This window comes from Streptomyces sp. NPDC001401 (assembly GCF_042895385.1).
GTDB lineage: Bacteria > Actinomycetota > Actinomycetes > Streptomycetales > Streptomycetaceae > Streptomyces.
On the sequence record NZ_JBIAWI010000001.1, the window covers coordinates 1,064,333 to 1,122,003 of the forward strand.

The 57,671-nt window shown below is 69.5% G+C and carries 47 protein-coding genes and 4 tRNA genes (1 of these 51 cut by a window edge); 6 read left to right on the forward strand and 45 right to left on the reverse strand.

Going from position 1 to position 57,671, the window contains the following annotated elements; translation table 11 throughout:
• Window positions 1-673: the 3' end of an NADH-ubiquinone oxidoreductase-F iron-sulfur binding region domain-containing protein gene (locus ACFY10_RS04915; RefSeq protein ID WP_390663624.1), read on the forward strand. It extends 941 nt beyond the left edge of the window; only the last 673 of its 1,614 coding nucleotides appear in the window; its start codon lies off the left edge, out of view; the stop codon is at window positions 671-673.
• A gap of 112 nt (window positions 674-785) precedes the next feature.
• Here ACFY10_RS04915 and ACFY10_RS04920 read toward each other — a convergent pair.
• The 10 genes from ACFY10_RS04920 to ACFY10_RS04965 form a co-directional block, all read right to left on the reverse strand.
• Window positions 786-858: transfer RNA gene (locus ACFY10_RS04920), tRNA-Ala, on the reverse strand.
• A gap of 106 nt (window positions 859-964) precedes the next feature.
• A complete protein-coding gene (locus tag ACFY10_RS04925; RefSeq protein WP_003976229.1) occupies window positions 965-1,198 on the reverse strand; it encodes a hypothetical protein in 234 nt (77 codons plus the stop codon).
• Window positions 1,199-1,201: 3 nt separating this feature from the next.
• Complete coding sequence (locus ACFY10_RS04930) at window positions 1,202-1,375, reverse strand: hypothetical protein (RefSeq protein WP_107057459.1); 174 nt, start codon at window positions 1,373-1,375, stop codon at window positions 1,202-1,204.
• Window positions 1,376-1,583: 208 nt separating this feature from the next.
• Window positions 1,584-1,656, reverse strand: a tRNA-Ala gene (locus ACFY10_RS04935).
• A 95-nt stretch (window positions 1,657-1,751) separates the two neighbouring features.
• Window positions 1,752-2,423 carry a histidine phosphatase family protein gene (locus tag ACFY10_RS04940; RefSeq protein ID WP_390663625.1) on the reverse strand — a complete coding sequence of 224 codons (672 nt, stop codon included), beginning with the start codon at window positions 2,421-2,423 and terminating at the stop codon, window positions 1,752-1,754.
• Entirely contained in the window at window positions 2,423-2,866 is a 444-nt protein-coding gene (gene rsfS, locus ACFY10_RS04945; protein WP_390663626.1) for a ribosome silencing factor, read from the reverse strand. The genes ACFY10_RS04940 and rsfS overlap by 1 nt, the downstream gene beginning before the upstream one ends.
• A gap of 111 nt (window positions 2,867-2,977) precedes the next feature.
• Complete coding sequence (locus tag ACFY10_RS04950) at window positions 2,978-4,681, reverse strand: LytR C-terminal domain-containing protein (RefSeq protein WP_390663627.1); 1,704 nt, start codon at window positions 4,679-4,681, stop codon at window positions 2,978-2,980.
• A 16-nt stretch (window positions 4,682-4,697) separates the two neighbouring features.
• The gene (gene nadD / locus ACFY10_RS04955; protein WP_390663628.1) at window positions 4,698-5,384 is read right to left on the reverse strand and encodes a nicotinate-nucleotide adenylyltransferase; all 687 of its coding nucleotides are present in this window, start codon (window positions 5,382-5,384) and stop codon (window positions 4,698-4,700) included.
• Between the two features lie 79 nt (window positions 5,385-5,463).
• Window positions 5,464-5,625, reverse strand: coding sequence for a hypothetical protein (locus ACFY10_RS04960; RefSeq protein ID WP_390663629.1), 162 nt, complete (start codon window positions 5,623-5,625; stop codon window positions 5,464-5,466).
• 110 nt (window positions 5,626-5,735) lie between these two features.
• Window positions 5,736-5,897: a hypothetical protein gene (locus tag ACFY10_RS04965; protein WP_275774861.1), complete on the reverse strand. Its 162-nt coding sequence runs from the start codon at window positions 5,895-5,897 to the stop codon at window positions 5,736-5,738.
• Between the two features lie 126 nt (window positions 5,898-6,023).
• Between ACFY10_RS04965 and ACFY10_RS04970 the strand changes: the two genes are divergently transcribed.
• Entirely contained in the window at window positions 6,024-7,139 is a 1,116-nt protein-coding gene (locus ACFY10_RS04970; RefSeq protein WP_390664135.1) for a M48 family metallopeptidase, read from the forward strand.
• A gap of 46 nt (window positions 7,140-7,185) precedes the next feature.
• On the opposite strand, the gene ACFY10_RS04975 is transcribed toward ACFY10_RS04970, so the two are convergent.
• The 5 genes from ACFY10_RS04975 to proB form a co-directional block, all read right to left on the reverse strand.
• Entirely contained in the window at window positions 7,186-8,256 is a 1,071-nt protein-coding gene (locus ACFY10_RS04975; protein ID WP_390663630.1) for a hypothetical protein, read from the reverse strand.
• Between the two features lie 112 nt (window positions 8,257-8,368).
• Complete coding sequence (locus ACFY10_RS04980; RefSeq protein ID WP_390663631.1) at window positions 8,369-8,935, reverse strand: hypothetical protein; 567 nt, start codon at window positions 8,933-8,935, stop codon at window positions 8,369-8,371.
• 119 nt (window positions 8,936-9,054) lie between these two features.
• Window positions 9,055-10,341 (reverse strand): glutamate-5-semialdehyde dehydrogenase, encoded by a 1,287-nt coding sequence (locus ACFY10_RS04985; RefSeq protein WP_030934266.1) that lies wholly within the window; start codon window positions 10,339-10,341, stop codon window positions 9,055-9,057.
• 73 nt (window positions 10,342-10,414) lie between these two features.
• Window positions 10,415-10,867, reverse strand: coding sequence for a hypothetical protein (locus tag ACFY10_RS04990; protein ID WP_390664136.1), 453 nt, complete (start codon window positions 10,865-10,867; stop codon window positions 10,415-10,417).
• Between the two features lie 403 nt (window positions 10,868-11,270).
• Window positions 11,271-12,377, reverse strand: coding sequence for a glutamate 5-kinase (gene proB / locus ACFY10_RS04995; protein ID WP_390664137.1), 1,107 nt, complete (start codon window positions 12,375-12,377; stop codon window positions 11,271-11,273).
• Between the two features lie 213 nt (window positions 12,378-12,590).
• On the opposite strand from proB, the gene ACFY10_RS05000 reads away from it, so the two are divergent.
• Window positions 12,591-14,009 (forward strand): polysaccharide pyruvyl transferase family protein, encoded by a 1,419-nt coding sequence (locus ACFY10_RS05000; RefSeq protein ID WP_390663632.1) that lies wholly within the window; start codon window positions 12,591-12,593, stop codon window positions 14,007-14,009.
• Between the two features lie 119 nt (window positions 14,010-14,128).
• On the opposite strand, the gene ACFY10_RS05005 is transcribed toward ACFY10_RS05000, so the two are convergent.
• The 12 genes from ACFY10_RS05005 to ACFY10_RS05060 form a co-directional block, all read right to left on the reverse strand.
• A complete protein-coding gene (locus ACFY10_RS05005) occupies window positions 14,129-15,367 on the reverse strand; it encodes a glycosyltransferase family 2 protein (protein ID WP_390663633.1) in 1,239 nt (412 codons plus the stop codon).
• 243 nt (window positions 15,368-15,610) lie between these two features.
• A complete protein-coding gene (locus ACFY10_RS05010; RefSeq protein WP_390663634.1) occupies window positions 15,611-17,695 on the reverse strand; it encodes a hypothetical protein in 2,085 nt (694 codons plus the stop codon).
• 181 nt (window positions 17,696-17,876) lie between these two features.
• Complete coding sequence (locus ACFY10_RS05015; protein WP_390663635.1) at window positions 17,877-19,373, reverse strand: SDR family NAD(P)-dependent oxidoreductase; 1,497 nt, start codon at window positions 19,371-19,373, stop codon at window positions 17,877-17,879.
• A gap of 537 nt (window positions 19,374-19,910) precedes the next feature.
• Entirely contained in the window at window positions 19,911-21,461 is a 1,551-nt protein-coding gene (locus tag ACFY10_RS05020) for an alkaline phosphatase D family protein (RefSeq protein ID WP_390663636.1), read from the reverse strand.
• A 203-nt stretch (window positions 21,462-21,664) separates the two neighbouring features.
• A complete protein-coding gene (locus ACFY10_RS05025; protein WP_390663637.1) occupies window positions 21,665-23,146 on the reverse strand; it encodes an FG-GAP and VCBS repeat-containing protein in 1,482 nt (493 codons plus the stop codon).
• Between the two features lie 31 nt (window positions 23,147-23,177).
• Window positions 23,178-24,668 carry a VCBS repeat-containing protein gene (locus ACFY10_RS05030; protein WP_390663638.1) on the reverse strand — a complete coding sequence of 497 codons (1,491 nt, stop codon included), beginning with the start codon at window positions 24,666-24,668 and terminating at the stop codon, window positions 23,178-23,180.
• A gap of 271 nt (window positions 24,669-24,939) precedes the next feature.
• On the reverse strand, window positions 24,940-26,382 hold the full coding sequence (gene obgE, locus ACFY10_RS05035) for a GTPase ObgE (protein WP_390663639.1): 1,443 nt from the start codon (window positions 26,380-26,382) through the stop codon (window positions 24,940-24,942).
• A 144-nt stretch (window positions 26,383-26,526) separates the two neighbouring features.
• A complete protein-coding gene (gene rpmA / locus ACFY10_RS05040; RefSeq protein ID WP_023550764.1) occupies window positions 26,527-26,781 on the reverse strand; it encodes a 50S ribosomal protein L27 in 255 nt (84 codons plus the stop codon).
• Between the two features lie 14 nt (window positions 26,782-26,795).
• Window positions 26,796-27,116 carry a 50S ribosomal protein L21 gene (gene rplU, locus ACFY10_RS05045; protein WP_099928855.1) on the reverse strand — a complete coding sequence of 107 codons (321 nt, stop codon included), beginning with the start codon at window positions 27,114-27,116 and terminating at the stop codon, window positions 26,796-26,798.
• Between the two features lie 240 nt (window positions 27,117-27,356).
• On the reverse strand, window positions 27,357-31,169 hold the full coding sequence (locus ACFY10_RS05050) for a ribonuclease E/G (protein ID WP_390663640.1): 3,813 nt from the start codon (window positions 31,167-31,169) through the stop codon (window positions 27,357-27,359).
• 263 nt (window positions 31,170-31,432) lie between these two features.
• Entirely contained in the window at window positions 31,433-32,197 is a 765-nt protein-coding gene (locus ACFY10_RS05055) for a TIGR03936 family radical SAM-associated protein (protein WP_390663641.1), read from the reverse strand.
• Between the two features lie 48 nt (window positions 32,198-32,245).
• Window positions 32,246-33,346, reverse strand: a complete 1,101-nt coding sequence (locus ACFY10_RS05060) for a hypothetical protein (RefSeq protein WP_390663642.1) — start codon at window positions 33,344-33,346, stop codon at window positions 32,246-32,248.
• Window positions 33,347-33,458: 112 nt separating this feature from the next.
• Here ACFY10_RS05060 and ACFY10_RS05065 point away from each other — a divergent pair, with 112 nt between their 5' ends.
• A complete protein-coding gene (locus tag ACFY10_RS05065; RefSeq protein WP_390663643.1) occupies window positions 33,459-34,154 on the forward strand; it encodes a DUF899 domain-containing protein in 696 nt (231 codons plus the stop codon).
• A gap of 5 nt (window positions 34,155-34,159) precedes the next feature.
• On the opposite strand, the gene ACFY10_RS05070 is transcribed toward ACFY10_RS05065, so the two are convergent.
• From ACFY10_RS05070 to ACFY10_RS05125, 12 genes are all read right to left on the reverse strand, one after another.
• Window positions 34,160-34,906, reverse strand: coding sequence for a glycosyltransferase family 2 protein (locus ACFY10_RS05070; RefSeq protein ID WP_390663644.1), 747 nt, complete (start codon window positions 34,904-34,906; stop codon window positions 34,160-34,162).
• A gap of 45 nt (window positions 34,907-34,951) precedes the next feature.
• Window positions 34,952-36,931: a TIGR03960 family B12-binding radical SAM protein gene (locus ACFY10_RS05075; protein ID WP_390663645.1), complete on the reverse strand. Its 1,980-nt coding sequence runs from the start codon at window positions 36,929-36,931 to the stop codon at window positions 34,952-34,954.
• 129 nt (window positions 36,932-37,060) lie between these two features.
• Window positions 37,061-38,566 (reverse strand): CHAD domain-containing protein, encoded by a 1,506-nt coding sequence (locus ACFY10_RS05080; RefSeq protein ID WP_390663646.1) that lies wholly within the window; start codon window positions 38,564-38,566, stop codon window positions 37,061-37,063.
• A gap of 86 nt (window positions 38,567-38,652) precedes the next feature.
• Entirely contained in the window at window positions 38,653-39,852 is a 1,200-nt protein-coding gene (rodA, locus tag ACFY10_RS05085; protein ID WP_390663647.1) for a rod shape-determining protein RodA, read from the reverse strand.
• Window positions 39,849-42,098: a penicillin-binding protein 2 gene (mrdA, locus tag ACFY10_RS05090; RefSeq protein ID WP_390663648.1), complete on the reverse strand. Its 2,250-nt coding sequence runs from the start codon at window positions 42,096-42,098 to the stop codon at window positions 39,849-39,851. The genes rodA and mrdA overlap by 4 nt, the downstream gene beginning before the upstream one ends.
• A gap of 83 nt (window positions 42,099-42,181) precedes the next feature.
• Window positions 42,182-42,862, reverse strand: coding sequence for a rod shape-determining protein MreD (gene mreD / locus ACFY10_RS05095; RefSeq protein WP_390663649.1), 681 nt, complete (start codon window positions 42,860-42,862; stop codon window positions 42,182-42,184).
• Window positions 42,863-42,881: 19 nt separating this feature from the next.
• Window positions 42,882-43,835: a rod shape-determining protein MreC gene (gene mreC, locus ACFY10_RS05100; RefSeq protein ID WP_390663650.1), complete on the reverse strand. Its 954-nt coding sequence runs from the start codon at window positions 43,833-43,835 to the stop codon at window positions 42,882-42,884.
• A 167-nt stretch (window positions 43,836-44,002) separates the two neighbouring features.
• Window positions 44,003-45,022: a rod shape-determining protein gene (locus tag ACFY10_RS05105; protein WP_390663651.1), complete on the reverse strand. Its 1,020-nt coding sequence runs from the start codon at window positions 45,020-45,022 to the stop codon at window positions 44,003-44,005.
• A gap of 301 nt (window positions 45,023-45,323) precedes the next feature.
• The gene (gene ndk / locus ACFY10_RS05110) at window positions 45,324-45,737 is read right to left on the reverse strand and encodes a nucleoside-diphosphate kinase (RefSeq protein WP_030934323.1); all 414 of its coding nucleotides are present in this window, start codon (window positions 45,735-45,737) and stop codon (window positions 45,324-45,326) included.
• 70 nt (window positions 45,738-45,807) lie between these two features.
• Entirely contained in the window at window positions 45,808-46,167 is a 360-nt protein-coding gene (locus ACFY10_RS05115) for a DUF4233 domain-containing protein (protein ID WP_390663652.1), read from the reverse strand.
• Window positions 46,168-46,172: 5 nt separating this feature from the next.
• The gene (locus ACFY10_RS05120) at window positions 46,173-47,657 is read right to left on the reverse strand and encodes a bifunctional folylpolyglutamate synthase/dihydrofolate synthase (protein ID WP_390663653.1); all 1,485 of its coding nucleotides are present in this window, start codon (window positions 47,655-47,657) and stop codon (window positions 46,173-46,175) included.
• Window positions 47,658-47,824: 167 nt separating this feature from the next.
• Window positions 47,825-50,449: a valine--tRNA ligase gene (locus tag ACFY10_RS05125; protein WP_390663654.1), complete on the reverse strand. Its 2,625-nt coding sequence runs from the start codon at window positions 50,447-50,449 to the stop codon at window positions 47,825-47,827.
• 136 nt (window positions 50,450-50,585) lie between these two features.
• Here ACFY10_RS05125 and ACFY10_RS05130 point away from each other — a divergent pair, with 136 nt between their 5' ends.
• Window positions 50,586-51,545, forward strand: coding sequence for a hypothetical protein (locus ACFY10_RS05130; protein ID WP_390663655.1), 960 nt, complete (start codon window positions 50,586-50,588; stop codon window positions 51,543-51,545).
• Window positions 51,546-51,617: 72 nt separating this feature from the next.
• On the opposite strand, the gene clpX is transcribed toward ACFY10_RS05130, so the two are convergent.
• From clpX to ACFY10_RS05155, 5 genes are all read right to left on the reverse strand, one after another.
• Window positions 51,618-52,907: an ATP-dependent Clp protease ATP-binding subunit ClpX gene (gene clpX, locus ACFY10_RS05135; protein WP_030934339.1), complete on the reverse strand. Its 1,290-nt coding sequence runs from the start codon at window positions 52,905-52,907 to the stop codon at window positions 51,618-51,620.
• Window positions 52,908-53,084: 177 nt separating this feature from the next.
• Window positions 53,085-53,765 (reverse strand): ATP-dependent Clp protease proteolytic subunit, encoded by a 681-nt coding sequence (locus tag ACFY10_RS05140; protein WP_385234104.1) that lies wholly within the window; start codon window positions 53,763-53,765, stop codon window positions 53,085-53,087.
• A 49-nt stretch (window positions 53,766-53,814) separates the two neighbouring features.
• Entirely contained in the window at window positions 53,815-54,423 is a 609-nt protein-coding gene (locus ACFY10_RS05145) for an ATP-dependent Clp protease proteolytic subunit (protein WP_356345138.1), read from the reverse strand.
• A 355-nt stretch (window positions 54,424-54,778) separates the two neighbouring features.
• Entirely contained in the window at window positions 54,779-56,176 is a 1,398-nt protein-coding gene (gene tig, locus ACFY10_RS05150) for a trigger factor (RefSeq protein ID WP_390663656.1), read from the reverse strand.
• Window positions 56,177-56,400: 224 nt separating this feature from the next.
• Window positions 56,401-56,477 (reverse strand) — tRNA-Pro (locus tag ACFY10_RS05155).
• 130 nt (window positions 56,478-56,607) lie between these two features.
• On the opposite strand from ACFY10_RS05155, the gene ACFY10_RS05160 reads away from it, so the two are divergent.
• A tRNA-Gly gene (locus ACFY10_RS05160) sits at window positions 56,608-56,681 on the forward strand.
• Window positions 56,682-56,922: 241 nt separating this feature from the next.
• Here the strand turns inward: ACFY10_RS05160 and ACFY10_RS05165 are convergent.
• Entirely contained in the window at window positions 56,923-57,117 is a 195-nt protein-coding gene (locus ACFY10_RS05165) for a hypothetical protein (protein ID WP_016435177.1), read from the reverse strand.
• Window positions 57,118-57,671 lie beyond the last annotated feature (554 nt).

Genomic DNA, 57,671 nt, shown 5'->3' on the forward strand with positions numbered 1-57,671 from the left:
CATCCTGCCCATCACCCAGGAGACTTGTCCGCTGGGCGAGTCGCTGCGCGTGGCGCAGTGGCTGGCCGAGGAGAGCGCGGGACAGTGCGGTCCCTGCTACCTCGGTCTGCCGGCCGCCGCGCGCGGCATGGCCGACATCCTCAACGGCGGCGGCCCGGCCGCCCTGGAGGCGCTCAAGCAGGTCGCCAAGAACGTGAAGCGGCGCGGCGCGTGCTCGCACCCGGACGGCTCCGCGATGTTCCTGGAGTCGACCATCAAGGCGTTCACCGACGACCTGGCCGCGCACGTCCTCGGAAACGGCTGCGGACGGCCCGTGGAGGGCGTTCTGCCGCTCTTCGAGGGCGGCCAGCAGCCCGCGGGCATCCCGGGCGGCGGAGAGTCCGTGGAGAACGGCCCCAGCCGTCAGAAGATCTACGTCGACTGGACCCTGTGCCGCGGCCACGGCCTGTGCGCGGACATCCTCCCGGAGGTCTTCGAACTCGGCGCCGACGGCTTCCCCACCGTCGCCCAGGCCCAGGTGCCGCGCTACGCAGAGGCCAAGGCCCTGCGCGCGGTGCGCCGTTGCCCGGCGCTCGCCCTGCGCATCGAGGAGGAGACGCCCCGGGACAGGACCCCGTCCCGCAACCTCCCGGTCCTCTCCCAGGGCCGCGGGCGGCGCGCACTGGGCCGCTGACGCACGCACCACGAAGGGCCGCCCGATCCGGGCGGCCCTTCCGTGTTTCCCAACTCCCCCTGAACACGCAAAAGATCCCGCCGGATCGAGATGATCCGGCGGGATCCAACTGTGGAGCTAAGGAGAATTGAACTCCTGACCTCCTGCATGCCATGCAGGCGCTCTACCAACTGAGCTATAGCCCCTTGCGGTGGTCCCCCGGGGTTTCCCCCGGCGGCGACGCCAACATTACACGGTCCACCGGGTGGAACACCAAATCGTTTCCGTCGGCCCCGGACAGGGCCGACGGCGTCAAGCGGTGACGAACGAGTAGAACCGCTTGAGCGTGCAGTGCTCCTCCAGGAGGCGGCCGTAGATCGGCTCGCCCTCCAGCTCACGGTACGTCTCGATCGGGTCGCCCTTTATGATCAGCGCCCGCGCGCACTCCTCGCACCAGTACTGGTAGTCGGGGTTGACCGGCTCCATGTCGCGGACGATCGGCGTACCGCTGCCGCACCAGTCGCACTTTCGCCTGTGTGCACCCATCGATCAGCTCCAGCTGTGGCCGCAGGCCGTGCACACGTAGGAGATTCCGCCGTTGTCGCCGAGGACTTGGGCGACATGGACGGAACCGCAGGAAGGGCAGCTCAGACGGGTGACCGTATCCCGTGTCGACGCTGCTTCGAGGAGGTGGCCGACCTCCTCGAGGATGCTCGCAGGCATCACTGCTCCCTCCCGTCGGGCCGCGCCCCCTTCCGGCCGTTTGATTCTGCCACGGCCGGACCAATACGGTCAGCGACGCCTCAGTACCAGTCCGGACACGGCGCCTCCGCAGAGGTATACGCCTGCCGGGCCCCGAGTGACTCAAGCCGGTTCCGGAACATGAAAAAACCCGCCCCCTGTGGGGACGGGATCTTCGTCGACCGATCTGTGGAGCTAAGGAGAATTGAACTCCTGACCTCCTGCATGCCATGCAGGCGCTCTACCAACTGAGCTATAGCCCCTTGCGCTCTTCCCGCCGCTCGGCGGGGCGAACGAGAAGAACTCTAGCCTGCGACCTGCCGGAAAGTGAAATCCGGGTGCGCGGACCGCCGGGGCGTCAGTCGTCGTCGCCGAGCACCGGCTCCGGGAGCGTGCCGGCGTTGTGCTCCAGCAGGCGCCAGCCGCGGGCGCCCTCGCCGAGGACGGACCAGCAGCAGTTGGACAGACCGCCCAGGCTCTCCCAGTGACGGGCCTCAAGGCCCAGCAGGCGTCCGATGGTGGTGCGGATCGTCCCGCCGTGGCTGACCACGACGAGCGTGCCGTCGTCGGGGAGCTTCTCGGCGTGCCGCAGCACGACGGGTGCGGCGCGCTCGGCCACCTCGGTCTCCAGCTCGCCGCCGCCGCGGCGGACCGGCTCACCGCGCTTCCACGCGGTGTACTCCTCGCCGTAGCGCTCGATGATCTCCTGGTGCGTCAGCCCCTGCCAGACGCCCGCGTAGGTCTCGCGCAGGCCCTCGTCGTGGGTGACCTCCAGATCGGTGAGCGCGGCGAGCTCGGCCGCGGTGTTCGCGGCCCGCTGGAGGTCGGAGGCGACGATCGCGTCGGGCTTGAGGGAGACGAGCAGCCGGGCGGCGCGGCGGGCCTGGGCGAGGCCCGCCTCGGTCAGCGCGACGTCCGTGGTGCCCTGGAAGCGGCGCTCCACGTTCCAGGAGGTCTGGCCGTGGCGCCACAGGATGACGCGGCGGCCGCGGCCGGGCCGGCCGCCGGACACCTCACCGGTGGCGCTCATCACCACTCACCGCCCAGGTCGGCCGCCTCCTCGGCGGCCTGCAGCTTGGCGTGCGCCTCGGCCTTGCCGCGGGTGGCCTTCGCGTCGGCGGGCAGCTCGAGCTCGGGGCAGTCCTTCCACAGCCGCTCGAGGGCGTAGAAGACGCGCTCCTCGCTGTGCTGGACGTGGACGACGATGTCGACGTAGTCGAGCAGGACCCAGCGGGCCTCGCGGTCGCCCTCGCGGCGCACCGGCTTGGCGCCGAGCTCCTTCTGGAGCCGCTCCTCGATCTCGTCGACGATCGACTTGACCTGGCGGTCGTTGGGCGCGGAGGCCAGCAGGAAGGCGTCCGTGATCGACAGGACGTCGCTGACGTCGTAGGCGATGATGTCGTGCGCGAGCTTGTCGGCGGCCGCCTGAGCGGCGGTGTTGATGAGCTCGAGGGAACGGTCAGTGGCGGTCACTACGTGGCTTTCGGTCGGCGGTCACTTGACACCAAGGGTCTCACGGACCGCCGAGGGCACCCCACGTGATTAAGGGATCACGTGGGACACCCGCCGGATGCCGGACGACGGCTAGGACGACGACGGCTTGTAGTTCTGGCCGAGGATCACCGAGACGTTCGCGTTCCCGGTGACCTTGCCCTTGGTGACCGAGCCCGCGGGGAGGCCCAGGGTCTTGGCGACCTCGGCGGCGTTCTCCTTGTCGGCGGCGTCGGTGTAGACGACCTTGGAGGTGGCCGAGGTGGCGGAGGCCGTGCCGCCCTCCAGGAAGGTGAAGCCGCCGTTGAGGAGGACGACGCGGGCCTTCTCGGTGTTGTCCTTCACACCGCTGGCGTTCTGGACGGAGACGCGGACCGCGGCGCCCTGGTCGGGGCTCTTCGCCGTGCCGCCGAGGACGTCCTTGACCACGCCGGCGCTCGCCTGCTGGTTCAGCGTGCCGTCGGTCTGGACGGGCAGCAGGGCGGTCTTGTAGTCGCCGCCCTTGGCCAGGTCGGCGAGCTTGGCGAGGAAGGTGCCGAGGTCCTTGTCGGTCAGGGACGGGTCCAGGATCTGGGCCAGCGTCTGCACGGTGGTGGTCGCCGTGGCCGGGTCGGAGGACAGCTTGCGCAGCACGCCCTGCATGACCTGGCCGAACCGCTCCAGCTGGGCGTTCTGGGCCTCGCCGGAGGCGCGGTAGGTGGCGTATGCGACGGCCATCTTGCCGCTGAGGGTCTGGGCCTTGCCCTTGTGGACGAGGGGCGGGCTGCCCTTCTTCGTGGCGGCCGGGTCCGGTACGTCGGCGTTGGTGTCGACGTCGATGTTGCCGACGAGGTCGACGAGGTTCTGCAGGTAGGGGGTGTCCAGCCGCCAGGTGCCCTCGATGTTCGTGCCGAGGACCGTGTCGAGGGCGTCGCGGGTGCCGGAGGAGCCGTCGTCCTCGACCGACTTGGCGAGGGTGGACGTGTTGCCGTTGTCGTCCGTCAGGGCGAGGGAGTTGGGCAGCAGGACGGTGGTTGCCTGCTTGGTGGTGGTGTTGTCGACGAGCAGCGCCGTGGAGGTGCCGCCCTTCTTGGTGTTGTGCAGGTGGACGACGATCACGTCGCGGTTCTGGGCGCCCACGGCCGTCGCGGTGCCGGTCTTCGACTTGGCCGACGACAGTCCGGGCAGCTTCCCGGCGTACCAGAGGTAGCCCGCCCCGCCGACCGCGGCCAGGGCCAGGACCACGACGAGGGCGACGAGGCGGCTGCGGGCGCGGCGCTTGGCCTCCTCGCGGCGCTCGGTGCGGTTCTCGGTGAAGTTCAGCCAGTCGATGACGTCCTCGGAGTCGGCGTCGGGATCCTCGACGAAGGCGAACTGCTCGGTGCGGTAGTCCCGTTCGGGCCGGGGCGGGGCCTTCTCGCCCTGCTCCGGCGGGCCGGCCTGCTGCGGGATGTAGGCGGTCTGCTCGGCGACGACACGGGGTTGCTGACCGCTTGCCGCGGCCTGCCCGTAGGGGTCGTACGGCGCCCCGGAGGCGCCGCTGTGGTGCGTGCCGGTGCCGTAGGGGTCGTAGGAGGGCACGGGCGGCTGCTGGCCGGTCCCGTACGGGTCGTACTGCTGCGGGACCGGTTGCTGGCGGCCGGTGGCGTAAGGGTCGTATCCGTAGCCCTGCTGCTGCGGGTACGGGTCGTACGGCTGCTGGGGAGCCTGTTGCGGCGCTGCCTGCCGGTAGACGGGCCGGCCGTACTCGTCGTAGCCGACGAGCTCGTACTGGTCCTCGTGGTCGCCGCCGTAGCCCGCGTCGTATCGGTCGTTCACCGGTGCCCCTCTCGGCTCACTCGCCGCGGTACAGCTCGCGCTTGTCGATGTAGCGCACGACTCCGTCCGGCACCATGTACCAGATGGGGTCTCCCTTGGCGACTCTCGCACGGCAGTCGGTGGAGGAGATGGCCAGCGCGGGAACCTCCACGAGAGAGACACCGCCTTCCGGGAGGCCGCGGTCGGTCAGGTGGTGACCGGGGCGGGTGACCCCGATGAAGTGTGCGAGGGAGAACAGCTCTTCGCTGTCCCGCCAGGTCAGCAGCTGGGCGAGGGCGTCGGCGCCGGTGATGAAGAAGAGGTCCGTGTCGGGGTTGAGCGCGCGCAGGTCGCGCAGGGTGTCGACCGTGTAGGTGGGACCGCCGCGGTCGATGTCGATACGGCTCACCGAGAACTGCGGGTTCTCGGCGGTCGCGATGACCGTCATCAGATAGCGGTCCTCGGCCGGGGAGACATGGCGGTGGCTCTTCTGCCAGGGCTGGCCGGTGGGGACGAACACCACCTCGTCCAAGTGGAACTGCGCGGCGACCTCGCTGGCCGCCACGAGGTGCCCGTGGTGGATCGGGTCGAACGTTCCGCCCATGACGCCCAGGCGGCGCTTGCCCGGGTTCGACGGCCCGTTGCCGGGGCCGCCCACCGGGCGGGGTTCCGTGCCGATCGTCGCGTCCTTCGCCGGACCGGTAGGCATGTCCTGCTCTCCCATGCGTGCAGACCCTACCGGCCCGGCCTGAGGGCACCGGCCCGAGGATGCCCGGAGTGCCCCGCTATGGGCACCGGGTGCCTCAGCGGTCGCGGTTGAAACGGGTGGTGATCCACAGCAGGAGCAGCAGGATGAACAGCGCGCTGCCACCGGTGACGTAGGGGCTGAGGCTCTCGTGGTTGCCACCGCCCTCGCCCTCGGCGGCAAGGGTGGCCAACTGGGTAGCGGTGCTGTGGAAGCTCATCTTCGGCAGGACCTATCCGGTGTGGGCGGGATAAAGATGTCGGCCCATCGTAAGCGGGCGCCTTCCCGGCGATCACCCCGACTCCGCTGTCGGGGAACCCCGGGCGGTCGTCAGTCGTCCTTCTGCTTGTAGCCACGCAACAGGAACCACCCGGTCAGCGCACAACCCACCATCATCACGATCAGTACGACCCGGAGCAGATTCCCCGGCCCTTGGTGCTGGGCGGCGCTCGTGGCCTCGGCGAGCCAGGCGGCCGCGGGGGTGTGCTCCATGAATGTGGACTCCTTCGGTGTAGTGCCCGTCCACGGTAACTCCGCCTAGGCTGGGGCTCGCTTCGGGGGCGCAAAGGGCCGCACAAGGGTCCGCAAAGGGCCACTCACACGCACATGGGGGAGAACATGTCCGACGACGGCCACCACGAGCACAACGGACACGAGAACGTACCCAGCAGGCAGCGCAGGCGTTTCCCCGGGATCTCCTCGCGTGCGTACGAGCACCCGGCCGACCGCAGCGCGCTGGTGGCGCTGCGCAAGCTCAGCGGCTTCGACACGGTCTTCAAGGCGCTCAGCGGGCTGCTGCCCGAGCGCAGCCTCAGGCTGCTGTTCCTGTCCGACTCGGTGCGCGTGTCCGACCAGCAGTTCGCGCACCTCAACGACATGCTGCGGGACGCCTGTTACATCCTGGACCTGGAGAAGGTCCCGCCGATGTACGTCAACCAGGACCCGCAGCCGAACGCGATGTGCATCGGCCTGGACGAGCCGATCATCGTCGTCACCACCGGGCTCGTCGAGCTGCTCGACGAGGAGGAGATGCGGGCGGTCATCGGCCACGAGGTGGGCCACGCCCTGTCGGGGCACGCGGTGTACCGCACGATCCTGCTGTTCCTGACCAATCTGGCGATCCGGGTCGCCTGGATCCCGCTGGGCACCCTCGCGATCATGGCGATCGTGACGGCGCTGCGCGAGTGGTTCCGCAAGTCTGAGCTGTCCGCGGACCGCGCGGGGCTCCTGGCCGGACAGGACCTGCAGGCCTCGATGCGCGGCCTGATGAAGATCGCGGGTGGCAACCATCTGCACGAGATGAACGTGGACGCGTTCCTCAAGCAGGCCGAGGAGTACGAGGCGGGCGGTGACCTGCGCGACTCCGTGCTGAAGATCCTGAACCTGCTGCCGCGCTCGCACCCGTTCACCACCATCCGGGCGGCCGAACTGAAGAAGTGGTCCGAGTCCCGGGACTACCAGCGGATCATGGACGGCCACTACCCGCGGCGCACCGAGGACAAGGACACCTCGGTCTCGGACTCGTTCCGGGAGTCGGCGGCGAGCTACGCGAGCAATGTGAAGAGCTCCAAGGACCCGCTGATGAAGCTGGTCAGCGACATCGCCGGCGGGGCCGGGGGCATCGGCGGGCGGGTGCGGCGCGGGTTCGACGGCTTCACGAGCTCGTCGCCCTCGCAGGAGCAGCCGCCGGCGGACGAACCGCCCACGGACACTCCGCCGCGCGACGACGAGTGACCCACGGTCCAGGGCCGGCGGGGCTGCAGCGCCCCGCCGGGGTCGCTCACACCTTGGGCTGTGCGCTGGTCGCCAGGGAGCCGCAGAGGGCCGTGGCGCCGCCCGTGGCGTAGGGGTCGGTGCCTGCCGGGCCGCCCGCCTTGGCCGTCTGTCCGGCCAGCAGCGGGTGGAAGTGGTTCGTCGAGTCCTCGGCGCAGGACAGGGGGCCGGCCTGGACGTAGGAGACGACGAGCTGGGCCTGGTGCAACCGCAGGTCGTCGCGGTCGAAGCGGAAGTGCAGCTCGCGCCGGACGGTGAACAGGGAGGCCTGCGCCTTGACGTCGGCGCCGGTCGGCCGCAGCGCGTAGACGAAGGTGTGGTCCGCGGTGACCTCGAGGGTTGCCGAGTCGGTCTCGGTGGCCTGCAGCGAGCCCTGGACCCGGATCTTGCGGTCGGCGAGCTGGGCGCGGGTCTGGTCGAAGCGAACCAGCCATCCGGTGGGCTGGTGCCGGCCGTCGGCCGTCGGGTGCTCGAAGCTCTGGTCGAACTGGTCGAGTTGGCTGCTGTCGAGCATGACGCGCACGGCGCGGACGTCCTGGCTGCTGAGTACCTCGGGGTAGAGCGAGGAGCGGACTATGTAGTCCTTGGCGGTGGTCAGGGCCGCCACCACCTGGCTGTCCGAGAAGTGTGCGGTGCGCCGCGCGGCCGGCAGCGGTATGCCTTCGGCGCCGACGCGGAACTGCGCGGCGGGGCTGTGCGTGTACAGGTACTCGGGATCGGCCGCGCCCGGCACCTTGCCCTGTGGGGAGAGCGGGATGACGGTCATCCGCAGGGGCTCGACGGGCTGCCGGGCGGCGGGGCTCTGGTAGGGGTGCCGTACACCCATGTAGATCGCGGTCCCGAAGGCCATGGCTATCAGCAGGACCAGGATCAGCGCCTGCCGGGACAGGCCCCTGCGCAGCGGCGGGCGGCGGCGCACGGCGGGCGCGTGGTCGGCCATGCGTTCCTGCGCGGAGAACTCCTGGAGGCGGGCAGCGCGGACGAACGACTCGTCGAAGACGACGGATCGGTACTCGTCCTCACCACCCCCGGGGGCGCCCTCGGGTGTCCCCTCAGGTGGGTCTCCAGGCCCTCCCATACCTTCAGGGTAGGTCTCCGGGAGCCCCGGTAAACGCCCTGGTACACGACAAGTTCTGACAGGTTCTCACCAGGTTCGAAAGTGAGCGCGAAGGGGGTGCTCCGGGCGCCGCTCAGGGGCTCGGCGGGATGACCGAGAGCGCTGGCTGAGAGTTGTCGGCGGAAGCGGAGGGTGGCGCCGCGCTGCCCTGTTCCAGGCCCGTCGAGGCGGGCGGCGGAACCTGGTCGCGGCTGCCCGAGGGGGAGCCCCGGTAGACCGCCGTGAAGGCCAGCGCGACCATGCCTATGCCCATCACGAGGGCGAGCATCCAGGCGACGGGGCGGTGCCAGCGGACCTGTTTTCCGTACGTCCCCGGGGCGCCGTAGCGGCCTTCGAGGATGTCGGTGTCGTCCGGGTCGTCGAGCTCGGGATCATGGCCGAAACCGGAGGGGTCGTATCCCTCCTCGTACCGCTCGCCCCTGCCGTGGGCCCGGCGCGCTTCCGCCTCGGAGGCCTCGGCTCTCGCCTGGGCGGCGGCAAGGAGGCGTTCGACGGCGGTCGGCTCGTGCACCACGGCCGCCCGTACGAAGGCCTCGTCGAAGACCACGGAGGCGAACTCTTCGTCCGACACCCCGCGGTCGTGGTCGTCGTCGGGCTCCCAGCCGTCAGGGAACGGCGTGCCCCCCACGTCCTCCGGCACGGGATCCAGAGTAGACCTGGGGGGTCAATTTGGGCAGACGGTATGGAAATTCATCCGCCTTGTGAGACACCTCTCATGGGCCCTGGCCCAAGGGCACGCCCGCCCGGGAGGGCCCGGTCTCAGCGCCGGATGTGTCCGTCCCCGGTGACGATGTACTTCGTGCTCGTCAGCTCCGGCAGCCCCATCGGTCCGCGCGCGTGCAGCTTCTGCGTGGAGATGCCGATCTCCGCGCCGAAGCCGAACTGGCCGCCGTCGGTGAAGCGGGTGGAGGCGTTCACGGCGACGGTGGTGGAGTCCACGAGCTGGGTGAAGCGGCGGGCGGCCTGCTGCGAGGTCGTCACGATCGCCTCGGTGTGGCCCGAGGTCCACAGCCGGATGTGCTCGACGGCCTTGTCCAGGGAGTCCACGACGGCGGCGGCGATGTCGTAGGAGAGGTACTCGGTGTCCCAGTCCTCCGGCGTCGCCTCGACGACGGTCGCCTTGGAGTCCTTGGCGTACGCCAGCACCCGCGGGTCGGCGTGCACGGTCACCCCGGCCTCCGCGAGGGCGTCCAGGGCGCGCGGCAGGAACTCGGGGGCGATGTCCTGGTGGACCAGGAGGGTCTCGGCGGCGTTGCAGACGCTGACCCGCTGGGCCTTGGAGTTGATCAGGATGTCGATCGCCATGTCGAGGTCGGCATGGGCGTCGACGTAGACGTGGCAGTTGCCGGTGCCGGTCTCGATGACCGGGACGATCGACTCCGAGACGACCGTCTGGATCAGCGAGGCGCCGCCGCGCGGGATCAGGACGTCGACCAGGCCCCGGGCGCGCATCAGCTCGCGCACGCTCTCGCGGCCCTCGCCGGGTACGAGCTGGACGGCGTCGGCGGGCAGTCCGGCCCCGCCCACGGCGTCCCGGATGACCCGGACGAGGGCGGTGTTCGACTCGTAGGCGGAGGCCGAGCCGCGCAGCAGGACCGCGTTGCCGGACTTCAGGCAGAGGGCGGCGGCATCGACGGTGACGTTCGGGCGGGCCTCGTAGATGATGCCGACGACGCCGAGCGGGACGCGGACCTGGCGCAGGTCGATGCCGTTGGGCAGGGTCGAGCCGCGGACGACCTCGCCGACCGGGTCGGGCAGGGCGACGACGTCGCGCACGTCCGAGGCGATGGCGCGGACGCGCTCCGGGGTGAGCGTCAGCCGGTCGATGATGGCCTCGCTGGTGCCGGCCTCGCGGGCCTTGGCGATGTCCTTGGCGTTGGCCTCGACGATCTCGCTCGTACGGACCTCCAGGGCGTCCGCGATGGCGGCCAGCGCGTCGTCCTTGACCGCGCGCGGCAGCGGGGCGAGGTCGGCGGCGGCGGCCTTGGCGCGGTAGGCGGCCCGGTTGACCGGGGACATGGAGTCGTACGGCGAAAGCGTGGTCATGAGGGAAGGGTAGTGCGCCGGACGGACGCGTCCAGCAGCCATTCCAAACCCCGAGACACCCGGCGAAGAGGGCTCAAAAGGGATGGACCCCGACGGGCGTCGCCGGCGGCGGCCCGTACCCCTCCGCGATCCGCTGGTGGTACGTCTCGCGGTCGATGACCTCCAGGCCGACGATCTCCCAGGGCGGCAGCTTGGCGGTCTGGCGGTGCTCGCCCCACAGGCGCAGGGCGACGGCGGCCGCGTCGTGCAGGTCGCGGGCCTCCTCCCAGTAGCGGATCTCCGCGTGGTCGCCCGCGTACCGGCTGGTCAGCAGAAAGGGGTGGTCGTGGGCGAGCTGCTCCAGGCCGCGCCGCACCTCCTTCAGGGGTGCCTCCTCGCCGGAGACGCTGAGGGTGACATGCCACAGGCGCGGCAGGTCGGCCGGTTCCTCGTACCGGTCGCCGGCCGCGACGCTGGTCAGAGCGCGTTCCTCGCCGGCCGCGCGGGAGGGGGCGCCGTCACGGGACGCCGCCGCCCCAGGGCGCACTCGTCTCACGACGGCCTCCTTCACGCAGTGATCGACTGGATGGACGTGCGGAACGTATCCCTGAGACAAAGTTGAGCAGGCCGCAAGGGATCGCGGGGCGGTTTTGCGGAACGTCCACCTCAGGACGGGCCGATTTGCGGGGCGTTCCCCCTGTTTTCGGCCGGGGGTCCGGGGATGGCTCCCCGGAGAACACAGCCGGCCGGGAGCCCGGGGATCGCCCCCCCCCAGACAACACAGCCAGCCGGGAGCCCGGGGATCGCCCCCCAGACAACACAGCCAGCCGGGAGCCCGGGGATCGCCCCCCGGAGAACACACCCAGCCAGGGACCCGGGGATCGCCCCCGGAAAACACAGCCGACCGGGGATCCGGGGTTGGCCACTGGAGAACGCAGCCGGCCCGGGCTTCAGGGATGCAGGATCACCAGGTCGTCCCGGTGGATGATCTCGCGCTCGTAGGCCGGGCCCAGTTCGCGTGCCAGTTCCCGGGTCGAGCGGCCGAGCAGCTGGGGGATCTCCTTGGCGTCGAAGTTCACCAGCCCGCGGGCCACCGCGCGCCCCTCGGCGTCGCGCAGCTCGACCGGGTCCCCGGCGACGAACTCGCCCTCCACGGCGGCGATTCCGGCCGGCAGCAGCGACTTGCGCCGCTCGACGACCGCCCGCACCGCCCCGTCGTCCAGAGTGAGGGAGCCCTGCGGGGTGGAGGCGTGCTGCAACCACAGCAGCCGGTCGGCGGAGCGCTTGCCGGCGGGGTGGAAGTAGGTGCCGGTGTCGCCGCCGTGCAGGGCCTCGGCGGCGTGGATCGCGCTGGTCAGGACGACGGGAATGCCGGCGGCGGCCGCGATCCGGGCCGCCTCGACCTTGGTGACCATGCCGCCGGTGCCGACGCCGGCCTTGCCCGCGCTGCCGATGTCCACCCCGGCAAGATCCTCCGTGCCCCGCACCTCCGCTATCCGCGAGGTGCCGGGCTTGCTGGGGTCGCCGTCGTAGACGCCGTCGACGTCGGAGAGCAGGACCAGCAGGTCGGCGTGGACGAGGTGGGCGACGAGGGCGGCGAGGCGGTCGTTGTCGCCGAAGCGGATCTCGTCGGTGGCGACGGTGTCGTTCTCGTTGACGATCGGGAACGCGCCCATCGCGAGCAGCTTGTCGAGGGTCCGGGAGGCGTTGCGGTGGTGGGCGCGGCGGCTCATGTCGTCGGACGTGAGCAGGACCTGGCCGACGCGGACGCCGTAGCGGGCGAAGGAGGCGGTGTAGCGGGCGACCAGCAGGCCCTGGCCGACGCTGGCGGCGGCCTGCTGGCGGGCGAGGTCCTTGGGGCGGCGGCGCAGGCCCAGCGGGGCGAGCCCCGCGGCGATGGCACCGGAGGAGACCAGGACGATCTCCTTCTCGCCGCCGCTGCGGCTCTTGGCGAGGACGTCGACGAGCGCGTCGACCCGGTCGGCGTCGAGGCCGCCGGACCCGGTGGTCAGCGACGAGGAACCCACCTTGACGACGATCCTGCGGGCCTCGCTCACGGCCTGCCTTGCCCCTGCCACCTTGTTCTTCCGTCCCCTCGCACGCTCAGGCTTCCCCGCCCGGCAATCTACGCGAAGGGGACCGCGCCGCGCGCGCCGGTCCAGTCCCCGGACAGGCGCCGCGTAACCATTTGCTCACGCGTTGCATACGGCAAAAAGGTTGCACTGGTTGCGTATAGAAAACAAAGCCCAGGTAAATCTAATTTGAACGCCGTGCCACCTAAAGATCGCCCCGAAGTCCGCCGCACCAAGCGCATCCTGCTCCGCTCGGGGAAGAGCCCCTATGACGTCTTCTCCGTGGAGGAGGCCCTCCACCAGGACGTCATCGCCACCAACTCCGGCAATCTGATCTTCAGTGATGCCTCACACAAGATCCTCGAGACCCCCGGCACCGAGGTCGTCTCGAACGGCATTCGGACCGATGTGGCGGCGGCGGGCCGGATCAACGAGGAGTACGACGCCTTCGTCGTACCGCTGGCCAACGCGTTCCGGCCGTCGTTCGAGCCGCAGCTGAAGCGGCTGACGCGGCTGATCGGCAGGCTGCGGATCCCGGTCGTGGTGCTGGGCATCGGCGCGCAGGCGGGGCTGAGCTACAACGCGGCGCGGCTGAAGCCGATGGAGCCGTCCGTGCGCGAGTTCGTCTCCGCGGTGCTCGACCGCAGCGCCTCGATCGGGGTGCGGGGCGAGTTCACCGAGAAGTACCTCAAGGACCTGGGGTTCCGGGACGTGGAGGTCATCGGCTGCCCGTCCCTTTTCATGTACGGCAAGGAACTCGCCGTACACAAGCGGGCGTCGGAGCTGACCCCCCGCTCCCGGATCGCGGTCAACGGATCGCACAGCGCGGTGCAGAAGCAGGGCCTGGGCAAGGTCATCGACCGCGCCCACGCCCGCTATCCGCACCTGACGTTCATCGGCCAGAACCTCAGCGACGCACGCCAGCTGCACTGGCGGGACCTGTCCCACCCGAACGCGGCGGTGACGGCGATCCCGACGCACCCGGATCACCCGATGTACCGGGAGGACAGGGTCCGGGTCTATGTCGACCCGGTCACCTGGATCGACGATCTGCGGGGGTACGACTTCTCCTTCGGTTCCCGCATCCACGGCAATATCGCGGCGCTGCTCGCGGGCACGCCCGCCACCGTGCTGTGCGGCGACTCGCGGACCCTGGAGCTGTGCCGCTACTTCGACATCCCGTACCGCCGCATCGACAAGCTGCCCCCGGATCTCGACCCGGCCGAGCTGTACGAGGAGGCCGACTTCGGCGGCCTGTCCGGCGGGCATCTCGAGCGCTTCGAGCGGTTCACGGCGTTCCTGGACAGAAACGGCCTGGAGAACACGTTCACGCACGGCGACGGCGGCGCGGCCTTCGAGGCCCGTATGCGCTCGCTGGCCTTCCCGGCCGGGATCCGTCCCTGGAACGACGCCGACCTCGCCTCGCTCACCTCACGCTTCGGCTGGCTGCAGAGCCGTATCAGCGAACTGTCGCTGGACAACGCCCAGTTGAAGCGGGAGCTGGAGCGGGGCGCCGCCAAGTCCGGTACGGCGGGTCCGTCGACGTCCGTCTACCGCCGGGCCCGGCGGGTGGTGGGGCGCCCGATCCGGCGGGCGCTGCAGTCGGGCAGGCAGTAGCGCCTGCCCGTCGCTCCGCGGGCTGTATCGATTTGCGGCCACTTCGATACAGCCCCGCGCCCCTTCAGGGCGCTGGGACAAACCGAGCAGACTCCGCCGGCCCACCCCTTGACCGGCCGTCAGGCCGCCGCGGCGGTCCCGCCCGGGGTGCGCGTCCGGCCCGCGCCGGACCGTGTCTTCAGTACACGGCGCGCCTTGCGCACGGCCCGCTTCAGCACCGATGCGGGCGAGTGCTCGCGGTAGCCGTGGAAGGCCCGGGCCTCGCGAGGTGCGGCGAGGTAGACCGAGTCCGGGATGGCTGCCTTCGCGTCGCGGAAGTGCGGGTAGACGAGGTACACGTGGTGGCCCTTCTTCTCCAGGAGGGCGGCCGCCTGCTTCTTCGCCTTGACGAACTCCACGACGGGGAGGAGGAGTTCGGGCTGCTGCTCGGCCACCAGGTGGAGGCGCAGGCGCTCCTCGACCTTGAGGCGGCCGGCGACGCCCTCGGTCCAGAACTCCTCCATCAGCGGCTTCGCCAGCTCGAACTTGTGCTGCCGTATCTTCTCGCTGTCCTTGAGGAACTTGGGGCCGAACTGCGGCAGCAGCGTGATCAGGAAGGGCCGGTGCATGAGCGCGTCGCGCCGCTCGCCGGCGGGGACGAGTTCGGCGATCAGGTTCATCAGGGCGCGCGCGGAGTCGAAGCGCAGGGTGTAACTGCCGCTCTTCGTCACGTGCTTGCCGTCGTCGCGGCCCACCAGGTAGTAGCAGGTGTAGTCGGCCAGCACGGAGACGCCGTTCGCCCGCAGATAGGCCTCCATGGTGAACAGCGCGTCCTCGCCCGTCCACAGGGACTCGTCGAAGCGCATGCCGTGCTGCTCGAGGAACTCACGGCGGAACAGCTTCTGCGCGCTGAGCGTGAACTTGATGTTGGAGGAGTAGACGTCGGTGCGCTCGAGGGTCTTGCCCCACATCGACTGCGGCGGCTTGCGGTTGATGCCCTCGACGCGGCCGAGGACGACGTCCGTGCCGTTGCGGTCGGCCATGGCGACCATGCGCTCCAGCGCCTCCGGGCCCAGCCGGTCGTCGGCGTCGAGGAAGAAGACGTAGCGGCCGGCGGCCTTGCCCAGGCCGACGTTGCGCGGGCCGCTGGGGCCGCCGGAGTTGTCCTGCCGGATCACGGTGACCGACATGGCCACGCGGGCCGCGAACTCCTCCAGGTACTCCCCCGACCCGTCGGTGGAGCCGTCGTCCACCGCAATGACCTCGATGCGCTCCGGGTCGATGGTCTGTGCCTCGACGGACGCCAGGCACTCGACCAGATACGGCATCGCTTCGTACGCCCCGATGACGACGCTCACATCAGGCTGCGTCACGGTCACTGTTTCCCCCTCGTCAACGGGATATTTCCCCCGTATCGCCTCATTCGCTACTTGGAAAGACGGCCGACCCGGGCAAGCGGTTGCCCCATAACCAGGTTTTCGTGACTCAGTTCACATGGCGAACGGACAGGTACGGACACATGAACATACGTAAAAGGGCCCGGTTTTCGAGGATCACTCCTCGAAAACCGGGCCCTTCTCACTCATCTCACACCGTGAGCTGCGGCTTTTTCACCGGACTCTTCACCCGGTGGGCGGCTGCGCCGACAGTGCGTCCGACAGTTCGTCCGCCCCGGGGGTACCGGCCGCGGCGGCCCGGGACTCCTGGCCGAGGTTGCGGGTGTCGGCCTTGAGCGCCAGGTCCGCCACCGCGGTGTTGAACTGCTCGATGGACGTGGGCTCGTCCGGGCCGAGCAGGTATTCCTTGAGCTCCTTGCGGTCCTCCGCCAGCGCATCGGCGGCCGGGTCGCGGACCGCACCCAGCAACTCGCCCAGTTCCGCGGCGCTGTTGGAGAGGATCACCGCGGCGCGCACGGCCGTGTTCTGCCGCTTGAACTCCTCGACGCCCAGCTCGGCGGAGTCCGTGACCGCGTACGGCTTGCCGCTCGCGATGAAGTCGGAGACCACGCTGGAGATGTCGGAGACCATCGCGTCCGAGACGTTGAAGCAGTCGTACAGGCGCGGCTCGGCGCCCGAGATGACACGGTGCTCGAAGTCGCCGAAGGAGCGCCAGTAGGCGTCGTTCCACTCGCCGCGCAGCCGGGCGACCTCCTCGTGCTTCTTGAGGTCGACGACGCCGTCTCGCGAGGCCTCTGCCTCGTCGCCCTTGTCTCCGCCGGTGCCGGAGAGCTCGGCGAGGCGCGCCTCGATCCGGGTCAGCTCGGCCTTGGCCTGCGCCAGGGCGGCGGCATCGGCCTTGAAGCGGGAGTCGGCGGCGCGCTCGGCGGCGGCCTTCTCCACCAGGGCGACGATGCGCCGGTGCGCGGCGCCGGCCTCCTTGCTGACGGTGCCGGTGAACGGGTGCGGCTTGTACAGGACCCGCACCGGCGGATCGGTCTTGACCAGCTTCTTCACGATGTTCTCGCCGGCCAGCACGATCGAGGTGTTGCCCGGGTCGCCGTCCCATCCCTCCCAGGTGGGCGCGTACAGAACCGTGGGGATGCGTCCGTCCGGCACACCCTGCCAGCCCTGGATCGGCGCCAGCTGCGGGCGGCCGACCTCCACGATGTCGTCGTCGCGGACGCCGACGTCGGCGATGGCATAACGGTCACGGCCCGCACGCCCGGCGGTCCACACCTCGTCGTACACCTTGCTGAACGGGTTGACGCTGGCCAGCTTGTCGCTGTCGCCGTGGCCGATGAAGACGTGCTTCATGGTGGGGACGCGCAGCAGGTGGATGTTCTTGCCGACGTTGGCCGCGTACAGCGCGACGCGCACGTTCGACAGGTCCAGGTTCATCAGGTGCACACCGCCGGGCACGCAGATGACGGGAACCGTGGTGGGCGCCAGGTTGGCCAGGATCACGCGCTCGCGCAGGATGACCAGCGGCTTGGAGTCCAGCTGCTCCATCGTCTCCAGCCACATGTTGACCTGGTACGCCGAGTCCTTGGAGCCCGAGAAGTACAGCACCGTCTCCGGCTTGTAATGCTCCAGCCAGTCGTCGACGGCCGCCAGCACCTTCTCCGCGTTCGGCGGAACCTTGCTGCCGCGGACATACGGCATCAACGCGAGGACGTACAGGCAGCCCAGGGCGATGGTGATGCCGATGCCGATGAAGCCGGGCACGGACGACTCCATGGCCGCGGCGACCAGGATGCCGGCGACGGCCGCGAGGTCGAGGTGGAGCATCTTCTCGGCCGAGCGGTTCAGCAGCCCGCGCGGCGGCGCGTCCGGGATACGGATGCGCGAGGCCAGGTCGACATTGCGGGTGGCGACCGGCATCCGGCGGCGGTTGCGGATCAGGGTGACCAGGGCGCCGTGCGGGGCCTGGAGACCGTAGAACGCGATGAAGCAGGCGACCGCGCCGTAGTAGATCAGGTTGTCCGCGAGGGACAGCCGGGCCAGCAGCAGGATCAGCAGCAGCTCTCGGATCAGGAAGCGGATCGAGAGGCCGGCGCGGACCTTGCTGAGACGGTTGACCAGGTAACTGCCCTTGCGGTGCAGATAGTGGTCCGCCAGGTACGTCACGGCGGCCGCTGCCGCGAAGGCGTAGACGCTCGGGATGAGCGCGGCCAGCATGAGCGCCGGGAAGCCCAGCATCATGAGCGCCGCCGCGGCCAGCTCGGCCGCGCTGCCCACCCGGGCGACGCGAATAGCGGTGGATATCACGGAGAACCTGCTCTGGGAGGGGGAGTGCCGGTTTTGTTCTGGAGTGCGCAGGGTTTGTGGCAATTCGTAGGGTGTTTTGTCTGGTGTACGGATTCAGGCCCCTGCGAAGCCCCGGTCAATGCACTGCATTAACACCGGAAAGCAGAGGCCTGAATAACGGAAGACTAATTCCCGTCGATTATTACACGCCGTCCTGTCGGTCCAGCACCGAGGCCAGCGCCTGCTCGAAGCCGGAGGCCTTCGCCGCGCCCGCCGTCGGGTCCTGCTGGCGGACGTCGATGACATGGCCGGTCAGCTCGGACAGCAGCACGTCCAGCGAGGTGCGGGCCACGGCCTCGGAGGAGAGCAGCGACCCCTCGGGCTCCTGGCCGAAGGCCTTGGTGCGCATCGGCGTCGCGGTGCGCTCCGGGTTGACGCAGTTGACGCGGATGCCGTCGCCGGCCCACTCGTCGGACAGGGCCTGGGTGAGGTTCACCATGGCGGCCTTGGTCGAGGAGTAGAGGCTGTACTCGGCGCGGCCGCGGGTGTAGCTGCTGGAGGTGTACAGCAGCAGCTGGCCCTTGGTCTCCGCCAGGTACTTGTACGCGGAACGAGCGATCTGCACCGGCGCCAGGTAGTTGACCTTCAGCGCTTCCTCGATGGTCGCGTTGTCGGTCTCGGCCAGCTTGCCGATGCGCAGCACGCCCGCGGTGTTGACGACGTAGTCGATCCGGCCGGTCTCCGCGTACGCCTTGGACAGCGCGTCGTCGACCTCCTCCGGGTTCTCCACGTGCGTGCCGGTGGTGGAACGGCCGAGCGCGTACACCTTGGAGCCGTAGGACTCGGCGAGCTCGGCGATGTCCTTGCCGATGCCGTACGAGCCACCGAAGATCACGACGGTCTTGCCGGTGAGCAGCTCGCGATAGGCCTCCTCGCTGACCTGCTCCGGAGCCGCCGTGGAGGCCAGCTGGAACAGCTTGTCGGCGATGAAGACGTCGACGGGCTGGGTGACCTTCATGTTGTACTCGTCGCCCGCGACCACGTGGATCGGCACGTCCGGCAGGTACTTCAGTACGACGGAGCAGTCGTCCGTGGCCTGGAAGTTCGGGTCGCCGGCCGCGACCTCGTAGGCGCGCCGAATCGTGGACAGCTTGAAGGCCTGCGGCGTCTGGCCGCGGCGCAGCCGGGAGCGGTCCGGGATCTCGGTGATGAACTCGCCGTCCTCGCCGTGCGTGCGCGTGACGATGATGGTGTCCGCCGACGGGATGGCGACGTCGACGGCCTGGTAGCGCTCGAGGGCGACCACGCAGTCGTCGATGACGCGCTGCGCCAGCAGGGGGCGTACGGCGTCGTGGAAGAGGACGTTGAGGTCCTCGCCCTCGGCCAGGCCCTCGCCGAGGGCCTCGATGGCGCGCTCGGTGGTCTCGTTCCGGGTCGAGCCGCCCTCGATGATCTTCTTGACCTTCTTGAACCCGGCCTTGGCGACGATCTTCTCGATGTCGGGCACGTAGCCCGGCGCCATCAGCACGATGACGTCGTCGATCGAGTCGGCCTTCTCGAAGGTGGTCAGGGTGTGCTCGATGACTGCCTTGCCGGCGATCTTCAGCAGCTGCTTGGGGATCGAAAGACCCACACGCTGGCCGGTACCACCGGCCAGGACGACTGCGGTGGTACGGGGCTTGGCTATGTGCTGGGACACAGAGGACCTACCTTGGGGCGACAGGGAACGCGGAAATGGTCCCACTTGCGGTTACCGCTGTGCAAGGTGAGCGCCGTTCGCTGCATATGTGCGCGCTACCTGTCATTCACCTTGCACTGCTGGTGACGGTGGGACCCCCTCCGCGAGCTCCCCTGGAATTGCTGTGAGTAACTGCACAGCCAGTCAGTGCAGTGTCCGTGCCGCCGCAGCTTCTTCGGGCAGCGGCGGCCGAGCACCTCCACGAGTTCCACCAAGACGTCTGATGAACCGTGCGCGCCTCGGCCAGTGTCGTGGGAGGGCCTGGGCGGCCACCCTCGCGAGCGATGCACGGCCGCGCGGGCGCGTACCCCCATACGGGCGATGCGTCGAGATCTTCACGTCCTGCGGCGTCGGACTGCACGGGTTCTTCATATGCATGACCGCGCCGTTACGGACGAGCCTGGAATACAGCTCGTCCGGCAGTCCAATGCTGCGGAATTCCTTATTAAGATTCCGCAGCATTTCGGTCTCGGCGAGGGATGTGCACGCGGTCCCCCGTCACACGAGTTCGACCCCCGGGCGGCCGTTCTCCACCCGCAGCCGCGCCAGCGTGCTCGGCGTCGCCGTCGGCTGCCGGACCGTGTCCACCACTCTCACCTGCGCGTCGATGCCGTGCCGGTCGATGTCGAAGAGGTGGTAGCCGCGGTGGGCGTCGATCAGCTTCCAGTGCGGGTTGTCGGGCATCAGCGGGTCCCACTGGGCATGGAAGGCGGCCTGGTCCTGGTCGCCGTTGCTGGAGATGGACGTGCCGACGAACTCGGCGCCGACGACGTCGGAGTCCGGGTCGTCGTAGTCCGTCCTGAGGTCGCTGATCATCGTGAGGTGGCGGTCGCCGCTGAGCACGACCGGGTTGCGGATGTCGGCGAACTCCTCGAGCAGGGCGTTGCGTTCGACCTGGTAGCCGTCCCAGGCGTCGTAGTACCAGAGCTTGCCGTCACCGATCTGCAGGTCGGTCTCGGCCATCATTATCTGCGAGGCGATCAGGTTCCAGCGGGCCGGCGAGTCGTGCAGCCCGTCGAGCAGCCACTCCTTCTGCTCGGCGCCGAGCATCGTGAGCGAGGGGTTCTCGGCGGCCTCCTGGCTGGTCACCTGGTCGCTGCGGAACTGCCGGGTGTCCAGGACGTTCAGGCGGACGAGGCGGCCGAACTCCAGCCGTCGGTACATCTGGATGTGCGGGCCGTCCGGGATCGCGGAGGCACGGACCGGCATGTGCTCGTAGTACGCCTGGAAGGCCGCCGTCAGCCGGGCCACGAACGCGTCGTGCGGCTGCTTGTCGGGGTCCTGCGGGATCTCCCCGGCCCAGTCGTTGTCGACCTCGTGGTCGTCGAAGGTGACCACCCAGGGCGTGTTCGCGTGCATCGCCGCGAGATCGGGGTCGGTGCGGTACTGGGCGTACCGGTTGCGGTACTGCTCCAGGGTGTAGGGCTCCCCCGTACCCTCGTGCCGGCGCGGCCCCGCCGACGACGGTGTCGATTCGTAGATGTAGTCGCCCACGAAGAGGACGAAGTCGGGGTCCTGGTCGAGCATGTCGGCGTACGGCGTGAAGTAGCCGTGCTGCCAGTTCTGGCAGGAGGCGAGAGCGACGCGCAGCGAGCCGCCCCTGCTGTGCGGGTGCGGGGCGGTGCGGGTGCGGCCGGTGGGCGAGATCTGACCGCTCGTGCGGAAGCGGTACCAGTACGAGCGGTCCGGGCGCAGGCCCCGTACGTCCACGTGAACGCTGTGCCCGTACTCGGGCCGGGCCTGGGCCACGCCGCGGCGCACGGGCTTTCTGAACTGCTCGTCCTCCGCGAGCTCCCACTCCACCGGGACCACGCTGTCGGGCATGCCGCCGCCGTTCAGCGGGTCGGGGGCGAGCCGGGTCCACAGCACGATGCCGTCGGGCAGCGGTTCACCGGAGGCGATTCCGAGGCTGAACACGCCGTCGGGCAGGGTGGCTTCGGCCGCGCGGGCCGTGCCCGGCAGCCAGAGCTGGGCGGACGCGGCGGCACCGAGGACGGCGGCACCGGCGGTCAGAAAGCGGCGTCGGTCGGGCGAGATTGCTCCGGTCATCGCGAACTCCCCTGTCTCGCAAGCCTCTTGGACACGTGAAAGCTCACGCAGCCGGGCGGTCCACCCGCTGAACGGAGGCCTTCGCGTGCATGACAAATGGGCAGACAACAGAAGACCCGTTGCGACACGGGAACAACACGACGAACGTGATTTTGCCGCAACGGGCCTTACATGCCGTCAATTGACACCGGGCAGGGGGCCGTTCAGGAAGCGAAGTTCGAGCCGAGTTCGGCGTTTGCCGCGACCGTGCCCAGCGTGCCCGCGCCGAAGCTGACGGAGTCCGCGGCGACGGGGCCGGTGCCGGGGTTGTGGAAGGCCCAGACGGCGCCGCCGAAGGCGTTCTCGCCCGGTGCGCCCACGTACAGCTCGGGCCGGCCGTCCTGGTCGGTGTCGACCAGCGCGGTGCTGCGCCCGAAGAAGTCGTTCTGCTCGGCGGTGCCCGGCACCCCCGCGGTGTTCTGGTTGAAGGCCACGGCACCGGTCCCGGTGAGCCCGGACGCGCCGCCCTTCAGGACGGTCACCTGACCCGCCGCCGCCACACTGCCGATGCTCTCGGTGAAGGAGCCCGCGGCCACATCGGTGTAGCCGTCGCCGTTCACGTCGGCGACCGAGATGCCCGAGCCGAAGCTGTCGCCGCCCTCGGTGGCGCCCGGCACCCCCGCGGTGTCCTGCGTGATGACCGTCGTACGAGAGGTGTCGGGTCCGGCGGCCGAGCCGTACACGACGCCGATCTGGCCGCCCAGCAGGAGCGGGTCGTCGAGCGTGCCCGGACCGTCGCCGTCGATGGTCCGCCCGATGACGAGATCGCCGTGACCGTCCTTGTTCACATCGCCGATGCCGAGGCTCTCGCCGCCGCGCAGGATCGTGCCGTCGGCGTTCTTCAGGGTGACGGGGGCGGCGAGGCCCTGTGCGGTGCCGCGCAGGTACTGGACGCGGCGGTGGTACAGGTCCGGGTTGGAGTAGTCGGCGTCGGTGTCGTCCTTGACCAGGGCCACCAGGTCGGTGACGCCGTCGTGGTCGATGTCGCCCGCGGCGACGGCGGTCGTGGCACAGGCCTCGGTGTCGAGCCGCAGGCCGGCGCTGCTCGCCGCGCCCGTCGTCCGGTTGGAGGGCCCGTTCAGGACGCGGTTCCCGGTGGCGATGTCGAGGTGGCCGTCCCCGTCGAAGTCGCCGAGCGCGGTGCTGATGTCGAGGCGGCTGTCGGCGGTGCCGGCGGCCACGGCGGTACCGCCGGACAGGCCCTGCGGACCGCCCCATACGACGGCCAGGGTGCCGGCGTTGGTGACGTCCCCGACGTCCTCGCCCGCCGAGCCGATCACGAGATCCGCATGGCCGTCGCCGTCCAGGTCACCCTCGGCGACGCTGCCGCCGTAGTAGTCGTCGGCCTCGGCGGCGCCGGGTATGCCGGGGGTGTTCTGGCTGATGATCTGCCGGTGGGCGAGGTCGAGGCCCTTGGCGGAGCCGTACACGACCGCCACGTATCCGGCACGGGCATGCCCGTCGACCTTGGCGGCCGGGGCGGCGACCGCGACGTCCTGGTAGCCGTCGCCGTTGAAGTCGCCGTGCAGCTTCGCCTCGACCGACTGCTCGCCCGCGGCGTACGCGGCCACCGGGGCGGTGACGGCTCCCGTGACGGCGATCGCCGCCGCGAGCGCGACACCTCGGCCGAACCTGCGCTTGGTCATGGTGCTCCTGTCGTGGGTGGGGGGACGCAGCTCAGCGGGTGAACTCGGCGCCGAGCCGGGCGAGTTCGGGGTCGGTGCCGAGGGCCTTGGCGCCGAAGGAGACGGAGCCCGTGGTGGTGACGCCGGAGGCGTTGGACCGGAAGCCCCAGACCGAGCCGGCGTCGGCGTTCTCGCCAGGGGCGCCTACGACGAGATCCGCGCGACCGTCCTGATCCCCGTCGAGGAGAGTGACCGCCTCGCCGAAGCGGTCGGCGCGCTCGGCGGTGCCGGGAACACCGGCCGTGTTCTGGCTGAACACCTTCGTACCGGCGCCGGTCGGCCCCGACGCGCTGCCGGGAATGACGGCGACCGTGCCGGCATCCGTCACACCGGAGAAGTCCTCGCCGGGGATACCGGCCGCGATGTCGGCGTAGCCGTCGCCGTTCGCGTCACCGACGGCGACGTCCGTGCCGAAGAGGTCGCCGGACTCCGCTTCACCCGGCACACCGGGCGTGTCCTGGTCGATGGTGCGGGGGTCGGCGACCTGCGGCCCCCGCGCCGAACCGAGGACAACCCCGATCCGCTCGCCGTACTCACTCGGGTCGACAGGATCGTCCTCGACGGAGTCGGAGTGCGCGACACGAGGCCGGCCGAAGACGAGATCGTCCCGCCCGTCGCCGTTGACGTCGCCGAGCGCAATGCTCTGGCCGCCCTCGATGTCCCGGCCCTCGCCGTCCTTGAGGTGGGTGAGCGGGGCAAGACCGTCCCGGCTGCCGTGCAGGTAGAACAGACTGTGCCCGACGTTCTGGTCGCCCGGGTCGTCGTAGTCGAACGGCGCGGTCAACACGACCACATCACTGATGCCGTCACCGTCGACGTCCCCGCTCGCCACGTCCAGCACCTTCACATCGGCGTCGGTGAAAGAGATGTCCCGACTACGGGCGGGCACTCCACCACGGCTGAATGGCCCCGACTCCAGCGACGAGGGCCCCGCCAGGTCGGCGTGCCCGTCCCCGTCGAAGTCACCGGCGACGACACGCGCGGAACTGTCGGTGAGGGCGCCGGGCAGAATCGTCCCGCCAACAGGCCCGCTCTTCCCGCCCCACAACACGGTCACACTGCCGTGCCGGGCCGCCCCGCCCTGGGTCCATTCCTCCCCGGCCGCCGGCACCACGAGGTCGGTGTAGCCGTCGCCGTCCAGGTCACCGGCGGTGAGATGGGCACCGAAGTGGTCGCCTGCCTCCGGGGTGCCGGGGACGCCCGGCGTCGCCTGGGTGAAGACCTGCTTGCTCGCGAGGTTCAGCCCGTGCGCCGACCCGTACACAACGGCGACGTAACCGGCACCCTTCTTGCCACCGACCGCGGCGTCCGGCGCTCCGGTGGCGAGGTCCTCGTACCCGTCACCGTTGAAGTCCTGCCGCACACTCTTCACGGCCGAGGACTGCGCATGGGCAACCGGCGACACGACGGCCGTCCCGGCAAGCAGCGCGATCGCGACCACCAGGACACGCCGCGATCTGGGCACAACAACGGACTCGGACACGTCGACTCCGGGAATCTGAAGGGCAGTTGACGGCGGGAGGATCCAAGATCCTCATCCGCACTGCCCTGTACGACTCACCGAAAAGCGAAGGGGTTGCCCTGGGATACGCCACAAGTTTTCCGGGCGTTAATACTCTGGGCGCCGTCCGGCACTTCTCAGCGCCGGTCACGGCATCCCAGCCCGTCCGGCGTTTGAGGACGAGGCCGTTCAGGCCGAAGCGGGGGTCTGGGGGCGGCAGCCCCCAGTCAACGGCACCGACACCGCCGCCCGCCTACTCGCCGAACGGTTCGAAGCCCCCGTACTCCCGGAGGGCCTCGTCCCGCTCCGCCTCCCGGTCCCGCCGCCGCTGCACCGCAGGCCTCGGCTCCTCGAACCGGTGGTCCTCACCACGACGCCCCAGCATCTCCGCCCCGGCCATCACGGACGGCTCCCAGTCGAAGACGACAGCGTTCTCCTCGGGTCCGATGGCGACACCGTCGCCCGACCGGGCCCCCGCCTTCATCAACTCCTCTTCCACACCAAGGCGGTTGAGCCGGTCCGCGAGATACCCCACGGCCTCGTCGTTGTTGAAGTCGGTCTGCCGCACCCAGCGCTCGGGCTTCTCGCCCCGCACCCGGAACAGCCCGTCGTCCTCGCGCGTCACCGTGAAGCCCGCGTCGTCGACGGCCTTGGGCCGGATGACGATCCGCGTCGCCTCCTCCTTCGGCTTCGCGGCCCGCGCCTTCGCCACCAGGTCGGCCAGCGCGAACGACAGTTCCTTCAGCCCGAGATGAGCGACAGCCGACACCTCGAAGACCCGGTACCCCCGCTCCTCCAGATCCGGCCGCACCATCTCGGCGAGGTCCTTGCCGTCCGGTACGTCGGTCTTGTTCAGTACGACGATCCGCGGCCGCCGGTCGAGCCCGCCGTACTGCTTCAGCTCCTCCTCGATGACATCGAGGTCGGAGACGGGATCCCGCTCGGACTCCAGCGTGGCCGTGTCCAGGACATGCACGAGCACACTGCACCGCTCCACGTGCCGCAGGAACTCGAGCCCCAGCCCCTTGCCCTGGCTGGCGCCCGGGATCAGCCCCGGCACATCCGCGATGGTGTACACGGTCGAACCCGCGGTCACCACACCCAGGTTCGGCACCAGCGTCGTGAACGGATAGTCCGCGATCTTCGGCTTCGCGGCACTCAGCACCGAGATCAGCGAGGACTTGCCGGCGCTCGGGTACCCCACCAGCGCCACATCCGCGACCGTCTTCAGCTCCAGGACGATGTCCTGCAGATCGCCGGGGACACCGAGCAGTGCGAACCCGGGCGCCTTGCGCCGCGCCGACGCGAGCGCCGCGTTGCCGAGCCCGCCGCGGCCGCCCTGCGCGGCGACGTACGACGTGCCGTGCCCGACCAGGTCGGCGAGCACATTGCCCGCCCTGTCGAGGACGACGGTGCCGTCCGGCACGGGAAGGACCAGGTCCTGCCCGTCCTTCCCCGACCGGTTGCCGCCCTCGCCGGGCTTGCCGTTGGTGGCCTTGCGGTGCGGGGAGTGGTGGTAGTCGAGGAGCGTGGTGATCGACTGGTCGACGGTGAGGATCACATCGCCGCCGCGCCCGCCGTTGCCGCCGTCGGGTCCGCCGAGCGGCTTGAACTTCTCACGGTGAACGGAGGCACAGCCGTGACCTCCGTTACCCGCGGCGACATGCAGCTCGACGCGGTCCACGAAGGTGGTCATCTGGGGTGCCTCCAGCACTTCAAACGTACGGTTATGTCTACTGCGTAACACGCGAAAGGCGGACCCGCCTTCCCACAAGGGAAGTGAGGTCCGCCTCGCGAAGGATCCGAACGAATCGCTCGGTCTAGCCGTGAATCAGAAGACTCAGGCGACCGGAACGATGTTCACGACCTTGCGGCCACGGTGGGTACCGAACTCCACCGCACCGGCCTGCAGCGCGAACAGCGTGTCGTCGCCGCCACGGCCGACGCCCGCACCGGGGTGGAAGTGGGTGCCGCGCTGGCGGACCAGGATCTCACCCGCGTTGACGACCTGACCGCCGAAGCGCTTCACGCCGAGCCGCTGGGCATTGGAGTCGCGACCGTTCCGGGTGGACGATGCGCCCTTCTTGTGTGCCATTTCTCCTCAGTCCCTTACTTCGCAGCCGTGGGGATCTCAGTGACCTTGATCGCCGTGTACTGCTGGCGGTGGCCCTGGCGACGGCGGTAGCCGGTCTTGTTCTTGTAGCGAAGGATGTCGATCTTGACGCCCTTGTGGTGGTCCACGACCTCGGCCTGGACCTTGATGCCGGCCAGCACCCACGGGTCGCTGGTCACAGCGTCGCCGTCGACAACGAGCAGGGTCGAGAGCTCGACCGTGTCGCCAACCTTGGCAGTGGAAATCTTGTCAACCTCAACGATGTCGCCGACAGCAACCTTGTGCTGGCGACCACCGCTGCGCACGATGGCGTACACGCGGATCTCACTCTCTCGCTCGGGAACGGCACCCCCGCAGTCCAGCCACCCGGCACGGGCAGCCTCTCCGGAGCACCCAGTGCCCTGGAGGAATGAGGTTTACGGGGATGTGGCGCGCCCATATCCAAGGACACGCCGACGGTCAAGGTTACGGGCCGTGGCCGAGGGGGTCAAACCGGGCCAGGCCCCGCGGGTATGCGGCCGATCACATCGACCGGCCGCACCCCTGCCTCGTACTGCTCAGCTCTCGTCGGCGGCGGCCGAGACCGTGGTCTTCTTCGCCGTCGACTTGGCCGCGGCCGTCTTGACGGTCTTCGCCGCCTTCTTGGCCGTGACCTTCTTCGCCGCCGTCTTCTTGGCCGCCGTCTTCTTGGTGGCGGCCTTCTTCGCGGTGGCCTTCTTGGCCGTCTTACGGGCCGTCTTCTTGGCCGGAGCGGCCTCCTCGGCGCCTTCCTCGGCAGCCTCCGCCGCCGACGGGACGACCACGACGGCCGTCTCCTCGGACGCGGTGGGCGCGGTCTCCTTGCGCACGGCACGGCGGCGCGGACGGGCCGGAGCGGCGCTCTCGGCCGGGGCCTCGGGCTCCGCCGCCTCCGCGACCGGCTCGGCCTCCGCGACCGGTGCCGTCTCGGCGACCGTCACCACGGCGGCCTCGGCCCCCGCGGGCGACCCGGCCGGCGCGGACACCTTGCGGGTCGCACGACGGCGCGCACGCCCCTTGGGCGCGGCCTCCTCGACGGCCGGAGCCTCGGCGGCGGCCTGGACGACGGCGTCTTCGACGCCGGCAGGCTCGGCCGGCGCCTCGGCGGCCGGCTCCGGCTGCACCGGAAGCTCCGCCTCGGCCTCGGCCGTCACGCCCTGAGCCGTGGGCGCCTCGGCCCTCGTCTCCTCACGCCTCGGCGCACCCGCCGGAGCGGATGCCCGCCGGCCGGACCGGCGCCGCGAACGGCCACGGCCTACCGCGGCCTCCGCCTCGGCGACGCTGCTGTACAGCTCCTCGTCCGGCGCGAAGGCGGGCTCGGCCAGTGCGACCGGCGCGGCCACCTCGGCGACGACCTCGGCCTCGGTCTCCGCCTCTTCCTCGACGGTCTCGGCCGACTCGACGGCGGCGGCCGCCTCGTGCACGTGCCCGTCGCCGCCGCGCCCGCGCTTCTTGCGCTTTCCGCCGCCACCGGCGGAGGTCGGCTGCTCCATGTGCACGATGACACCGCGGCCGTTGCAGTGGACGCAGGTCTCGGAGAAGGACTCCAGCAGACCCTGACCGACCCGCTTGCGGGTCATCTGGACCAGGCCCAGCGAGGTGACCTCCGCGACCTGGTGCTTCGTACGGTCCCGGCCGAGGCACTCCAGCAGGCGCCGCAGCACCAGGTCCCGGTTGGACTCCAGCACCATGTCGATGAAGTCGATGACGATGATGCCGCCGAGGTCGCGCAGCCGCAGCTGACGCACGATCTCCTCGGCCGCCTCCAGGTTGTTCCTGGTGACGGTCTCCTCGAGGTTGCCGCCCTGACCGGTGAACTTGCCGGTGTTGACGTCGACAACGACCATCGCCTCGGTCCGGTCGATCACCAGCGAACCACCACTGGGCAGCCAGACCTTGCGGTCCAGCGCCTTGGACAGCTGCTCGTCGATCCGGTACGTGGCGAAGACGTCGACCTCGGAGGTCCACTTCGACAGCCGGTCGGCCAGGTCGGGCGCCACGTGCGAGACGTAGCCGTGGATGGTCTCCCACGCCTCGTCACCGCTGACGACGACCTTGGTGAAGTCCTCGTTGAAGATGTCGCGGACGACGCGGACGGTCATGTCCGGCTCGCCGTACAGCAGCGTCGGGGCGTTGCCGTTCTTCGACTTCTTCTGGATGTCCTCCCACTGCGCCTGCAGTCGCTCGACGTCGCGGCGCAGCTCGTCCTCGCTCGCGCCCTCGGCGGCGGTGCGCACGATGACGCCCGCGTCCTCGGGGACGATCTTCTTGAGGATGGTCTTCAGCCGGGCCCGCTCGGTGTCGGGCAGCTTGCGGCTGATGCCGGTCATCGAGCCCTCGGGGACGTACACGAGGTAGCGCCCCGGGAGGGAGACCTGGCTGGTCAGACGCGCACCCTTGTGCCCGATCGGGTCCTTGGTGACCTGGACGAGGACGGACTGGCCGGACTTCAGAGCGGACTCGATACGGCGCGGCCCATTGGCCATGCCCAGCGCCTCGAAGTTGACCTCACCGGCGTAGAGCACAGCATTGCGCCCCTTGCCGATGTCGATGAAGGCGGCCTCCATCGACGGCAGCACGTTCTGGACCTTGCCCAGGTACACGTTGCCGACGTACGAGGTCGCCTGCTCCTTGTTGACGTAGTGCTCGACGAGCACGCCGTCCTCGAGCACGCCGATCTGCGTGCGCTCGCCGTGCTGGCGCACGACCATCACGCGCTCGACGGCCTCGCGGCGGGCCAGGAACTCGGCCTCGGTGATGATCGGGACGCGACGCCGGCCCTGCTCACGGCCTTCGCGGCGGCGCTGCTTCTTGGCCTCCAGACGCGTGGAGCCCTTGATGGACTGCACCTCGTCGGACGGCTCGGCCTTCGGACGGGGCTCGCGGACCTTGACGACGGTGCGCTCGGGGTCGCCGTCACCAGGCTCGGTGTCCACGGAGGAGTCACCGGCGCGACGGCGCCGGCGGCGACGCCGACGGCTGCTGGAGCTGGAGCCGCCGCTCTCGCCGGCCTCGTCCTCCTCGTCGTCCTCGATCTGCTCGGCGGTGTCCTCGGCATCCTGTGTGGCCTGCGCGGCGGCGAGCTCGTCGGACTCCTCCGACTCGTCCTCACCGGCGGAGTCGGCCAACTCGCCACGGCGGCGGCGACGGCCGCCCCGGCGACGGCGACGGCGCGAACCGGTCTCCTCGGACTCGTCGCCCTCGGCGGCGTCCTCGGCCGACTCCTCGGCCTCCTCCGCCTCGTCGTCCACGGTGGTCTCCACGGCCTGCGGCTCGGCCTCCTCGCCGAACGCGGCACCGCGGCGACGGCGCCGGCGCCGCGCCCCGGCCTGCTCCTCCTGGAGCTCCTCCGGCTCGGGGGACTCGGCCTCGGCGGCCGCTGCGGCGGCGGCCCGCTGCGGCGTCTGGAACTGCGGCTCGGTGAACACGGGCGCCTGGAACACGGCGACGGCAGGCCGCGCCGGCCGCCGCGGCCCCTCGTCCTCGACGCTCTCGGCGTCCTCCGCGGCAGCGGCGGCCTGCGCGGGCTCGGCGAACCCGGTCGCGGCCTTTCGGGTGGCCCGGCGACGCGTACGCCGCGGGGCGGCATCCTCTTCGGCCTGCTCGGCAGCAGGGACGGTGACGGGCGCCTCGACAGCGGGCGCCTCTTCGGCACCGGCGGTCTCCTCGACCGGCGTGGCCACGCGGCGCGTGGCACGACGACGGGTCCGGCGCGGAGCGGCGTCCTCGGCCGGCTCGACAGCCTCGGCGGCGGGCGCCTCGGCCACGGCGGGTGCCTCGGCGTCCTCGGCAGCGGTCGCCTCGACGGTGACGGGCGCCTCACCGGGCGCCGACACACGGCGCGTGGCACGACGACGGGTGCGACGCGGAGCGGCGTCCTCGTCGGATTCACCGGACTCACCGGCTGCCTCGGCAGCAACCTCGGCTACGACCGCGCTCTCCTGCTCCTCGGCGGGAGCGGCGGCGGGCACCACGGTCTCGGCCACCTCGGCGGCCGCGGGAGCCCCGGCAGGCGCGGACACACGGCGGGTCGCACGACGACGCGTACGCCCGACGGGCGCGGCCTCCTCGACAGCCGAAGGTGCCTCGGCGACCTCTTCGGCCTCCTCGGCCTCTTCGGCCTCGGCCGTGACCGCCACCTCGGCGGCCTCGTCCTCGTCGGCCTTCTTGTCGCTGTCGCTGTAGCTGTCGGCCGGTATGGCCGGCGCGACGATCTCCTCCGGGGTTTCGGAGGCGGCCGCGGCGGGGGGACCCGCCGGGCGTGAAGCGGCACGGCGCCGACGACGCGGCGGCAAGGTGTCGCTGGGGGTGTTCAGTTCGGAACCCTCAGTGGGTTCGGTCGGCTCGAGCATGCGGGCATTTCTCCCGTCAGGCTCCCGGGCGCCGCGCCTGGTCCGGCGTTGATCGCCGGTGACGTCCGCGGCTCGCGCGATGCGCGGTGCCGCCGTCCGGGGCGCGGGCGCCGCACGGGAGCTCTCTGTGTCCTGTCTCGCCGGTTCCGTACACCGAATGTGTACGGCCTGGCGAAAGTCTTCTGGTCGGTGCGCTGCCCGACCCAGGTGGCTCCCGAGTACGAGGGCGGCGCTACGACGTCCGTCCTTTCGCGGGACCTTCCTTACGCCGACGCCTTCGCGGCGGCAGCGGAATCGGCCGTGGGTAGGGCCGTCGCTGCCTCGCGGTCGGGCGCGAGCGGGTCGGTCACCGTGCCGGTCTCTTCATCGAACAGCCCCTGCGCCAGCCTGGTCACCGCTGCGGGGACCGGCGGCGCCAGGTCGGCCACGGCGCGGAGACCGGACAGGACGTCGTCGGGTCGTACGGCAGGCGTCACGTGCCGAACAACCAGCCGCAGTATCGCACAGGGCTGGTCGGTCGGCCTATCAGCCGGTTCACTATGCGTTTCAAGTTGGACGACCGCGGGGCGGGCGTCGAAGGTCCGGACGCCGTTCTTGGTCATGCGCTGGACCTCGACGGCCTGGGCGGCGTTGAAGGCCGAAACGGCCCGCTCCGCCTCGGCCGGGTCCACGCCGTCCAGCCGCAGCTCCCACACGGAAGCCGTGAGCCGGTCGGCGAGACCGGAGGTCCGGGCCTGGACCGCGTCGACGACATCGAGCCCGGCGGGCAGCGACTCGTCGAGCAGGATCCTCAACTTCTCCGGATCCCGCGCCTCGGTGAGGGCGATCTCCAGATACTCCGCCTCACTGCCCGTGCCGGTGGGTGCGGCATTGGCGTACGACACCTTCGGATGTGGCGTGAACCCCGCCGAGTACGCCATGGGCACCTCGGCGCGGCGCAGCGCACGCTCGAAGGCGCGCTGGAAGTCACGGTGGCTGGTGAACCGGAGGCGGCCGCGCTTGGTGTAGCGCAGTCGGATGCGCTGCACCGCGGGTGCGGGCGGCGGGCCTTCGGGCTGTCGCTTGCCCAGTGTCGTTCAGTCCTTCGTGAGAGCGGTCGTACTGCTACCAAGAGTACGTGTCTCGCGGGCCGGAGGTTCCCGCCGGTCCACAGCCTCGGTCCGCTCGGGCTCCCCGAAGAGCATCCGCCGGAAGTCGGCCCGCGCCTGCCGCGCGGTCTCCCGGGCGGAGGCGAGCGCCAGCCGGGTGGCCCGCCCCACACTGCGCGCCGCCTCGGCCGCGGGCCGCAGCACGGCATCCCGTAGGACATGCCCGACGGGAGTGAGGAGCGTCCGGTAGACCCACCGCACGGGCTCCACGAAGATCCACCGGAAGAGGGTCCCGAGAGCCCGCCCCACGGCGAGCGAGATCCGCCCGGCCACCCGCCAGGCATGCCCGATCGCCTGCCCCACCTCGCGCCCGACGACGGCGAGGAAACGCCCGACGGGCACCAGCACCCACCGCCACAGGGCGAGCGCCGGCAGCACGAGCAACACCCGCCCGACCCAGTACAGCGCGATCCCGACACCGGTGGCGACCAGTCCCACACCCCGCGCAAGCCCCTTCGCACACCACGCGATCGCCCGCCCGACCGGTGCCAGCACCCACTCGTACAGCCACACGGCGGGGACGACGACGAGATGCCTCACCAGCCACGCGACACCCGCGTACGCACCGGCCGCGAGCAGGGCGAACATCGCACCGATCCCCCTGAGCACCCACATCACGGCATGTCCGACCGGCGTCAGCACGCGCGCGTACACCCACACGAGGGCCTGCCCCAGCGGAGTCAGGACATACCGGTAGAACCACGCCAGCGGCACGACGACGAGCACGTTCCCGAGCCACCCCAACGCCGTGCCCAAGGGCACGACGACGTACCGCCAAAGCCCCACGAACGGCCACACGAACACGGCCCGCGCGACCCACAGCAACGCCCGTCCCACCGGCCGGAACACGGTGTCCTTCAGAAACCGCCCGGCAACAACGAGCGCGTCCCACACCATCCGCACCGGCACGACCAGCACGAGCACGACGATCCGCACGGGAAGGCGGATCGCGACGACGAGGCACCCTTCGGGCGACCGCCGCGCGGGCTGCTGTTCGGGTTGCCCGGCGGGCGGCTTCTGCAGATCCATACCCACACAGACGCCGGGGCCGCCCGTCCGGATCCCGACCGATGAGTTTCCGAGCCCGGCGGGGTCTGCCTCTGCACAGGCGAAATCCGCCCGCGAGCTCTGTGAGGGGACCATGACCAACCACGCCCTACCACCCGTCGTCGACGCCGCCACTTGGGAGCACAAGCTCGAAACACTGCGTGCCCGGGAGAAGGCCGCAACGCGGGAGCTCGACGCCATCGCCGCCGAACGCCGCCGGCTGCCGATGGTCGAGATGCCCGACTACACCCTTGAGGGCGAGCACGGCCCCGTCCGGCTGGCGGACGTCTTCGAAGGCAAGAGGCAACTGATCGTCTACAACCACATGTGGTTCGCCGGCCAGGAATGGCAGTGCCCCGGCTGCACGGGGTTCACCTCGCAGTACACGCGCCTGGAGTTCCTGGACAACTACGATGCGCGCTTCGTCATCGTCACCCAGGGTCCGATCGAAGAGGCACTCGCCTACAAGCAGCGGGTCGGCAACCGCATGGTCTGGTACTCGACCGCCAACAGCTCATTCGGGACCGACGTCGGCGCACCGCCCGACGGAGGATTCGCGGTCAACGTCTTCCTGCGCGACGGCGACACCGTCTATCGCACCTGGCACACCAACGGCCGGGGCACCGAGCAGCTCGGTCACAGCTTCGCGCTGATCGATCTCCTGCCGTACGGACGCCAGGAGGAATGGCAGGACTCACCCGAGGGCTGGCCCCAGTCCCCCACCTACAGCCGATGGGCGACGTCCAAGGACATCGCTGCGCTCTACGGGCCGGGCTCCGGCGGCAGCTGAACCGATCACGCCGGACGGGCCCACGCCCGGATTGCCTCCGCATGCTCACGGATCAGGGACATCCGGGCCTCCCATTCCGCTCCGCTGCGATGGTCGGGGTGGGCGGTGATCTGGCCGTCGTGCTTGCGGTAGGCAAGTCCGGTGTCGCCGATGAACCATCCGTCGGCCAGGGCGTCCAGACCGAGGAGGAGTCCGGTGTCGCCCGAGGCAGGCAACGCCATCCAGCCGCCCAGCAGCGCCAGCAGGGAACGCCTCACGCACAGGGTGGCGGGGTGGACCTGCGGACGGCGGTGCTTGGTCCAGAAGCCGAACGCGCTGCCCCTCGGGAGCCGGCCCGGTTGCGGGTCGCTCAGTTCGAAGGAGACGGTGCTGCCGTCCTCGAGGAGATCGACGACCCGCGACGTGGTCCAGCCGACCGAGGCATGTTCCCCCAGCACGGCGATGTCACGAGCGAGAGTGCCGGGGGTGAGCTGGTCATCGGAGTCCAGTGTCTTCACGTAGGCACCGGTCGAGCGCGCGAACGCCATGGTCCGTGCCACGTGAGGACCGCCGGCGCGGGACGCCGAGATCCGGATCCGTGGATCGTCGGCCGGCAGATACGACTGTGCGCGCACGTCACTGCCGTCTTCCTGTACACACCATTCCCAGGACCATCCGCCGGGAAGGTCCTGGTGCAGCAGAGAGGCGTAGGTGTCGGGAAGGAAACGGACGGCACCGCTGTGAACTGGGGTGACGACGGAGACGACGTTCACGAAGTCTCCCCCGGGTTCGCGCTGATCGAAGTCTCCTCGTTCACCTCAGTGCGCGTGTCCGCTCGCAGCCGGCGCCGGACCTGCGTTCTTGACCGTCAGCGGCAGCAACTTCTTGCCCGTCGGGCCGATTTGGATGTGCGTGTCCATCTGCGGGCACACCCCGCAGTCGAAGCAAGGCGTCCACCGGCAGTCCTCGACCTCGGTCTCGTCGAGGGCGTCCTGCCAGTCCTCCCAGAGCCAGTCCTTGTCGAGGCCGGAGTCGAGGTGGTCCCAGGGGAGGACCTCCTCGTACGTCTTCTCGCGCGTCGTGTACCAGTCGACGTCCACGCCGAAGGCGGGCAGCACCTGGTCCGCGCAGCTCATCCAGCGGTCGTAGGAGAAGTGCTCGCGCCAGCCGTCGAAGCGGCCGCCGTCCTCGTAGACGGCGCGGATGACGGCGCCGATGCGGCGGTCGCCGCGGGACAGGAGGCCCTCGACGATGCCGGGCTTGCCGTCGTGGTAGCGGAAGCCGATCGAGCGGCCGTACTTCTTGTCGCCGCGGATCTTGTCGCGGAGCTTTTCGAGGCGGGCGTCCGTCTCCTGTGCCGAGAGCTGCGGGGCCCACTGGAAGGGGGTGTGGGGCTTGGGGACGAAGCCCCCGATCGACACCGTGCAGCGGATGTCGTTCTGGCCGGAGACCTTGCGGCCCTCGGCGATCACGTTCATCGCCATGTCGGCGATCTGGAGGACGTCGTCGTCGGTCTCCGTCGGCAGGCCGCACATGAAGTACAGCTTCACCTGGCGCCAGCCGTTGCCGTAGGCGGTGGAGACCGTACGGATCAGGTCCTCTTCCGAGACCATCTTGTTGATGACCTTGCGCATGCGCTCCGAGCCGCCCTCGGGGGCGAAGGTCAGGCCGGAGCGTCGGCCGTTCCTCGTCAGCTCGTTCGCCAGGTCGACGTTGAAGGCGTCCACGCGGGTGGAGGGGAGGGAGAGGCCGATCTTGTCCTCCTCGTACCGGTCGGCCAGGCCCTTGGCGATGTCCCCGATCTCGCTGTGGTCCGCGGAGGACAGGGAGAGGAGGCCGACCTCCTCGAAGCCCGTCGCCTTCAGGCCCTTCTCCACCATGTCGCCGATGCCCGTGATGGAGCGCTCACGGACCGGGCGCGTGATCATGCCCGCCTGGCAGAAACGGCAGCCGCGCGTGCAGCCGCGGAAGATCTCCACCGACATGCGCTCGTGGACCGTCTCGGCCAGCGGGACGAGGGGCTGCTTGGGGTACGGCCACTCGTCCAGGTCCATGACGGTGTGCTTGGAGACACGCCACGGGACGCCCGACTTGTTCGGTACGACACGGGCGATACGGCCGTCGGGGAGGTACTCCACGTCGTAGAACGCCGGGATGTACACCGAGCCCGTCTTCGCGAGGCGGAACAGGACCTCCTCGCGGCCGCCCGGCCGGCCCTCCGCCTTCCAGTCGCGGATGATCTTCGTCATGTCCAGCACGGCCTGCTCGCCGTCGCCGATGATCGCCGCGTCGATGAAGTCCGCGATCGGCTCGGGGTTGAAGGCCGCGTGGCCGCCGGCCAGGACGATCGGGTCGTCCAGACCCCGGTCCTTCGACTCCAGCGGGATGCCCGCCAGGTCCAGGGCGGTCAGCATGTTCGTGTAGCCCAGCTCCGTCGAGAACGACAGACCGAACACGTCGAAGGCGCGTACCGGCCGGTGGCTGTCCACCGTGAACTGCGGGACGGCGTGCTCCCGCATCAGCGCCTCCAGGTCCGGCCACACGCTGTAGGTGCGCTCGGCGAGGACGCCCTCCTGCTCGTTCAGGACCTCGTAGAGGATCATGACGCCCTGGTTGGGCAGCCCGACCTCGTACGCGTCGGGGTACATGAGCGCCCATCGGACGTCACAGGACTCCCACGGCTTGACCGTGGAGTTGAGCTCTCCGCCGACGTACTGGATCGGCTTCTGCACATGCGGGAGCAGAGCTTCGAGCTGCGGGAACACGGACTCGGCGGCCGCAGCGACTTCGGCAGACATCTCGCGAACCTTCGTGGGATGGGCTGATGGGATGGCCTGAACTGACAGGGGTGACCATCTAGCCTAACGCGGCTGTGCACCCGTCCCGACCGATCGGTCCGCCGCGACCGCTCAGTCCGCTCAGTCCGCTCAGACCTGCATCCCGTCCTTGACCTCCTGCCAGGCACCGGGCAGCTGCGCCTCGTCGGCCGCCGCACGCGCCTCCTCCCGGCCGTAGAGCACTCCGTACGTGAACGAGCTCTCCCCCGCCGCGTGCGCCACGGCGGACAGCTCACGCAGGGTCTGGCGGGTCATGACGCTGTCCTGATGGTCGCCGAGCAGGTTCTGGAGGGATTTCATCGACTTGGTCAGCGCGGTTGCCGGGCTGCCGAGGGCCGGTGCGGCCGCCTCCGCCGAGTAGCGCGTCCGCTTGGCCTTCTTGCGCGCCTCGTGCAGGGCGAGGTCGCGGTCGTGGCCGGGTTCCAGGCCGAGGGCCTGCTCGACCAGCGCCGACAGCTTTCCGAAGTCCTTCCGTACGGCCTTGGCGATCACCTTCTCCGGTTTTCCGGCGGCGGCCTCCAGCAGTGGCGGGTCGTCGACCAGTGCGTCCAGGCTGTCGAGCAGCGTCAGGTAGCGCTTGGAGTCCAGGACGCCGGTCAGGCGGCGGCGCGATCCGCCGCGGCGGGCGTTCATCCAGGTGCGCAGCCGGGTGCGGATCGGGCCGGAGAGCAGTGTCCTGGGCAGTTCGTCCAGGGCTGCCGCCAGGCGCTCGGTCAGCACCTCCGCGTCCCGGTCCACGCCGAGTTCGCCGGCCAGCCACTTCAGTTCGTCGCCGATGGGGTCGGTGACGGTCCGGTCGAGGACCTTGCCGTAGGAGCGGAAGGCGCTGCGCATACGGCGGGTGGCGACGCGCATGCGGTGCACGGAGTCGTACACGTCCTGCCGTACGGCCGGGTCGAGTTCGACGATCGCGTCCCGCTGCTCGCGGACGTAGGCGAGGACGTGGTCTCCGGCCGTCACCGGCTGCTGTGCCTGCTGCTTCTTCTTGCGCTTCTTCTTCGGGGCCGTCTCCGCCAGGGCGCGGGCCAGCTTCGATGCCGATGCGGACGGCCGTACGCCCGCCTTGCGCAGCCGTTTGTCGACCTTGTCGAGGAAGGCCGGGTCGCCGCCGTCGGCGAGCTCCACCTCCAGCTCGGTCCACTGGGCGCTGCCGCCGTCGCCGGTGAGCCGTTCGGCGCGTACGGCGTCCACGCTGACCTCGGCGAGCAGCCGGCCCCCGGCGTCGACGAGGTCGCGGACGTCGCGGTCGGAGCGCAGCCGGACCACGGGCAGCAGCTCGGCCTCGCGGACCCGGGAGCGGACCAGGCCGGCGAGGCTGCGCGGGACGGTGTCGGAGAGGGGGGCCTGGATCTCGTCGCGGACACCGGGGGCGACCGGGAACTTCAGGTGCCAGCCCTCGTCGGAGCCGCCGGTGCGGCGACGCAGGGTGATCGCGGACGCGGCGAGGCGTTCGTCGGGCGTGTCGTAGTAGGTGGCGTCCAGATGCGCGACACCCTTGTCGACCACGGACTCCACGCCGGCGACGCCGGTCAGGTCCGGCAGGCCGCTGTCGTCGGACTCGTACTTCCGCTCGATCTCGCGCTTTGTGTCCGCCATGACCCGAATCTAGTCGGATTCGTCGGCGAGCGGCAGAGGCCCCCGGAGGTGAACCCCGGGGAAACTCAGCCACAACACACGGTTGCCTACGCCGACATCGGCCTCTGCACCCTGATGGACTGCAGCAGCCCCACCGCTATCCACACGGCGAACATCGAGGAGCCGCCGTACGACACGAACGGCAGCGGCAGACCGGTGACCGGCATGATGCCGAGGGTCATGCCGACGTTCTCGAAGGTCTGGAAAGCGAGCCAGGCGACGATCCCGGCGGCGACGATCGTGCCGTACAGCTCGGTCGAGTCGCGCGCGATGCGGCAGGCGCGCCACAGGACCACGCCGAGGAGGACGATGATCAGCCCCGCGCCGACGAAGCCCAGCTCCTCGCCCGCGACCGTGAAGACGAAGTCCGTCTGCTGCTCGGGCACGAACTGGCCGGTGGTCTGCGAGCCGTGGAAGAGGCCCGCGCCGGTCAGGCCGCCCGAACCGATCGCGATGCGCGCCTGGTTGGTGTTGTAGCCGACGCCCGCCGGGTCGAGCGCGGGGTTGGCGAAGGCCGCGAAGCGGTTGATCTGGTACTCGTCCAGGATGTGCAGCTGCCAGACGGCGATCGCACCGATGGCGCCGGTCGTGATGAGGCCGAAAACCCAGCGGTTGGAGGCGCCGGAGGCCAGCAGCACGCCGAGGATGATGATCACCATGACCATGACCGACCCGAGGTCCGGCATGAGCAGGACGATCAGGATCGGTACGGCGGCCAGGCCCAGGGCCTGCAGGACGGTGCGGTGGTCGGGGTACTTCTTGTCGCCCGCGTCGACCCGGGCCGCCAGCAGCATCGCCATGCCCAGGATGATCGTGATCTTCACGAACTCCGAGGGCTGGAGGGAGAAGCCGCCGCCGAGCACGATCCACGAGTGCGCGCCGTTGACCGTGGAGCCGAGCGGGGTGAGCACCAGCAGGATCAGGAACACCGAGGCGCCGTACAGGATCGGCACGGCGGTGCGCAGGGTGCGGTGGCCGAGCCAGACCGTGCCGACCATCAGGGCGAACCCGATGCCGGTGTTCATGATGTGCCGGATGAGGAAGTAGTACTGGTCGCCCTGGTTGATCTCGGTGCGGTTGCGGGTCGCCGAGAAGACGAGGACCGAGCCGATCGCCGACAGCGCGAGGGCCGCCAGCAGCATCGGCCAGTCCAGGCGGCGGGCCATCGAGTCGCGGGCGAAGATCCGCGTCCAGCCCGCGCGCCGGGGCCCGTATCCGGGGACGGAGAAGCTGCCTGCACCGGTCATGTGAGCATCCTCCGGCTTCCCCGCCTGCGCGGCCGCCTGCGGGTGGTCCGGTTGGTCGACGTGGGCGAGGCGGTGGTCGCGGCGGGCTGGGTGCCGCCCGGGGAGGGGCTGGCGTTGTCGGTGGCGTGCAGTTCCTTGGCCGGGTCCTTGGCGACCTTCGGCGAGGTGATGGTGCCGTCCGTCTTGACCTTCGGCAGGCCCTTCTGCGGGGTGGGCAGCAGTGCCTTCTTCTTGTCGATCGAGCCGTCGGGCTGGACGCCGTAGAGGGCGCTGTAGATGCTGCGGACGGCCTCACCGGAGGCGCCGGAACCCGTACCGGCCTGGGCGATCGTCATGACGACCGTGTAGTCCTTGGAGTAGGTGGCGAGCCACGAGGTGGTCTGCTTGCCGTAGACCTCCGCGGTACCGGTCTTGGCGTGCAGCGTGATCTTGTCCTGCGGCCAGCCCTTGAACTTCCAGGCGGCGGTACCGGCGGTGATGACGCCGGCGAGCGCCTTGTCGATGCCCTTGTGCGTGGCCTGGCTGATCGGGAGCTTGCGCAGGACCTTGGGCTTGATCTCCTTGACCGTCTTGCCGTCGGCGCTGACGATCGCCTTGCCGATGGTGGGGACGTGCTCGGTGCCGCCGTTGGCGAGGGCGCCGTAGATCGTGGCCTCCTGGATCGGGGTGAGGAGGGTGTCACCCTGGCCGATGGAGTAGTTGATCGAGTCGCCCTCGCGCATCTTGTAGCCCTCGAGGCAACCCTCGTACTCGATCTTCTCGACGTAAGTGCCGTTCTTCTTGCCGCTCTTGCACCAGGCGTCCTTGTTGGCCTTCCAGTAGTCCTGCTTCCACTGGCGGTCGGGGACGCGGCCGGTGACCTCGTTCGGGAGGTCGACACCGGTCTGCTTGCCGAGGCCGAACTGGTGGGCGGTCTTGTAGAAGTAGTCCTTCGGCTCGCCCTTCTTCGGGTTGATGCCGCCGTCCTTCTTCCACTCCCGGTCGGCAAGGCCGTAGAAGACGGTGTCGCAGGAGACCTCGAGGGCGCGGCCCAGCGAGATGGGGCCGAAGCTCTCACCCTCGAAGTTCTTGAAGACCTGGCCGCCCACCGAGTACGAGCTGGTGCAGGGGTAGCCGCCGTCCCAGGCGTAGCCGGCCTGGACCGCGGCGGCCGTGGAGACCACCTTGAAGGTCGAACCGGGCGCTGACTGACCCTGTATGGCCCGGTTGAGCAGCGGGTAGTCGGAGTCCTTGCCGGTGAGCTGCTTGTAGTCCTTGGCGGAGATGCCGCCGACCCAGACGTTCGGGTCGTACGTCGGCGCGGACGCCATGGCGACGATACGGCCGGTCTTGGCCTCCATCACGACGACGGCACCCGAGTCGGCCTTGTACTTCTCGCCGGTGACCCGGTCGACCTGGGTCCGGGCGATCTTCATCGCGTTGTGCAGCTCGTACTCGGCGACCCGCTGGACGCGGGAGTCGATGCTGGTGACGAGGCTCGAACCGGCCTCCGCGGGATCGGACTTGGCCTTGCCGATGACCCGGCCGAGGTTGTCGACCTCATAGCGGGTGACGCCGGCCTTGCCGCGCAGTTCCTTGTCGTACTCGCGCTCCAGGCCGGAGCGGCCGACCTGGTCGGAGCGCAGATAGGGCGAGTCGGTGTCCTTGGCCTTCTGGATCTCGTCGTCGGTGACGGGCGAGAGGTAGCCGAGGACCTGGGCGGTGTTGGACTTGCCGGGGGCCGGGTAGCGGCGCAGCGCCTCGGGCTCGGCGGTGATGCCGGGGAAGTCCTCGGAGCGCTCGCGGATCTGCATGGCCTGGCGGGGCGTGGCCTCGTCGGTGATGGGGATCGGCTGGAAGGGCGAGCCGTTCCAGCACGGCTGGGGCGTCTTGGCGTCGCACAGCCGGACCCGCTGCTGGACCTCCTTGGGCTTCATGCCCAGGACCCCGGCCAGCTTGGTGAGGACCGCCTTGCCGTCGTCCTTCATCTTCAGCAGGTCGGTGCGGGAGGCGGAGACCACGAGCCGGGTCTCGTTGTCGGCGAGCGGCACGCCGCGCGCGTCCAGGATCGAGCCGCGTACGGCGGGATCGACGACCTGCTGGACGTGGTTGCCGGACGCCTCCTTGGCGTACTCGCTGCCCTCGCGGATCTGCAGGTACCACAGCCGGCCGCCGAGGGTGCCGAGCAGGGAGAGGACGAGGATCTGGATGACGACGAGGCGGATCTGGACCCTTGGGGTCCGTCCGGTCTCAGGAATATTGGTCACTGCGGCTGCCTCCCCCTCTCAGTGTGTGTACGTGTCATATCCGACGGAGCTGTGAATGCCGCCCGCCGCCAACTCCCGCCCGCTCACAGCCGCTTGACCCCCTTGATGCGGCCCACGCGTGCCGTACGGGTCCGGGACCTGGCCTTCAGCCCGCCGAGGCCGCCTCGCTGGCCGCCCAGCCTGAGGCCCGTCCCGGCGGAGATCCAGCCGGAGGTGATGTCGGTGGCCTTCTTGGACGGGGAGCCGGTCTCGTCGAGCGGGTCGTTGTCCGCGCGCCGGGCCAGGAGCATGATCCCGGGGACCACGAAGGGGGCGAGCAGCAGGTCGTAGAGGGCCGCCGTGAACAGCAGGCTGACGAGGCCGACATGGCGGGCGGCGGTGTCGCCGACGAGGGCGCCGACACCGGCGTACAGCAGGGTCGAGCCGATGGCGGCGGCGACCACGACGAGCATGGGGCCGGTGGCCGACTTCAGCCGCCCGTTCTCCGGTTTGACCAGCCCGGCGAGGTAGCCGATGACGCACAGCACCAGGGCGTAGCGGCCCGCGGCGTGGTCGGCGGGCGGGGCGAGGTCGGCGAGCAGGCCCGCGCCGAAGCCGACGAGGGCGCCGCCGACATGGCCGTACACCAGGGCCAGGCCCAGCACGGTGAGCAGCAGCAAGTCGGGGACGGCGCCCGGCAGATGGAGCCGGGCGAGGACGCTCACCTGGAGCACCAGGGCTACGACGACCAGGGCCGAGGAGAGCAGGATCCGGTTGACGCGCATGGGGATTCAGCTCCTACTGCTACGGGGTCTGGCCGGGCGATGCGGTCGCGAAGTCGGTCGCGGTCGCGGACGGGGTGACCGTGACGGTGACCGTCGGCGTGGGCGTCGGCTTGGGCTTGTTCGGGAGCACCGTGTCGCGCGGGTCCTTCTTCGGGGCCTCTACGACGACGCCGACGATGTCGAGCTTGGAGAAGCCGACGTACGGCGTGACGTAGAGGGTGCGGGTGAGGTCGCCGCCGGACGGGTCGACGCGGGAGACCACGCCGACCGGGACGCCCGGCACGAAGGGCTTGTCGGCCTCGGAGCCGAAGGTGACGAGCCGGTCGCCCTTCTTCACGTCCGCCTTGGAGTTGAGCAGTTCCACACGGAGCGGGCGGTCGCCCTGCCCGGTGGCGAAGCCGAGCTCGTCGCTGCCCTCCATGCGGGTGCCGACGGTGAAGTCCGGGTCGTTGGCGAGCAGGACGGTCGAGGCGTCGGGGCCGACGTTGGTGACCCGCCCGACCAGGCCGTCCCCGTTCAGTACGGTCATGTCCCGTTTGATGCCGTCGCTCGCGCCGACGTCGATGGTGATCGTCCAGGAGAAGCCCTGGGCCGCCCCTATGGCGATGACCTGGGCGCCCTTGATGCCGTACTGGCCCTCGGCGGAGACCTTCAGCATCTTGTCGAGCTGGCTGAGGCGGCTGCGGTTGCGGTCGTCGCTGCCGAGCTTCGCCTTGAGGGCCGCGTTCTCCGTCTCCAGACGGGCGAGCCGGTCGTGCCGGGTGCCCGAGTCACGGACCGCGGAGACGGCGTTGCCGACCGGGTTGACCGCCGAAGACACACCGTCCTCGATCGGGCCGAACACCGTGGCCGCGACCTGACGCGCACCGTCGACCGGTGAGTCCTCCCCGCCACGGATGTCCACCGTGATCAGCGCGAACGCGATGGCGATCAGCAGCACCAGGAGCAGCCGGCTCTCTCGTGTGTCCCTCACGTGCGGCGGCCGTGCCTTCCTCATAGGAATGTGCAGAGGTTCAGGTGTTCAGTTCAAACGTGCAGAGGCTTATGGGCGAGCTTATGCCTCTATATCCAACTGCCTCTATATCAACGATCCGCCGTACGAGAGGAGATCGTCCCGTACGGCGGAATCGAAGTGTTATGTCATCTGCGCGGCTGGGCGTCCAGCACCTGCTGGAGCGCCTCGAACTCCTCGACGCACTTGCCCGAGCCCAGCGCCACGCTGTCCAGCGGGTCCTCGGCGATGTGGATCGGCATCCCGGTCTCACGGCGCAGCCGCTCGTCGAGCCCGCGCAGCAGCGCCCCGCCGCCCGTCAGCACGATCCCCCGGTCCATGATGTCGCCGGACAGCTCCGGCGGGCACTTGTCGAGGGTCGTCTTGACGGCGTCGACGATGGCGTTGACCGGCTCCTCGATCGCCTTGCGCACTTCGGCCTGGGAGATCACGACGGTCTTGGGCAGCCCGGAGACGAGGTCCCGGCCGCGGATCTCGGTGTGCTGGTCGTCGTCGAGGTCGTACGCGGAACCGATCGTGATCTTGATCTGCTCGGCCGTCCGCTCACCGAGAAGGAGGGAGTACTCCTTCTTGATGTGCTGGATGATCGCGTTGTCCAGTTCGTCGCCCGCGACGCGGATGGACTGGGCGGTGACGATGCCGCCGAGCGAGATGACCGCGACCTCCGTGGTGCCGCCGCCGATGTCCACCACCATGTTGCCCGTGGCCTCGTGGACCGGCAGGCCGGAGCCGATGGCCGCCGCCATGGGCTCCTCGATGATGTGCACCTGACGAGCGCCGGCCTGGGAGGACGCCTCGATGACGGCGCGGCGCTCGACGCCCGTGATACCGGAGGGCACACACACGACGACGCGCGGCCGCGCGAGATACCGCCGCTTGTGGATCTTCAGGATGAAGTAGCGGAGCATCCGCTCGGTGATCTCGAAGTCGGCGATGACGCCGTCCTTCAGCGGTCGTACGGCAACGATGTTGCCAGGGGTCCGACCGATCATCTTCTTCGCCTCGGCGCCGACCGCGAGAATGCCACCGGTGTTGGTGTTGATCGCGACGACGGACGGTTCGTTGAGTACGATCCCACGACCCCTGACGTACACCAGCGTGTTGGCGGTCCCGAGGTCGACAGCCATGTCACGGCCGATGAACGACATTGAGTTCCCCATCAGGATTCGTCTGGCCTTCCTGGGAGCTTTTGAGGGCTTTTCAGGTCGGCGAAGTGGGTGCTGTGACGTGAAGGCTTCCATCGTAGACGCGCCTGCACGAACACTGCGCGAGGGTCTTCGCCATTGTCAGCAGATGAAGTGTCGCCTCGCTTGTGGAGACGGCCCATCGGGGGCTCTCGTTCCCCCGATCGGCACGCATATGCCAGAGGACGGCCGGAAACTCTCGGCCGTCCCAGGTCAGGCGGGTGAGATGACCTGACGGTCACTCAAGAATTCATGGATTCTTCGCTCAGCCGCGGCCGGGAAAGAAGATCTTCACCTCGCGCTCGGCGGACTCCTCGGAGTCGGAGGCGTGGATCAGGTTCTCGCGGACGATCACGCCGTAGTCGCCGCGGATGGAGCCGGGAGCGGCCGCGATCGGGTCGGTCGGGCCGGCGAGCGCGCGCAGCCCCTCGATGACCCGCTCGCCCTCGACGATCAGCGCGACGACCGGACCGGAGGCCATGAACTCCACCAGCGGCTCGTAGAAGGGCTTGCCCTTGTGCTCGCCGTAGTGCTGCTCCAGGGTCTCCTGGTCCAGGGTGCGCAGCTCCAGCGCGGTGATCTGCCAGCCGGCCTTGCGCTCGATACGGCTGATGATCTCGCCGGTCAGGCCACGGCGGACCGCGTCGGGCTTGAGCAGGACGAGGGTGCGCTGGGTCACTGCGGGCTCCTATTGATGATCAAGGATGTGCGGGGGTGTTCGAAGGTTACAGGGCGTGTACAGGCACCTGTTACGCAGCGTCAGGTGTGGAGGAGCCGGCCCGGTCCGCCGCGAATCTCGCCTTCGCCTCGTCGATCTTCCGTCCGTAGTGCACCGAGGCCCACCACAGGGCCGTGAAGACCGCCCCCAGGAAGAACATCGTCGGGACGACGAAACCGGAGGCGATGAGAGCGACCTGCAGGGCCCAGCCGAAGGCGACCCCGCCCGGACGCGTCACGACACCGCACAGGGCCACGCACAGGAACATCGCGATGCCGCTGACCGTCCACACCGTCGACGTGGCCAGGTCGGGGTCCTTCATGGCGACCAGTCCGGCGAATCCGATCACGAAGAACTCGCCGATCAGGGTCGAAGCACAGAGCGTACGCACGGTGGTCAACCCCTCCCCAGCAGCAGTCGGGCCTCGCCGACGGTGATGACGGAGCCGGTGACGAGCACTCCGCCGCCCGCGAACTCGCCCTCCTCCTCGGCCAGCGTGATCGCGGCCTCCAGGGCGTCCGGCAGCCGCGGCTCGACCTGGACGCGCTCGTCGCCGAACACCTCCACGGCGATCGCGGCGAGTTCGTCGGCGTCCATCGCGCGGTGGCTGGAGTTCTGCGTGACGACGACCTCGGCGAAGATCGGCTCGAAGGCCTCGAGCACTCCTCGTACGTTCTTGTCGCCGCTCGCCCCGACCACGCCGATCAGCCGGCTGAAGTCGAAGGCCTCGCCGATCGCCTCGGCGGTGGCGCGGGCGCCCGCCGGGTTGTGGGCGGCGTCCAGGACGACGGTGGGCGAGCGTCGCACGACTTCGAGCCGCCCCGGCGACGAGACGGCCGCAAAAGCCTTGCGGACGGTGTCGATGTCGAGGGGTTCGGGCCGCTGCGAGCCGACCCCGAAGAACGCCTCCACCGCGGCGAGCGCGACGGCGGCGTTGTGGGCCTGGTAGGGGCCGTGGAGGGGGAGGTAGACCTCGTCGTACTCGCCGCCCAGCCCGCGCAGGGTGAGCAACTGCCCGCCGACGGCGACCTGCCGGGCGACAACGCCGAACTCCAGGCCCTCACGGGCCACGGTGGCGTCGACCTCGACGGCCTTCTTCAGCAGCACCTGGGCCGCGTCCACCGGCTGTTGGGCCAGGATGACCGTCGCGTCCTGCTTGACGATGCCGGCCTTCTCGGTGGCGATCGCGGCGGGCGTCTCACCGAGGCGGTCGGTGTGGTCGAGGTCGATGGGGGTGACAACCGCGACGTCCCCGTCGATGACGTTCGTGGCGTCCCAGGAGCCGCCCATCCCCACCTCGACGACCGCGACGTCGACGGGCGCGTCCGCGAAGGCCGCGTACGCCATGCCCGTCAGCACCTCGAAGAAGGACAGCCGGTACTCCTGCTGCGCGTCGACCATCTCGATGTACGGCTTGATGTCGTTGTACGTCTCGATGAACCGCTCGGCGGAGATCGGGGCGCCGTCGAGGCTGATGCGCTCGGTGATCGACTGCACGTGGGGCGAGGTGTAGCGGCCCGTGCGCAGCTCGAAGGCGCCGAGGAGGGCCTCGATCATGCGGGCGGTGGAGGTCTTGCCGTTGGTGCCCGTGATGTGGATCGAGGGGTACGAGCGCTGCGGCTCGCCCAGGACGTCCATCAGCGCGGCGATACGGCTGACCGACGGCTCGAGCTTGGTCTCGCCCCAGCGGGTCGCGAGCTCCGCCTCGACGTCGCGCAGGGCCTTGTCGACCTCGGGGTCCTCGGGTCGTGCCGGCACGTCGGCGCTGGGGGCTCCGCCCTGTGTGCGCAGGGTGCGGCTGCCGGCCTCGATGACCGCGAGGTCGGGGTCACGGTCGGTTTCTTCCGCGATGATCTCGTCGAAGGGGTCGCTGTCACTCACGAGGCCAGTCTACGGAGGGGGACTGACAGAGTGCCTACGGAGTGGGGCGGCTGGGCTTGTGTGGCGAGTGCGGGTGCGTTGTGGCTGGTCGCGCAGTTCCCCGCGCCCCTGAAGACAATGCCCCCGGCGCTTTTCAGCTCCGGGGGCACTCATCGACGCACAACCGCCTACGCCTCCGGCAGCCGGTCCAGCTGGGCCTGGATCCGTGCGATGTCCTCGTCCGCCTTGGCGAGGCGGCCGCGGATCTTGTCCACCACCTGGTCCGGGGCCTTCGCCAGGAACGCCTCGTTGCCGAGCTTGGCGGTGGCCTGCGCCTTCTCCTTCTCGGCCGCCGCCAGGTCCTTCGCGAGGCGCTTGCGCTCCGCCGCGACGTCGATCGTGCCGGAGAGGTCCAGGGCGACCTCCGCACCGCCGACCGGCAGGGTCGCCGTCGCCGTGAAGGACTCGCCCTCCGGCTGCAGGCGCAGCAGCTGGCGGATGGCGGCCTCGTGCGGAGCCAGGGCCGTGCCGTCCAGGGTCAGGCGGGCCGGGACGCGCTGGCCCGGCTGCAGGCCCTGGTCGGCGCGGAAGCGGCGGACCTCGGTGATGACCGACTGGAGGGTCTCGATCTCCTTCTCGGCGGCCGGGTCACGGAAGCTGCTGTCCTTCGGCCAGTCCGCGATGACGACCGACTCGCCGCCCGTGAGGGTGGTCCAGAGAGTCTCCGTCACGAAGGGGACGACCGGGTGGAGGAGCTTCAGGGTGACGTCGAGGACCTCGCCCAGGACACGCTTGCTGACCTCGGCCGCCTCGCCGCCCGCGATGAACGTGGTCTTCGACAGCTCGACGTACCAGTCGAAGACCTCGTCCCACGCGAAGTGGAACAGTGCGTCGGAGAGCTTCGCGAACTGGTAGTCCTCGTAGAGCGCGTCGACTTCGGCGACGACGGAGTTGAGGCGGGAGAGGATCCAGCGGTCGGTCGCCGACATCTTCGAGGCGTCCGGCAGCGGGCCCTGAACCGTCGCGCCGTTCATCAGCGCGAAGCGGGTGGCGTTCCAGATCTTGTTGGCGAAGTTGCGGGAGCCCTGGACCCAGTCCTCGCCGATCGGGACGTCGACACCCGGGTTGGCGCCACGGGCCAGGGTGAACCTGAGCGCGTCGCTGCCGTACTTGTCCATCCAGTCCAGCGGGTTGACCGCGTTGCCGAAGGACTTCGACATCTTCTTGCCGAACTGGTCGCGGACCATGCCGTGCAGGGCGATGGTGTGGAACGGCGGGGTGCCGTCCATCGCGTACAGGCCGAACATCATCATCCGGGCGACCCAGAAGAAGAGGATGTCGTAGCCGGTGACCAGGACGGAGTTCGGGTAGAACTTCGCGAGCGACTCGGTCTGTTCGGGCCAGCCGAGGGTCGAGAAGGGCCACAGGCCGGAGGAGAACCAGGTGTCGAGGACGTCGGTGTCCTGACGCCAGCCCTCGCCGCTCGGCGGCTCCTCGTCGGGGCCGACGCAGACGACCTCGCCCTCGGGGCCGTACCAGACCGGGATCCGGTGACCCCACCACAACTGCCGTGAAATGCACCAGTCGTGGAGGTTGTCGACCCAGTCGAAGTACCGCTTCTCCATCTCCTGCGGGTGGATCTTGACCTTGCCCTCGCGGACCGCGTCACCCGCGGCCTTGGCGAGTGGGCCGACCTTGACCCACCACTGCATGGAAAGCCGCGGCTCGATGGTGGTCTTGCAGCGCGAGCAGTGGCCGACGCTGTGGACGTACGGCCGCTTCTCGGCGACGATCCGGCCCTCGGCGCGCAGCGCGGCGACGATGGCCGAGCGGGCCTCGAAGCGGTCCAGGCCCTGGAAGGGGCCGTGGACGGTGATGACGGCGTGCTCGTCCATGACCGTGATGGCCGGCAGGTTGTGGCGCTGGCCGATCTCGAAGTCGTTCGGGTCGTGGGCCGGGGTGACCTTGACGGCGCCCGTGCCGAACTCCGGGTCGACGTGCTCGTCCGCGACGACCGGGATGGAACGGTCCGTCAGCGGCAGCTTGATGAGCTTGCCGATCAGGTGCTTGTAGCGCTCGTCCTCGGGATGAACGGCGACGGCCGTGTCACCGAGCATGGTCTCCGCGCGCGTGGTGGCGACGACGACGGTCTCGTCACCATCGCCGTACTTCAGCGAGACGAGCTCGCCGTCGTCGTCCTGGTACTCGACCTCGATGTCGGAGATCGCGGTCAGGCACCGGGGACACCAGTTGATGATGCGCTCGGCGCGGTAGATGAGCTCGTCGTCGTAGAGGCGCTTGAAGATGGTCTGGACGGCCTGGGACAGCCCCTCGTCCATGGTGAAGCGCTCGCGCGACCACGCGACGCCGTCGCCGAGGCGCCGCATCTGTCCGGAGATCTGCCCGCCGGACTCGCCCTTCCACTGCCAGACGCGCTCGACGAACGCCTCACGGCCGAGGTCGTGGCGCGACTTGCCTTCCTTGCCCAGCTCACGCTCGACGACGTTCTGCGTGGCGATGCCGGCGTGGTCCATGCCGGGCTGCCACAGCGTCTCGAAGCCCTGCATGCGCTTACGACGCGTCAGGGCGTCGATGAGGGTGTGCTCGAAGGCGTGCCCGAGGTGCAGGCTGCCGGTGACGTTCGGCGGCGGGATGACGATGGTGTACGGCGGCTTGTCGCTCTTCTCGTCAGCCTCGAAGTAACCACGCTCTACCCAGCGCTCGTACAGCGGCCCCTCTACATCGGCCGGCGCGTACTGGGTCGGCAGTTCGGTGTCGGGCGCTGGTGGCTGCTGCTGAGCGTTCTCGGTCACGGGGTCAGTTTAGGGGTGTCGCGGCCGTGTCCCGAAACGCGATTCTTCTGTAACGGTGGGGCCCCCGATGGAACGCCGTCTCCCGGTCTACGCCAGGATGTCGGGAACACATAAGCATCTGGAGGGGAACCCAGTAATGAGTCACAACCAGCCGGGCCCGTACGGCGGGCAGCCCCAGCAGCCCGGACCGTACGGCCAGCCGGGCCCCTACGGCCAGCAGCCGCCGCAGGCCCCCCAGCCCGGCTACGGCTACCCCCAGCAGGCCCCTCCGACGCAGCCCCAGCCGGGTTACGGCTACCCCCAGCAGGCTCCCCCGGCGCAGCCCCAGCCCGGTTACGGCTACCCGCAGCAGCCCCCTTACGGCCAGGACCCGTACGGCCAGCAGCCCTACACCGTCCCGCAGCCGCCGGTGCCCGGCGGTGGCGGCGGCAAGAAGGCGGGCCTGATCATCGCCGCGGTGGCGGTCGTGGCGGCCGTCGGCGTCGGGATCTACTTCGTGACCAACGGGGGCAGCAGCGGCGGTTCCGGCAGCGGGAGCAGCATCGCGGACGACGGGGCGCACAAGCTGTCGGCGCCGGCGACGATCATCTCCGGGCAGTACAAGAAGGGCAGCGACTCCGCGACCGGCCAGATGACCAGCAAGGACATCAAGGACGCCGAGACGTGGGGAGTCCAGAACGCCAAGGACGTCAGCGCGACCTACACCTCGGGATCCGGCCTCTCCGCGAAGAGCCTGATGTTCGCGGGCGTGTACGGCACCATCGACGACCCGGGGAAGACCGTTGACGCCATGTTCGCCCAGATGAAGACGGAGTCCGAGAAGAACTCCGGCTCGTCCGACGGCAAACTCGTGGGCAGCCCCCAGGAGTTCAAGCCGGCCGGCTTCGCCAACGGCGTCATGAAGTGCCAGGTGGTCGAGACCACGACGTCCGGCCAGACCATGAAGATGCCGTTCTGCATCTGGGGTGACCACAGCACCCTGACCTACGTGCTCTCGTACGACATGGCCGCCCTGGCCTCGGGCAAGAGCACCTCGATGGACGACGCTGCGGCGCTGACCGCCAAGGTCCGCAACGACGTGCGCGTCAAGGCCTGACGCCGTACGCCACGACCACGAAGGGGCCCCGGTCGGTCGACCGGGGCCCCTTCGCCGTGTGCGGTAAGGCGGTTACGCCGTCTTCTGCTCGCCCGGCCCCCGCCCGTTGCGCGCGTCGCGCGGGATCAGCGTCGGGTTCACGTTCGAGTGGACGACGTCCGCCGTGACGACCACGCGGGCCACGTCCTTGCGGGACGGGACCTCGTACATCACGGACATGAGGACTTCCTCCATGATGGCGCGCAGGCCGCGGGCGCCGGTCTGGCGGAGGATGGCCTGGTCGGCGATGGCCTCCAGGGCCTCGCGCTCGAAGTCCAGTTCCACACCGTCGAGTTCGAAGAGGCGCTGGTACTGCTTCACCAGGGCGTTACGGGGCTCGACCAGGATCTGGAGCAGGGCCTCACGGTCCAGGTTGTGGACCGAGGTGATGACGGGGAGGCGGCCGATGAACTCGGGGATCATGCCGAACTTGACCAGGTCCTCCGGCATGACGTCCTCGAACTGGTCCTTGGCCTCCAGCTCGCGCTTGGAGCGGATCGTCGCGCCGAAGCCGATGCCCTTGGCGCCCGCCCGGGACTCGATGATCTTCTCCAGGCCCGCGAAGGCACCGCCCACGATGAACAGGACGTTCGTCGTGTCGATCTGGATGAACTCCTGGTGCGGGTGCTTGCGGCCGCCCTGCGGCGGGACCGAGGCCGTGGTGCCTTCCAGGATCTTCAGCAGGGCCTGCTGGACGCCCTCGCCCGACACGTCGCGGGTGATGGAAGGGTTTTCACTCTTCCTCGCGACCTTGTCGATCTCGTCGATGTAGATGATCCCGGTCTCGGCCTTCTTGACGTCGTAGTCGGCCGCCTGGATCAGCTTGAGCAGGATGTTCTCGACGTCCTCGCCGACGTACCCCGCCTCCGTCAGCGCCGTCGCGTCGGCGATGGCGAACGGGACGTTCAGCATGCGCGCGAGGGTCTGGGCCAGGAGGGTCTTGCCCGAGCCCGTGGGGCCGAGCAGAAGGATGTTGGACTTCGCCAACTCGATGGCGTCGTCACGGCCGTTGGCCCCGCCGTTCTCGCCGGCCTGGACGCGCTTGTAGTGGTTGTAGACCGCCACCGAGAGGGCCTTCTTCGCCGGCTCCTGGCCGACGACGTAGCCCTCGAGGAACTCGTAGATCTCGCGGGGCTTGGGGAGTTCCTCCCAGCGCACCTCGCTGGTCTCCGCGAGTTCTTCCTCGATGATCTCGTTGCAGAGATCGATGCACTCGTCGCAGATGTACACACCAGGCCCTGCGATGAGCTTCTTGACCTGCTTCTGGCTCTTGCCGCAGAACGAGCACTTGAGCAGATCGCCGCCGTCACCGATGCGTGCCACGGTGTGCTTCCCCTTCGCCTGGGAGACGCCTAGATCCAGCGGCTCCTGGTGCTGCCTAATCCGACGGTACCTTGCCGGGCCCCCCGTTCGGGCCCCCCTTGGCGCGGTTCACTTTGACGTGCAGCGTGTCAAAGCACACCAACCGGGCCAAGGGGCGGCAGACAATACAGCCTCCGACTAGCGGACGGCTGCGTTGTTCATCTTCCGGGTGGAGATGATCTGGTCGATCAGTCCGTACGACAGGGCGTCCTCGGCCGTGAGGATCTTGTCGCGCTCGATGTCCTCGCGGATCTTCTCGATCGGCGTGGTCGAGTGCTTGGCCAGCATCTCCTCCAGCTGCGCGCGCATCCGGAGGATCTCGTTGGCGGCGATCTCCAGGTCGGAGACCTGACCGCGGCCCGTCTCGCTGTAGGGCTGGTGGATCAGCACGCGGGCGTTCGGAAGCGCCATGCGCTTGCCCGGCGTACCGGCGGCCAGCAGGATGGCCGCGGCGGAGGCCGCCTGGCCCATGCAGACCGTCTGGATGTCGGGCTTCACGAACTGCATCGTGTCGTAGATCGCAGTCAGCGCGGTGAAGGAGCCGCCGGGGCTGTTGATGTAGACCGAGATGTCCCGGTCGGGGTCCATCGACTCCAGGCACAGCAGCTGCGCCATGACGTCGTTGGCGGAGGCGTCGTCGATCTGCACGCCGAGGAAGATCACGCGCTCCTCGAAGAGCTTCGCGTACGGGTCGTACTCGCGGATGCCCTGCGAGGTGCGCTCGACGAAGCGGGGGATCACGTAGCGGGACTCGGCCACGGGACCCGCGTACTCGGCGCGCGTGCGGTCGTACAGGCCGTTGCCGGGGAAGTCGTTCACTGTCTCTCTCCTAGGGGCTGAGGCGGTCGGCTGGGGGGCTCTACGGGGCTCAGGCCGCCCCGGTGCCGCCGCCGCCCGGCATACCGGCGGCCGTCGGGATGACGTCGTCGATGAGGCCGTACTCCTTGGCCTCGAAGGCGTCGAACCAGCGGTCACGGTCCGAGTCGCGGGTGATCTGCTCGACCGACTGGCCGGTGTGCTGCGAGGTGAGCTCGGCCATGCGCTTCTTGGTGTGCAGCAGCCGCTCGGCGTGGATCTTGATGTCCGAGGCGGAGCCGGCCAGGCCCGCGGAGGGCTGGTGGATCAGGATCTCGGCGTTCGGCAGCGCGAAGCGCTTGCCGGGGGTGCCCGCGCTGAGCAGGAACTGGCCCATGGAGGCGGCGAGGCCCATGGCGATGGTCACCACGTCGTTCTTGATGAACTGCATGGTGTCGTAGATCGCCATGCCGGCCGTGATCGAGCCGCCGGGGCTGTTGATGTACAGGAAGATGTCCTTGTCCGGGTCGGCGGCAAGGAGCAGCAGCTGTGCGGTGATCTTGTTCGCGATGTCGTCGTCGACCGGCTGGCCGAGGAAGATGATCCGCTCGTTGAGCAGCCGGTTGTAGACCTGGTCGCCGAGGCCACCACCGATGGAAGGCTCGCCGGCGGCGGAGGGCATCAGATTCGTCACGTATCCACCTGCTCGTCTTACGACGGCGTCCGGCCGTCTCACGTTTCCCTGCGGGGCTGGAGCCGTTCGGGGACTCCACTGCCCTCATATTCATGGACCCTAACGCGCTGGTCCCTTCGGGGAATCCCGGAGTGGGGGGTGTTCGCCGGGGGCGTAGCGTCGTGGGTACTTTCGGTTCATCGGCCGCTGCGGGTAGTGGGGGCCGGTCGCACCCCGCGGCGGAGCCGCATATCGGCACAGCCCCGGGCCCCTTCTGACCGGCGCTCCCCTGCCCCAAGCCAGAAAGACCCCGGGGAGTGTGTCCCCAGGGCCTTTCCTACGACGTCTCGAAGCGCCGTGGGCGTCAGCCCTCGGTCTTCTCCGGGTCCGCGTCCGTGGCGTCGGCCTCCGTGGCCTCGGCGGCGATCTCGGCGGCCGTCTCGACCTCGTCCTCGTCGTCGAGGTCGATGACCTCGCCGTTGGTGTCCTTGACCGTGGCGGCCTCGACGACGACCGCGAGGGCCTTGCCGCGGGCGACCTCGCCGACCAGGAGCGGAACCTGGCCGCCCTCGACGACGGCCTGGGCGAACTGGTCGGGGGACATGCCGGAGGAGGCCGCGCGCCGCATGAGGTGCTCGGTGAGCTCCTCCTGGTTGACGTTGAGCTTCTCGACCTTGACGAGCTCGTCGAGCACGAACTGGGTCTTGATGCCCTTGACCGCGGCTTCCTTGGTCTCGGCGTCGAACTCCTCGACCGTCTTGCCCTGGATCTCGAGGTACTTCTCGAGGTCGAGGCCCATCTGGCCGAGCTGGTGGTGCTCGAGGTTGTGCTTACGGGTGTTGATCTCGTCCTCGAGCAGCTTCTCGGGGACCGGGACCTCGACCAGCTCGAGCAGCTTCTCCAGGACGCGCTCCTGGGCCTGCGTGGCCTGGTCGTACTGCTTCATGTTCTCGAGGCGCTTGCGGCTGTCGGCCTTCAGCTCCTCCAGGGTGTCGAACTCCGAGGCGAGCTGCGCGAAGTCGTCGTCCAGCTCGGGCAGTTCGCGGGCGGCGACCTGGGTGACCTTGACGGTGACCTCGGCCTCCTTGCCGGCCGCGGAGCCGCCCTTGAGCTCGGAGGTGAAGGTGGCCTCGCCACCGGCCTCCAGGCCCTTCACGGCCTCGTCGATGCCGTCGAGCAGCTCGCCGGAGCCGATGGTGTACGAGACGCCGCTGGCGACGCCGTCCTCCAGGACCTCGCCCTCGACCTTGGCCTCCAGGTCGATCGTGACGACGTCGCCGTCCTCGGCGGCGCGCTCGACCGGGGAGGTCGAGGCGAAGCGCTCGCGGAGCTGCTCGACCGACTTCTCGATGTCCTCGTCGGTGACCTCGACGGCGTCGACCTCGACCTCGATGCCGGAGTAGTCCGGGATCTCGAGGGCCGGGCGGATGTCGACCTCGGCGGTGAAGTTCAGCGTCTCGCCGTCCTTCAGCTCCGTGATGTCGACCTCGGGCTGGCCGAGGACGTTCAGGTCGGCCTCGTTGACCGCCTCGGTGTAGAACTTCGGAAGCGCGTCGTTGACCGCCTCCTCCAGGACCGCACCGCGGCCGAACCGCTGGTCGATGACGCGCGCCGGGATCTTGCCCTTCCGGAAGCCCTTCACCGTGACCTGCTGGTTGATCTTCTTGTACGCCGCGTCGAGGCTGTCCTTGAGCTCCTCGAAGGGCACCTCGACAGTGAGCCGAACCCGGGTCGGGTTCAGGGTCTCCACGGCGCTCTTCACGGTTCGGTCTCCTTGTGGCTGACTTCTTGGTTTCTGCCGGAGCCAGACTGGTCCGGCGGATTTCGCCGCCCGAAGGACGTCCGAAGGATCTCCAGTGGTTGTCCAGTGGATTCCTGTGGATGAGACACACGGGCGCGCAGCTTGCATAGTAACCGCAGCCGCTGAACGCCCCAAAGGCGATCAAGCGAGGCGATCGCCCGGGGTGACCGGTGTTGACCGGTCGGTGGTCGGGGTGGCGGGATTTGAACCCACGGCCTTCCGCTCCCAAAGCGGACGCGCTACCAAGCTGCGCCACACCCCGTCAGGTGCGACACGTAGGGTACATGCCCGCAGGCAGTGCGGCTGCCGCATTTACGGGGTGTGCGCCGAGGGGGCCCGACCCGCTACGATGCCTTCTGTGCCGCGGTCACCTGACCTGCGGCGCGTGCTGTGCGGGCGTAGCTCAATGGTAGAGCCCTAGTCTTCCAAACTAGCTACGCGGGTTCGATTCCCGTCGCCCGCTCCATGCGTATCAGGGCCGGGCCGGAGGATCTTCCTCCGGCCCGGCCCTGATCGTTTCGGGTTTCGGGTAAGGCTCATTGCCGGTCGGCCAGTGCGCGGCCTGCTGCCGCAGGGTGACGGGCCGGTAGCAGGGCGTCAGGCGATCGGGCGCTCTGCCCAGGTCCCGCAGAGCGTCCCGCGCCACCGCTTCGGAGAGTCCGGCGGGGACCTCGGTCATGGCCCCACACGCCCGAGCGGCTCCCCGATCAGAAGCTGATCGAGTTGATGGTCTCCGCTATCGAGTTGAGGAACCGGTTGATCGACGGGGCCATGCCGGTCGATGCGAGGAAGAAGCCGAAGAGCACCGCGACGATCGCCGGGCCGGCCTTGATCGAGCCTCCCCTGATCAACACCACCAGGATGATCGCCAACAGCAGCACCACTGACAGTGAAATGGCCACAACTGATCACACCCTCGGTCGGTCCGCTCTCCCGGCCCGGGGGTGCCAGCCCCGCGCACCCCCGCCAGAACCATCGTGCCACCAACGAGGCCCCTGTATGCGGCAGGTGAGGCATCGTCGGTCACACCTGTGCCGGACCTTTGCCCCAGCCATGCGGGCGCGACCCGTCCGGGAGCCCCAACACCCGTCTCCCGCACAGCAATTCGAGGGTGCACCCGCACAGGGAATTCGGCGAGATCGTTTCCATGTCCACACAACGCGTTCGCAGGTATTTCGAATTGTTGCCACAGGCACAGCGAAGCGACCAACACCGGCCCCCCAAAAGGCCGATGAAGCGGACATTCCACTGGAGTCGCCCCCTGGTCATATGCCCCATTTAGTCGGTACGAGTCGTGACAACCAGGACATGTAATGGTGTGTTGACCGTCACCTCCACAAGGCTGTCAACTTCCCTTAATCGCGGGTACCCGAAGCCAATAGGCAGGAATGAGGTGGGGAGTTTTACGAAAACCCACAGACGACGCTAGGGTGCCTCAGATGTTTCACGCTGCCTC

Bases quoted from the DNA above. Each gene is read 5' to 3' on its own strand.
- ACFY10_RS05065 (WP_390663643.1), top strand. From the start codon at position 33,459: ATGACCAACCACGCCCTACCACCCGTCGTCGACGCCGCCACTTGGGAG.
- ACFY10_RS05025 (WP_390663637.1), bottom strand. From the start codon at position 23,146: ATGACCAAGCGCAGGTTCGGCCGAGGTGTCGCGCTCGCGGCGGCGATC.
- ACFY10_RS05105 (WP_390663651.1), bottom strand. From the start codon at position 45,022: ATGTCGTTCATCGGCCGTGACATGGCTGTCGACCTCGGGACCGCCAAC.
- ACFY10_RS04970 (WP_390664135.1), top strand. From the start codon at position 6,024: ATGTCCGACGACGGCCACCACGAGCACAACGGACACGAGAACGTACCC.
- ACFY10_RS05080 (WP_390663646.1), bottom strand. From the start codon at position 38,566: ATGGCGGACACAAAGCGCGAGATCGAGCGGAAGTACGAGTCCGACGAC.
- mreD (WP_390663649.1), bottom strand. From the start codon at position 42,862: ATGCGCGTCAACCGGATCCTGCTCTCCTCGGCCCTGGTCGTCGTAGCC.
- rodA (WP_390663647.1), bottom strand. From the start codon at position 39,852: ATGACCGGTGCAGGCAGCTTCTCCGTCCCCGGATACGGGCCCCGGCGC.
- ACFY10_RS04925 (WP_003976229.1), bottom strand. From the start codon at position 1,198: ATGGGTGCACACAGGCGAAAGTGCGACTGGTGCGGCAGCGGTACGCCG.
- ACFY10_RS05050 (WP_390663640.1), bottom strand. From the start codon at position 31,169: ATGCTCGAGCCGACCGAACCCACTGAGGGTTCCGAACTGAACACCCCC.
- nadD (WP_390663628.1), bottom strand. From the start codon at position 5,384: ATGGGAGAGCAGGACATGCCTACCGGTCCGGCGAAGGACGCGACGATC.
- ACFY10_RS04960 (WP_390663629.1), bottom strand. From the start codon at position 5,625: ATGAGCTTCCACAGCACCGCTACCCAGTTGGCCACCCTTGCCGCCGAG.
- rpmA (WP_023550764.1), bottom strand. From the start codon at position 26,781: ATGGCACACAAGAAGGGCGCATCGTCCACCCGGAACGGTCGCGACTCC.
- ACFY10_RS05020 (WP_390663636.1), bottom strand. From the start codon at position 21,461: ATGACCGGAGCAATCTCGCCCGACCGACGCCGCTTTCTGACCGCCGGT.
- ACFY10_RS05145 (WP_356345138.1), bottom strand. From the start codon at position 54,423: ATGCCCTCCGCCGCCGGCGAGCCTTCCATCGGTGGTGGCCTCGGCGAC.
- ACFY10_RS04930 (WP_107057459.1), bottom strand. From the start codon at position 1,375: ATGCCTGCGAGCATCCTCGAGGAGGTCGGCCACCTCCTCGAAGCAGCG.
- obgE (WP_390663639.1), bottom strand. From the start codon at position 26,382: ATGACCACCTTCGTGGACCGCGTCGAGCTGCATGTCGCCGCGGGTAAC.
- ACFY10_RS04985 (WP_030934266.1), bottom strand. From the start codon at position 10,341: ATGACCACGCTTTCGCCGTACGACTCCATGTCCCCGGTCAACCGGGCC.
- ACFY10_RS04975 (WP_390663630.1), bottom strand. From the start codon at position 8,256: ATGGGAGGGCCTGGAGACCCACCTGAGGGGACACCCGAGGGCGCCCCC.
- ACFY10_RS05075 (WP_390663645.1), bottom strand. From the start codon at position 36,931: ATGTCTGCCGAAGTCGCTGCGGCCGCCGAGTCCGTGTTCCCGCAGCTC.
- ACFY10_RS05130 (WP_390663655.1), top strand. From the start codon at position 50,586: ATGAGTCACAACCAGCCGGGCCCGTACGGCGGGCAGCCCCAGCAGCCC.
- ACFY10_RS04940 (WP_390663625.1), bottom strand. From the start codon at position 2,423: ATGAGCGCCACCGGTGAGGTGTCCGGCGGCCGGCCCGGCCGCGGCCGC.
- ACFY10_RS04965 (WP_275774861.1), bottom strand. From the start codon at position 5,897: ATGGAGCACACCCCCGCGGCCGCCTGGCTCGCCGAGGCCACGAGCGCC.
- ACFY10_RS05060 (WP_390663642.1), bottom strand. From the start codon at position 33,346: ATGGATCTGCAGAAGCCGCCCGCCGGGCAACCCGAACAGCAGCCCGCG.